Here is a 55,544-nt window from a genome sequence, read left to right as displayed (position 1 = left end):
TTTTTGAGCAACAGCTTGCCTGAGATTCAAAGGTGGCTACTTCTAGCTGTGCTCATTTTTTAGTCTAAACTACAGTATAAAAAGACGGCGGTTGAGACGGCATAAAAAAACGGCGGTTGAAACCGCCTTCAACCCGCAAAGGTGTTCGGCGAGCGAAGTCGAGTCGCTGGTTTTGTTTGTAGAGACGGGGTTTCAACCGCCTAGTCTTGTGCGATCGCGATCGCCCGCAGCACTTAAAAACTTAAAATAGTGTGCAGAATCACGGACTTGTACCTAAAGACAGAGGAAAATATCGCTACTCCAATATAAAAGCCTGGTCTATGCAGCCAATTCGCACATTTAACGTTTCCCCGTCGCTACCGACAATTCTCGAACCCCTACGCAAACTTGCCTACAACTTGCACTGGGATTGGAACGTTGACACCAAAGACTTATTCCGCCGCCTCGATCGAGACCTGTGGGACTCCAGCAACCAAAACCCGGTGCTGATGCTCGGAACCATCTCTCAAGAGCGACTGCAAGAAATGGCAGAAGACGAAGGCTTCATTGCCCAAATGAAACGAGCCGCCCAGCAGTTAGAGGATTATCTCAAAAATCGCGCCTGGTATCGCAAACAGCGCGGTACAGAGCTGCAGGAATGCTACGCTTACTTTTCGATGGAATTCGGCTTAGTAAAAGCCCTACCCATCTATTCCGGGGGTTTGGGCGTGCTCGCAGGCGACCACCTCAAATCAGCTAGCGATTTGGGCTTGCCCTTAGCCGGCGTGGGCTTGCTCTACCAAGAAGGCTATTTTTCGCAGTATCTCAACGCCGACGGCTGGCAGCAAGAACGCTATCCGCTGAACGATTTCTACAATATGCCGCTCCACCTAGAACGCAATCCCGACGGTTCGGAATTGCGGATTGAGGTAGACTATCCAGGCCGCAAGGTGTACGCGCGGATTTGGCGAGTACAAGTGGGAACAGTTCCTTTGTACTTAATGGATACAAATATTGAACCTAACAGCCGCTACGACCAAGATATTTCCGACCAACTGTACGGCGGAGACAAAACTCTGCGGATGCACCAAGAAATCATGCTGGGCATCGGTGGCGTGAAAATGCTCAAGGCCTTGGGCTTGACAGTCACGGCTTATCACATGAACGAAGGCCACGCGGCTTTCATGGCTTTGGAACGGATTCGGATGCTGATGGAGGAATATCACCTGAGTTTCGTGGAAGCAGAACAGGTGGTAGTTTCGAGCAGTATGTTTACGACTCACACGCCGGTGCCTGCTGGGTTTGACTTGTTCGAGCCGGATATGGTGATGCACTATCTGGGTCAGTATGCCAAGATGTTTGGCTTGTCGCAAGATGAGTTTCTGGCGTTGGGCCGGGAGAATGTTGGCGATTTGTCCGCACCTCTGAATATGGCAATTTTGGCAATTAAAATGTCGAGTTTTGTCAACGGGGTGGCGGCTTTGCACGGTGTGGTGTCGCGCCCGATGTTCCAGGGGTTGTGGCCGGGTTTGCCGCAGGAAGAAGTGCCGATTACTTCGATTACGAATGGGGTGCACGCTCGCAGTTGTGTGGCGAAGTCTACTCAGGAGTTATACGATCGATACCTTGGCCCGGACTGGGAAATGACCGGTAAGGACGATCGCCTGTGGGACAGGATTTCGTCGATTCCTGACGAGGAATTGTGGCGGAATCACGAACGCTGTCGATCGGAGTTGGTGGTATTCGCGCGGGAGTGGCTGCAAAAGACTTTGCGCGAGCGCGGTGCGGCTCAAACCGAAATCGAATACGCGCGCGAGGCTCTCAATCCGAAGGTGCTGACGATCGGGTTTGCCCGCCGTTTTGCTACTTACAAGCGGGCGACGCTGTTTTTGCGCGATGTCGATCGAATTATGCGGATCATGCGGGATCAAAACCGCCCCGTGCAGTTTGTAATTGCTGGGAAGGCTCACCCGATGGATATTCCGGGTAAGGAATTGATTCGGGATATCGTTCACTTCATCCGCGAACACGACACGCTGAGTTCGATGGTGTTTCTGCCGAATTACGACATTAACGTCGCTCGGATGATGGTATCTGGCTGCGATGTGTGGCTGAATACGCCCCGCCGCCCCCGTGAGGCTTCGGGTACTTCCGGGATGAAGGCTTCGATGAATGGTTTGCCGAATCTCAGCATCCTCGACGGTTGGTGGGATGAGGCTGATTATGTTCGCACCGGTTGGCCGATCGGACATGGGGAATTTTACGAAGATACTAAGTATCAGGATGATGTCGAGGCTAATGCTTTGTATGACTTGATGGAAAAGGAAGTTGTACCGCTGTTTTACAACCGGGATGCTGACGGCATTCCCCGCGGTTGGACGGCTAAAATGAAGGATTCGATTAGCTTGAACTGTCCTTTATTCAATACTGCTCGGATGGTGAAGGATTACGCGCGGAGGGCTTATTTCCCGGTGAGCGATCGATTCTTCACGATGACGGAGGACGGGTGCGCGCCGGCTAAGGAATTGTCTCACTGGAAAAAGCACGTTCTCGCAAAGTGGTACGACATTAAGATTGAGTCTGTTGATATTTCCCAGGATAAGGAAGTTAAGGTCAATCAGTTGATCGCGGTTAAATCTCGCATCAATCTGATGGGATTAACGCCTGCAGACGTGCAAGTCGAACTTTATCAAGGTTCTGTTGATGCTAACGGCGATATCATTGGTGGCGTGCCGGTGGTAATGGAGTATTTGGGAGAAGATGCTCAGAATGCTAGCCTTTATACGGCTGACATTACTTATACTTCTAGTGGTTTGCAAGGTTTGTCGTTGCGGGTTTTGCCGAAGCACGATAATCTCAGCAGTCCTTATGAAGCTGGCGTGATTCTCTGGGCACATTAAAGGAAGTTCGGCAACGGATTCTGTAACGGATGTAACGGATGTAACGGATGGATGGAAGAGGGAATCAGGAATCAGGAAGATTTTACCTATTCTCCCCCTCTCCCCCTCTCCCTCTCGCTGTCTCCTTATCTTCCTTGGGGAATGACTATGTAGCCGGTTGTGCGATCGCCCAATACCACATTCCGCTCTATTTCCTAGTACCACCAGTGAACCCGTATATAAGCGTACAGCAAGGCATCTAGCTGGTCTTCTAAGGCTTTGAGGGTGGCAACACTGGTCGGGATTTCGGGGAGATTTGAACCACCGATGAACGCTGATTTTTATGCAGGATGTTTGCGAAATTCCGAGTGGGTTCGAGGATTGCTCAATATCTACAATAGACTGGCATAATTTCATCAATTAGAGTTGACATTCTGCCAGTTTTTCTTATTTTTGGCGTTGCTGAATACAGGTATAAATTCAAGATTGCGGAATTTTTCTAAGCCCAGTCGGGTGAGTTTTGTAACTTCCGATAAAAGTTGATTCATACCGTGACTCAGCAAACCCCAGAAGCTATCTCCATCAATATGAAACCCGCCGAGCAAAATAGTAGTGCCACAATAGTCACACTTTTTCATACTGCTATAGCAATCCTAAATCATTTGTGAATTTCTTACTCCCTCCCCTTGATAAGGGGAGGGTTGGGGTGGGGTAAAAAGTTTACGACTCCTGCAAATTGCTATATTTCATAAAATTCAAGGGACTCTTGAGACACCTGTAGTTTAGCTTATTTACCAACACCCGCTGGCTGCTGACGGTTTCGCACTTCCAGAAAAATCAACAAAGCATTAACATCAGCCGGATTCACCCCACCAATTCTGGCCGCTTGGCCAATAGTCAGTGGCTGCACTTTAGTCAACTTTTCCCGCGATTCTTTGGAGAGAGTTGTAATTGCCATATAATCCAAATCCCCTGGCAATTGTCGGCGTTCATGTCTGACAATTTCATCAATTTGATTTTGCTGTTTTTGCAGATAGCCAGAATATTTGATATCAATTTCTGCACCCTCTTTCTCAGCCAACTTCAGACTAGAATCGCCTAAATTGTACCGTTCCAAATCGACATAATGAAAACCCGGACGGCGCAACAAATCAGCCAGAGTAATCGAACCTTTAATCGCTTGTTGAGTCTCAGCAAAAATCTGCTTGCCAAGATCCTCGTGTTCCTTCACCCGCGTCGAGTACAAGCGTTCCTTCTCTGCCACAATATTAGCTTGTTTGCGATCGAACAACTCCCAGCGCCGATCGCCAATCAAACCAATTTCCCGTCCCAGCGGAGTCAAGCGTTGGTCAGCATTGTCCGATCGCAATAATAGCCGATATTCCGATCGCGAAGTCAACATCCGGTAAGGTTCCCGCAAATCCTTCGTACACAAATCATCAATCAAAGTCCCGATATAACTTTGCTCGCGAGGAAACACAATCATCTCCTGATTTTTCGCAAATCTAGCCGCATTAATCCCCGCCACAATCCCCTGTGCAGCCGCCTCCTCATATCCAGTCGTACCGTTCACCTGACCCGCGCAAAATAGCCCTTCAATCTTCTTAGTCATCAGCGTTGGAAAGCACTGAGTCGCAGGCAAATAATCATACTCCACAGCATAAGCAGGGCGCATCATCTCGCACTTTTCCAAACCAGGAAGAGTACGCAGCATTTGCAATTGCAAAGTTTCGGGTAAACCCGTCGAAAATCCTTGAATGTAAAGTTCAGGAATATCTCTCCCTTCCGGTTCGATAAAAATCTGGTGACTTTCCTTATCCGCAAACCGCACAATCTTATCTTCAATACTCGGACAGTAGCGCGGCCCCTTCGCATCAACCCAGCCGCCGTAAACTGGAGAAAGGTGCAAATTGTCTCTAATTAACTGGTGAGTTTCTGGCGTAGTTCGAGTTAGATAACAAGGCATTTGTTCCCGTTCCACCCAAACTTCTGGATCGAAACTAAACCAGCGAACATCTGCATCTCCCGGCTGCGGTTCCAAGTTAGTATAATCGAGAGTCCGCTTGTCAACTCTTGCCGGAGTTCCAGTTTTCAACCTGCCCGTTTCAAAGCCCAAACGGTTGAGAGTTTCTGTCAAACCCACGGCCGCAAATTCTCCGGCGCGTCCGGCGGGCATCGACTTATTGCCCACCCAAATTGTGCCACCTAAAAAAGTACCTGTGGTGAGAATTACGGCTTTGCATTCAAAAGCGACACCGAAGTATGTTTCAACTCCGATCACTTCTTCGTTTTTGCCCAAAACTAAGTCTGTTACCATCGCTTCCCGGATGGTCAAATTCTCTTGATTTTCGACAATGTTGTTCATCACAGCGGTGTATTCCCGCTTGTCTGTTTGTGCTCGTAGCGCCCACACTGCGGGGCCTCGTGAAGAGTTGAGGATGCGTTTTTGTAGATAAGTGCGATCGGCCATTTTGCCAATTTCCCCGCCTAACGCATCCACTTCGTTAGTAAGTTGAGATTTAGCCGGGCCGCCGACAGCGGGATTGCAGGGTTGCCACGCAATTTTGTCGAGGTTGAGGGTGAGGAGAAGAGTGCGACAGCCGAGGCGAGAAGTGGCGAGGGCGGCTTCACAGCCGGAGTGTCCGGCACCAACTACGATGATGTCGAAACTGTCTTGGAATTGTACTGGGGTTTGTGCGGTCATGGGATTTTAGATTTTAGATTTTAGATTTTAGATTGAATAATTGACTTGAGGGATTAAGCCGGAGGGTTATTTATCGGATATCGCGTTTTTGTCTGTGTTATTTGAGTAAACTATGCCTTATATAGTCTATTATAGACAATAGTCGTTCGAGTAACAATATTTAGGCAGGCAATACTTCTGCACGCCCCCATACACCATGCACCAAGCGAGCGGGATATTAAATATTTGTAGTCGGATATTATGGCGATGTTGTGGGATGTGGTTTTAGGAACTAAAATATAAATGTAGGTTTGGGAGATTTTGGGAATGACTTTGATGATTTTAGACGAGAAATTAGAAAGCATTCATCTTTCTGCTGAGGTTCGGCAGAAGGCTTTACAGAAAGCAAAAGAGGGTTATGTAATGGCGTTATTAGAGGTAGGGGAAATTACCAGCGGACGAGCGGGGAAAATTTTAGGAGTTTCTCGCATGAAAATTATCAAAATGATGAAAAAATGGGGAATTTCTCTGTTTGATGATTCGCAAAATTTGGAACAAATTCGTCAAGAGGTGGAACAGGCAGAGTTGATGTTAGAGCGGCAGGGGTTTTAAATGATTATTGTCTCCGATACTACACCTATTAGTGAATTAGCTAAGGTAGATCGCTTAGATTTATTGCCTCAACTTTTTGGTAAAGTTGTGATTCCGAAGGGAGTGTTTGATGAACTTCAGGTTGGTCAGCATCCGGCAGCTAAAATCGTACAAAATTTGTCTTGGTTAGAGGTTGTAACAGTCAATAATCTGCAAGTAGTTGAGGACTTACAAGGGTCGTTTAATTTAGATTTGGGGGAATCGGAAGCGATCGCTTTAGCAGAAGAAATGAACGCAGCCCAATTATTGATTGATGAAAAAGCGGCGAGACGGGTAGCGGCGGCGAGAAAGCTGCCGTTAATTGGGACAATGGGTGTTTTGTTGTAGCAAAGAGCCGGGGTTTGTTGGGAAGCGTGCGGGATGTTTTAGATGAGATGCAGGCACAGGGAACGAGGTTTTCCGATCGGCTTTACGAACGGGTTTTAATTTTGGCTCAGGAAAATAGAAATGGAGATCGAGGGGGTTTTTAATATATGCAAATCACAGTTAATTTACCTGATACGTTAGTAGATAAGATCGAGGATAAATGGGGGGACTTGTCACGAAAAATTCTGAGAGATTTAGTCTTAAGTGCTTTTCGCGATGGGTTAATCGATTTGGATGAGTTAAAGGAGATGCTCGATATTGGCGATGAGGCAGGCTTGAAGGAATTTTTCAGGCAAAATAATATGCTGCATTCTTCAGGATTGATAAATCTGTCTGGGAGTTGTGCGGATATTGATTTTGATGATGATGGCTGGGGAATTTCTGATGAAATGGATGACGATATGATGGGGGTTTTTGATGAGTAATAGCTCTTTGATTTATTTGCTAGATACTAATGTTTGTATCCTGTATTTAAAGGGTAGGTCGCCTAGTATCGACCTTCATTTTAATACTGTGGTAGCCGATAAAATTGGGGTTTGTTCTGTGGTAAAAGCCGAGTTGTTTTACGGAGCGATGGGTAGCAATAACCCCCAAAATAGTTTAAATCTACAAAAATCTTTTTTAAGTCAGTTCGTTTCTCTGCCGTTTGACGATGCTTGTGCGGAAGTATATGGCAAGATTAGGAGAGATTTGGCAAGTTTGGGAACTCCGATCGGCTCAAACGATCTGCAAATTGCTGCTATTGCTTTGGCAAATAATTTAATCTTAGTCACTCATAATGTTAGGGAGTTTAGCAGAGTACAAGGGCTACAGATTGAAGATTGGGAGGCGGGGTGATGAGTAATTATCAGGGTTATGAAAAGTATAATGCAATTTTATCAATATTTTTGATAAGATTCAGACCGTTCATCCAAAACGATCGATCGATATAGTATAATTAAATGTTTGTTGTCAAATACAGACATCAGCAGCAGTTACACCAGCCATTTAAAGGAAATAGCGAAAATGGTAAATCAACTATTTTACGGTGACAATCTTGATGTCTTACGCAGACAGATCAAAGACGAATCGGTAGATTTATGCTACATTGACCCGCCTTTTAACTCAAAACGCAACTACAACCAAATCTATAATAACATTGGCAAGGAAGACCAAGCCCAAGCACAAGCTTTTATCGACACTTGGACTTGGGATGATTATGCCAATCAAGGTTTAGCTGAAATCTTGGAAAATTCCCAGGGTAAATTTACCTCACAAAGTATTGATTTAATTGCTGGCTTAACAAAAGTCTTAAGCAAAGGTAGTTTATTAGCATATTTAATCCATATTACCTTACGAGTAGTCGAAATTCATAGAGTCTTAAAACCTACTGGTAGCTTTTATCTGCATTGCGATCCTACAGCAAGCCATTATTTAAAATTAATTTTAGATACCATTTTTTGTTCCCAGGGTGGTGATTTCAGGAACGAGATAATTTGGTGTTATCGAGGTGGCGGTTCTCCTAAAAAAGACTTTGGTAGAAGGCATGATGTCATATTAAGATATTCAAAAACTAATGAATATGAGTTCAATGAAAATGCAATTAGAATACCATATCAAGCTGAAGGAATTGGTAGAAAAGATGATGCAATGTGGGGCAAGCATAAAGGAACTAATAAAGTATATAAGCCTCATCCTTTGGGCAAAATCCCTGAAGATTGGTGGCTGATGAATATCTTAAATGCTAACGATCCAGAACGTCTTGGCTATCCAACACAAAAACCCGAAGAATTATTAGAACGCATTATCAAAGTCAGTAGCAATGAAGGGGATGTAGTTTTAGATGCTTACTGCGGTTGTGGTACTACTGTCGCTGTATCTCAACGCCTCAAGCGTCAATGGATAGGCATTGACATTACTTATCAAAGTATTAGTTTAATTCTCAAACGCCTTGAGGATTCTTTTGGGAAAGGTGTACTTGAACAACTTAAGTTAAATGGCATTCCTAAAGATATGGAAGCAGCAGTTGCACTTGCTAACAAAAAAGACGATCGCACTCGCAAAGAATTTGAAAAATGGGCTGTGCTTACCTATACTAATAATAGGGCCATTATTAACGCCAAGAAAGGTGCAGATAAGGGAATAGATGGCATTGCTTACTTTCAAGGTGACAAAGATGAACCAGAAAAGATTATCGTGCAAGTCAAGTCAGGGAAGGTGCAATCAGGAGACATCCGCGACTTGCAAGGGACAATTACGCTGGAACAAGCAGCCCTGGGTATTTTTATCAGTTTAAAAGAGCCAACCAAGGAAATGATTAAAACTGCCAAATCAGCAGGAATATATCAAAGCCGATATATGAATCAAAGTTCAGATAAAATACAAATTGTTACTATTAAGGAAATGTTAGAACATAAAAAAAGGCTAGATGTTCGCCTGAGCTTTGAAGTGGTTAAATCAGCAGAAAAACAAATGGAAGTTAAAGCGAAACAGTTAGAACTAGACATTTAGAAAAGAGTGATATAGCAGCCAACCTCAAAAAAAGAATACCCATATAGCCTACATCTTCTCTCCTCTTCCTTCGCGTCATAAGCGCCTTCGCGGTTCAATAATTCCGTACAATTGCAGTTTTGCGCTATGTTAGACAAAAAAATGTCAACAAGCGTACACAAATGAAATACTTCTTCTTATCCGACGGGTGGAAAGTTGGGCGCGTCTGGGGAGTCGGCGGCGAGTGGAGTTACGCCGCTTGGAGACGCCACCCCGACATTGTACAACTCGACCTCTGTCTGTGGGATCACAAAGAAAAAATGTGGCTCTACCGCGTCGAAGAGGCTGTACTCATGGTAGAAGTCAAACCCACAGCCCCCGCAGATCCGAACGATCCTGCCAAAAACATCGGCAACGTCGTGCTCACCAGACTGATCGATGCCGAGCAAGTCCTCGAACGCCTTGGGACGATCGCCGCCCGGTGCGAAATGGGCAACCCGCAACTAATGTAATGTCGAACATATTGCAATCGGTTCTAACACTCGATACACTTCTTTAAATAACTTTCATTTTTATACCTCCTCCTGTGAAGGTAGAAAGGATTCGGCAAAAGACAGAATTTAAACCCCGGACATCACCGCTCGGGATGGAAAATCTGAATTTTCCGTCAAAATGACATCATCACTTACACCTTGGAGAACCGCAGTCAATGGGACTACCCTGGTATCGCGTACACACAGTCGTCTTAAATGACCCAGGCCGATTGATTTCTGTACACTTAATGCACACAGCCCTCGTGGCAGGTTGGGCCGGCTCAATGGCCCTTTATGAACTAGCAGTTTTTGATCCCACAGACCCAGTTCTGAACCCGATGTGGCGTCAAGGGATGTTCGTGTTGCCCTTCATGACTCGCTTGGGAGTCACCGGTTCTTGGGGCGGTTGGAGCATCACGGGCGAAGGTAACGTCGATCCGGGCTTCTGGTCCTTTGAAGGCGTCGCCGTCGCTCACATCATCCTCTCTGGCCTGCTGTTCTTAGCAGCAGTCTGGCACTGGGTATTTTGGGACTTGGAACTTTTCAGAGACCCCCGTACCGGTGAACCAGCCCTCGACTTGCCAAAAATGTTTGGCATTCACCTGTTCCTCTCCGGCTTGCTCTGCTTCGGCTTCGGCGCCTTTCACCTTTCGGGACTCTTCGGCCCGGGAATGTGGGTTTCTGACCCCTACGGCCTGACCGGTCACGTCCAGCCAGTGGCTCCTTCCTGGGGCCCGGAAGGCTTCGATCCGTTCAATCCGGGCGGCATCGTGGCTCACCACATTGCAGCGGGCGTAGTCGGCGTAATTGCCGGTTTGTTCCACTTGACAGTGCGGCCGCCGGAACGTCTTTACAAAGCCCTGCGGATGGGGAATATCGAAACTGTACTTTCTAGCAGTATCGCTGCTGTGTTCTTTGCAGCTTTCGTGGTTGCGGGTACGATGTGGTACGGTTCTGCTGCAACTCCGATCGAACTTTTTGGCCCGACTCGCTATCAGTGGGACGGCAACTATTTCCAACAAGAAATCGATCGCAGAGCTCAAGCTAGCTTGGCCGGTGGCCAAGGCTTCCAAGAAGCTTACGAACAAATTCCTGAAAAATTGGCTTTCTACGACTACGTGGGCAACTCTCCTGCTAAAGGCGGTTTGTTCCGGGCCGGCGCGATGGTCAATGGCGACGGTATTGCGAAAAGCTGGCTGGGTCATCCAGTATTTACTGACAGCGAAGGTCGGGTATTGTCGGTTCGCCGCCTCCCCAACTTCTTTGAAACTTTCCCAGTGATTTTGACGGACAAAGATGGGGTCGTTCGCGCTGATATCCCCTTCCGCCGTGCTGAATCAAAATACAGCTTTGAACAAAGCGGAGTTACCGTCAGCTTCTACGGCGGCGAACTTAACGGTCAAACCTTTAATAATCCTCTAGATGTTAAGAAGTTTGCTCGCGCTGCTCAAAAAGGTGAAGTGTTTGAATTCGATCGTGAAACCTTGAACTCTGACGGGGTGTTCCGCACTTCGACTCGCGGTTGGTTCACTTTCGGACACGTTTGCTTTGCTTTGCTATTCTTTTTCGGCCATATCTGGCACGGTTCTCGGACTATTTTCCGCGACGTGTTTGCTGGAGTTGAGGCTGACTTGGAAGAACAAGTCGAGTGGGGCTTGTTCCAAAAACTGGGCGACGTGACCACAAGAAGAGAAGAATCTCTCTAGATTTCGCCAGCCTCTGGGTAGGGGGGAAACTTCCCCGCTACACAAAAACCCGGTTTCTTGAAGAAACCGGGTTTTTTTAGTTAAAAATAAAACCAACAATTAAGATAAAATAATACGGCAAGGGAAGATAGGGAAAATTTAACATGGAAAGCGTTGCTTACATTTTGATTCTGGCTTTAGCATTAGGTGTACTATTTTTTGCGATCGCCTTTCGGGAACCTCCCCGGATTGGCAAATAATTAGCTATACGCCTCCAGCAAGTCCAAAATATCTTGAACCGGACTGCGGTTAGCCCGCATCATAGTGATCTAATTTGGTGCGGGACTATTTCACCGCTGTGTGCTAAGTGATTTTTTCTAGTCCAGCCATTCATCAGACCCCAGGCGGTTAGATGAATGGCAATTTGCTGGCGATGCCTTTTAAAATCAGCAATCATGCGCTGTTCCTCCTGCCAACACACAAATAGTCGCGTTCTAGAATCGCGTTCAGCCGAATCAGGTCAAAGCATCCGTCGGCGGCGTGAGTGTTTGAGCTGCCAGCACCGCTTCACAACTTACGAACGCATAGAATTTGTGCCGATTACGGTGATCAAGCGGGACGGCAAGCGCGAATCTTTTGACAGGTCAAAATTAGTCAGGGGATTGATTCGGGCCTGCGAAAAAACAGGTTTGTCTTCCGGGCATCTCGAAACTCTGGCAGAAGAAATCGAGGCGCAACTCCAAGGTCGATCGCTCCGAGAAATCGCCAGTTCAGAAATAGGGGAACTGGTGCTGTTGCACCTGCGGCCGCTCAGCGAAGTCGCTTATGTCCGTTTTGCCTCCGTATATCGGCAATTTCGAGGCATCCGAGATTTTGTAGATACCCTAAATCACCTTCAGAATCCCCTCAACGAAGCTGAAGTTACAGAAACTGGGACAAATTTTGACGCAGATTTGCCGGATTCCGAAGCAGTCGATCGAGAAAGCCCCGCATCCTGCGCGACTCCCAGCTAAACTCGCTCAAATTAATTTAGAGAAATATTCTGGGAGATGGAAAACCGTATCGCGAGGAAGCCCCGGAGTTCGATCGACTCAAGGGACTCTCAGTCGAGCGAGCGTTCTTTTTTCTCAGTAACAGTGCTGGGTATGATATGATCATCATCGGTCTAAAATTGAGTATCACTAGACAACGTAAAAACTCAACTAAATTAGTTGAGTGCGTAGTCACACCGATAGGTGTTGCAGTTTAGGAAAGCTAAATTTGAACAAAACCTAACTAAAGGTCAATACGGTTTAGTTAAGCCAGATCCCCCCTAGCCCCCCTTAAAAAAGGGGGGACAAGAGTATTCTCTTCCGTCCCCCTTATTAAGGGGGATTTAGGGGGATATCCGGGCAATAAACAGCGTTAGCTCAACCGTATTGAAATACAGGTCGGTGACTAATTAAATACGGTAGGGCATACCGGAATTTATGCTTCTCTAAAAAGCGACCTCTACTTAGACAAGAGTAATCCTGTCACCAGCAAGTCAGCTAGCTGCATAAAGAATCTCAGTTTATTTATACCTGAGAGTGTCACAATAGTCTACTTGACTCTGCAATGTGTAAGATGAAAAGTTTTAACACAGAGCTTGGAGTAACAGTAATGGCAAGCCCGGATGTGCAGTTGCACCGGGGGAAAGTTAGCAAAAACTGACTTTAGTAAAAGATTTTGTAAGAAGTTAACCGCTTTTTCACCAAAATCTCTAATATCTGCCGGCACCAATGAAAAACATGAAGGAGAGAAATCCTAGGAAACTATTCGCATGGTCAATCTCAAAACCACAGTCAAAGACATCGGCTTTACTCACGAAGATTTTGCAGCGCTACTCGATAAATATGACTATCACTTTAGCCCGGGCGACGTAGTAGCCGGTACAGTTTTTAGTATAGAACCCAGGGGCGCTCTGATTGATATCGGTGCTAAAACAGCAGCGTACATTCCCATTCAGGAAATGTCCATCAATCGAGTCGAAAGCCCTGAAGAGGTATTGCAATCAAACGAAACCAGAGAATTTTTCATCCTCACCGATGAAAACGAAGACGGACAATTAACCCTGTCCATCCGGCGCATCGAGTATATGCGGGCTTGGGAAAGAGTGCGACAACTGCAAGCAGAAGATGCTACTGTGCGATCGCAAGTATTTGCCACCAACCGAGGCGGCGCACTTGTCAGAATTGAAGGCTTGCGAGGCTTTATTCCCGGTTCTCACATCAGTACCCGCAAACCGAAGGAAGAATTAGTCGCCGAAGAATTACCATTAAAATTCTTAGAGGTAGACGAAGACCGCAACCGCCTAGTGTTGAGTCATCGTCGCGCCTTAGTCGAACGCAAGATGAACCGCCTCGAAGTCGGGGAAGTGGTCATCGGTACAGTACGCGGTATCAAGCCTTACGGTGCGTTTATCGACATCGGTGGTGTCAGCGGCTTGCTGCACATTTCGGAAATTTCGCACGACCACATCGATACGCCTCATAGCGTCTTCAATGTCAACGACGAAGTGAAAGTGATGATCATTGACTTGGATGCTGAGAGAGGCCGGATTTCTCTCTCCACCAAGCAGTTGGAACCGGAACCGGGCGCGATGGTCAAAAATCGCGAATTGGTTTATGAAAAAGCTGAAGAAATGGCAGCTAAGTTCCGGGAGAAAATGCTCGCTCAAAAGCAAGCTAAAGCAGGCATAGATGTTCCTGTAGACTCAACTGATGTTGATGATGATATCTCCGACGAAATACTCGAAGATGTACCCTCAGCAATGGAAGAGGATGAGCCCGAAGTAGCAGCAGAAGCCGCACCAGAAGTAGCAGCAGAAGCCGCACCAGAAGTAGCAGCAGAAGCCGCACCAGAGGTAGCAGCAGAAGCCGCACCAGAGGTAGCAGCAGAAGCCACACCCGAAGTAGCAGCAGAAGCCGCACCGGAAGTCGCAGCAGAAGCAGTATTAGATGTAGAGGAAGAAATCCCTCCTGCGACGGAAGAATAACATCGCAGTTAGTGTTATTAAGAGAGGGAATTTTCCCTCTTTTTTTTTGAGTTAGTCATGAGTTATTAGTCATTAGTCGCTGCTGGGTGGTTGATAATTCAATACGGTTCACTTAACAGTATTTATACCCCGGAGATCCCCCTCGCATCCCCCGAAAGCAAGGGGGACTTTGAGGGCATCCTTGTCCCCCCCTTTTAAGGCTACCGTGTACACACATCTCTGTGTAGAACCAAAATCCTCGGAGATCCCCCTAAATCCCCCTTAAAAAGGGGGACTTTGACTCCGGTTCCCCCCTTTTTAAGGGATCTCATGACTTGTGTGTACACCGTAGCCCTTATTAAGGGGGGGCTAGGGGGGATCTAATTCTATGCAGCCTCATAAAAAATTGGTATTAGTCCTAATTTATTCAATCTAGAGGATTGAAGTCCCTACTAAAAACCCTCAGAAACCTACTGATTTGGACTGGTAGGGCCGATGACACCGACTTTGTGACGAAAACTTAGTTCGCCGCCGAACCAGCCTGTAATGCCCAGCAAGGTTGCCACGACGATCGATATTGCTAAACCTGTATATACGATCGGCTGGGCCGGATTTCCCTGTCGCAACAGCAGGTTAATCAGGGAAAGTACGAGAGCCGCCACATTGCCGCCCATGTGCAACCAACCAGCACTGCGCTCGCGCACTCTTTTAATTCTCGTAAAATCTAAAAAGCCCGTGATCCCAGCCAAAATCCCCGCACCAAAACCGCAACCGATCAGCCAAACCGAAGCTCTCGCCCAAAACGGATCGCTTGTCAGCCAATAACCGATATCCGTGCCGGCGGCTCCTACTAAAAAGGCTACAGGAAACACGATCAGCACTGGGTGGAGGGGATGGCCTGCAACTGAAACTGTACTTGTAATTCCGGCATCGCGATACTCTGTGTCATCACTTTCGAGAATCGGCGGAATATTGGGATAGGGCGTATTATTTATTTGATTTGTTTCCATGATTTCTAGCGATTAGTGTTCTACCTACAAAGCCCGTTTTTATTGGATTGAACTTAATCCCAAATCCGCTCGCCATTTTCGTCAACGCGGGCCTGCCGAATTACGTCGGAAATTTCATCGGCGTCTTTGACGTGGTGCAAAGCTTTCTTTTCCCCATCGGGTTCTTCTACGATCACATAAGTTGGAACTGTAACAACATCTCCCGTGATGTCGGGTACGTGGTCAACTGCCAGTTGCTTGGCTTTTTCTTCGATGGTTTGCGGTTTGTCGGAAATGCGATCGCCCGGATTGACTGTGCGCTCCATATCTTTGCCTGGTTTGTCGATACTCATAAAAACCTCTCTGGTACTTCTAATTTTTTGCTGACTCTAATTCCTACTATTGAACGAAAAATATCTCTACGCAAACATCTCCCGACGGGTGGAAGTTTCAGTTATGCCGATCGCAGGCAGCCTCTTCCTGTAGGTAGAGGTTTTTCGATTCGTTCCGAAAAAACCTAAGCTAAAATCTAAGCATGATATTTTCCTTCCCTTTGAGTTGCTCATGAAAAGTTGCGATTGGATTGTTGTCGGCGGCGGCATTACGGGTGCATCACTGAGTTACGAACTGGCAAAAAAAGGTTTTGCTGTGCTGCTTTTGGAACGAGATGCTACCATGCAAAATGCTACTCGTTTTAGTTATGGTGGCTTGGCTTATTGGTCGGGAACGACTGATTTAACTCGCCAATTGTGTCGGGAAGGTATCGAACGCCACCGCAATTTATCGGCGGAATTAGATGCTGATACTGAGTTTCGCGAGTTGGATTTGTTGCTGACAATTGATGCGGGTACTGATGCCGAAAAAGTTGCGACTAATTACGCGCATTTTGCAATTCCCCCGCAGCTTTTGAGTGTTGCAGAAGCTGGGGAGTTGGAACCTTTGCTGAATAAAAGTGCGATCGCCGGAGCTCTGACTGTGCGCCACGGTCACATTTCGCCGACTGCCACAAATAAAGCTTATTGTCAAGGGTTTCTACGGTTGGGAGGCACTATAGAATTTGCTGAAGTAATTGGGTTTATAGAAGAGGGAAATCAGATTTCGGGAGTCAAGACGGCGCAGGGAATTTATCGTTGTGAAAATGCTGTGGTTTGTGCTGGAGGTTGGAGTCGGAGTTTACTGAAGCTGGCTGGTGTTTCTGTGGGAGTTTATTTTACTCGCACGGAGATTTTGGAAACTGCACCTGTGGATTTAAAACTCAGGACTTTGGTGATGCCTGCGGTATTAAAACGTTTTGAATTGGAAGCTGAATCGAGTAGAATTGAGGTGGATTTTCTTTGGGATGAACCTGGTAAAGAGTTGCTGTCGCCGATTTTAGATGTGGGTGCAATTGGGTTTAATGATGGCAGTTTGCGGATCGGGCAATTGTCTCGCACGTTGAGCGATTTGAATGCTAAAGTCGATCGCGAAACTAGCGAAAGGGCAATTCGTGCAGGAATCAGCAAAGTTTTGCCTGAGTTGGCAGGTTTACCGGCAACTTGGCACGAGTGTAGTGTGGCATTTAGCGCTGATAATTTGCCCGTAGTGGGGCCGATTGCCGATCGCCCTGGATTGCACGTTTTTTCTGGTTTGAGCAATCCTTTGGCTATTGTGCCGGCTTTAGCTGAGCGATTTGCGAAGGCGGCGGGGGGAGGAGAAGATTGGGCGATCGAGCTTTTGTCTCCGGATAGATTTACTGGAAATGACTAATGTTAACTGTTAGCTTTTAACTGTTAGTGGGGAGGGCGGGTTTATGTATATTGTTAGTTGGAATTATAGATGGTTGGTGAAACTCGCCCCTACAGATAAAATATCAAGATACAAGGGGCGGGTTCACCCTAATTTATATCATCAAATCGCAGAACTCAAAAACCCGCCCCTCCCATCGCAGATACTGATGACTAATCACTAATGACTAATGACTACTAACTACTAACTACAAAAGGTAGCACGACAATAAATGTAGTACCTTTGTCGATCGCACTTTCCACACTTATTGTACCGCCGTGCAGGTCAACTATGTGTTTAACAATGCAGAGTCCCAAACCCGATCCTTTAATCTTGCCTACATTAGCACCCCGTTCAAACTGCTGAAATAGTTTTCCTTGATATTCCGGTGTCATCCCAATTCCCTCATCTCGAACGCACAAAATTATTTGTTGGTTTTCGCAGATTAGGTCTAAACTTACCTTGCCACCGTTTGGAGAATATTTAATGGCGTTTGAAAGCAAATTAGTCAGAAGGTGGTGGAGTAGTTTTGCGTCGAGATTGGCGTGCAGCGGATCTGTTTGACTGCGGAAATTTAGGATGTGTTTGTCGGTGACGATAGGTTGCAGTTCTTCTAAAATAGAATTGCATAAATCCGTCGCATTGATCGGATTTAAATTTAAGGAAATTTTGCCTGATTCTGCTTTGCTAAGCATTAAAATATCTTCCAGCAAACCACTCATATTACTGACGGCTTTTTTAATGCGATCAACATTTTTTTGGGTAGTTTCGGGGTTGCTCTGCAAGTCGCTATCTTCTAACATTTCAGCCGATAACTGTATAGTAGTTAAAGGAGTGTTTAAATCGTGGTAAGCCATTGAAATAAAGCGCGATCTATTTTCGTTTTTTTCTGCTGCTAACGCCATTAAATTTTTCAGACTAACTGCTTCTTGATGTTTACTAAGTGCTATCTTGATAGTGGCGTGCATTTCTCTTTCTTTAAAAGGTTTGAGGAGGTAGCCGTAAGAACCAGTATTTTCGGCTCGCTGCAAAGTTTCGTCGTCGGCATAGGCAGTTGTATAGATAATTGGTATATCTAATTCTTGATTAATTATTGCTGCTGTTTCTATGCCGTCAATGTCGCCTTTGATAACTATGTCCATTAAAATTAAATCGGGTCTTAGTTCGCGCGCACGCTGGATGGCATCGGCTCCTGAAGAAACGATATCGGCGATTTGATATCCCAACTTTTCTAATTTTGGGGATAAGTTTTTAGCAATTAACAGTTCGTCTTCGACAATCAAAATCTTAATTGGTTTTTCAGAAAAACTCATATTTTTACAATCTTTGAAAGTAGTTTAACTCGTTAAATTTTAAGTGAAATGCTGTCCCAACTTTTCTGGATATTTCGATAGTTCCTTCTAACTGCTCGGTTAAAGTGCAGACAACTTGAAAGCCCATTGAGTTAGTTTTCCTAAAATCTAAGTTTTGAGGAAAGCCGATGCCGTTGTCCTTAACTAAGAGGTTGATTTCTCCATCGCCCGTTTGATAACATTCTACACTAACTGTACCACTTGTGGCATCAGGAAAAGCGTGTTTCAGGGTATTTGAAACCAATTCATTGGCAATTAAACCGCAGGGAGTAGCGGTTTCAAGATTTAGGGAAATTGGCTCAGCTAATACCTGCAACTGAATTTGGTTGTTGCTAATATTGTAAGAGTGAAACAAGTTACTTACCAAATCTTCAAGATATTCGCCAAAATTAATTTGCGCTAGGTTAGTCGAGCGGTACAGTTTTTCGTGAATCAGAGCCATAGAATAAAGGCGATTCTGACTTTCTTCAAACATTTTGCTTACTTGCGGGTCGGCAACTGTGTTCGATTGCAATTCTAACAGACTGGCAACTACGCAAAGGTTGTTTTTGACGCGGTGGTGAATTTCTTTAAGCAAAATTTCTTTTTCTCTAAGGGAGTTTTTCAAATTTGCTTCCGCTTGTTTGCGGTCGCTCAGTTCAGCTTGCAGTTGCTGGTAGAGTAGAGATTGGTGAATGGCGATCGCTAATTGATTCACCAACTGGTGAAATAAATTGATTTCCCATTCTTGCCACTCACGAGAGTCATGGCATTGGTGGGCAATCAGCAATCCCCAAAGCTGGCTGTGCTGAATAATCGGCACTACTAACTTTGCCCTAACTTGAATTTCTTTCATAAACTCCACCACACAAGGTGTAATCCAGGGAGAATCTAGTTCGGAAATCGCACAAATTCGCCCTTGCAAATAAAGCTGATAACTTTCGGCCGGAAAAACCTCTTCGCCAAAATATCTATCCACGAGTTGGCTGCATCCTTCTGCCACGGCTTCAGCAATGACTCGCCCGCCCTTTTTGGGTAAAATTTGATAAACCAAAACTCGATCGGCTAATAATACTTGCTGGAGTTCGGCAACCGTAGTGTTGAGAATTTCCTCTAATTGCAAAGACTGGCGGACACGACGGGCGATCGCCTCCACGAGCCGTTCTCGCTCGAACTGCTGCTGCAGCGCTATTTCGGCGTATTTAGAATTGGTGATATCGGCGGCGTAACCAATAATTTCGATCGGAATGCTCCTGCTGTCAACCAATAGTTTCAGTTCCGTCCGTAGCCAGCGGTAAAGTCCGTCTCGGTGCAGAAAGCGGTACTCGCAAATGCAATTTTTACCCTCGGACAAATCATAAAAGTTTGCTAGAAATTGGAGCCGCTCTTCAGGGTGAATCCGGCTTAACCAAAATTTAGAATCGGCTAACAGTTCTTGGGGGTCGTAGCCCACGATTGCCTTAACGTTGTCGCTAATGTAAGTAGTACAAAAATCTCCCGTGGGTGAGGCAGTAAAAATTACTGCCGGATTAGAACCCAGCAAAAATTGCAGGCGTTCTTTTAACTGCTGAAATTCCATTTCTGCCCGCTTACGATAACTGATATCTTCGATCGCCCCCATGCTGTAGAGAGGAATGCCCTCGCGATCGCGGATCAGCGTCACCGTCAAGTTTGCCCACATCAGCTCGCCATTCTTCTTAATCAAGCGTTTTTCCGTTTGGAAGCGAGAAATCTTGCCGCAGACCAACTGCTTGACTTGCTCGACATCTGCTTGTAAATCTTCTGGATGCGTGAGTTCAGTAAAAGTCATGGTAGCCAACTCCGAATCGCTGTAGCCCAACATCTGGCGGTGAGCTTCATTCACTTTGATCGTGCGGTAGTCGCGCACGCTTGCCAAACCAATCGCGATCGGAGCATCGTCAAATAAGTTGCGAAACTTTTCCTCGCTCTTTTGCAGTGAAGCTTCTGCGTGTTTGCGAGCGGTAATGTCTCGGGCGACCCACATCACCCGATCGAACTCCAGCGGCGAAATACTGGCATCAAACCAAAATAACTTGCAGCCAATTTCCATGCTGTATTCAACTCTGTGGGTTTGCCCAGATGCCAATGTTTGGCGAATGTGGCTCAGGGCAAAATTAGCTTCCGCTTCTGGGAAGATTTCGGCGAGGGTTTTGCCCAGCACTTCAGGAGCCGGTTTGTACAGCAGTTCGGGAGCCGTGGGGGCGATTTTGAGGTAGCGGCCGCTTGCGTCGAAAACCAGCACGATATCCGTCATGGCGTTAAACAGCGCCAGCAGTTCGGCTTCGGAGCTTTGGAGTTTTTCTTCGGTCAATTTGCGATCGGTAATGTCGGTGTCAGTGCCAGTCAGGCGGCAAATCTTGCCACTCTTCGATCGCACCCCACTGCCGCGAACAAGCAGCCAGCAAATGCTGCCATCTTGGCGCAGCATCCGGTGTTCGACTTCAAAAATTTCTGTTACGCCCTCTAGATAAGCATTTACGGCTTCGGCGACTGCAACTCGATCGTCGGGATGAACCAGAGACATCCAATTTTCCACGCGGTTGGAAATCTCTGCATCTTGATAGCCCAACAAAGCTTTCAAAGACCGATCGATGTAAATTTCGTCGGTTTCCAAATTCCAGTCCCAAACCCCCACTTTGGCGGCCGATACTGCCATGTCGTAGGATTCATTGCCCTGCTGAACTCGCACTTCTAAGTCTGCATTGAGCTGCTGCAAAGCGATTTCTGCTTGTTTGCGATCCGTGACATCCCGGCCTGCAGCTTGATACTCGACGATTTGTCCGCTTTCGTCGAAGATAGCCCGATCGATCCACTGCTGAGTGCGAATTTCCCCGCTCGGCAAAATGACTCGGTGTTCGCAGGTAAAAACAGGCTTGTCGGGAGACACATAAGTATATAGATCTGGAAAAATTTCTCGGTCTGCTTCTGGGATCAGTGGCATAAAGCTGTTGCCGAGCAAGTCTTCTGGTTGCACGCCGAAATAGCGGCAGTAAGCTTGATTGACAAATGTGATTTTACCGTCGGGGAGGTAGCGGCAAATCAGTTCGGTTTGGTCTTCCACAATTGCTCGGTAGCGCGCCTCGCTCTCCCGCAGGGCTGTTTCGGCATTTTTGCGATCGCTGACTTTTTCTAGTTCACAATTGCCCTCTAACAGTTCGCATTGTTCCTGGAGTTTTGCCACTTCTTGATTCAGTGCCTCGATCCAGCTATACATTGCGGGGCGAATACTTTTTTCACTGATTAAACCTACTGGCTGACCCCGTTCATCTACAATTGGCAAGCAATCGATCGAGTATTGACAAAATAGCTTAAATGCGGTAATAAGATCTGTAAATTCTGATTCTTGTAAGACAATTAAATTCCGCGTCATTGCGTCGGCAACTTTCATGCCTTGCCATCCGTATTCGGCCGCGGCTAAGTTCAGCACATCTTCCGGGCTTAGCAGTCCGACTAGCTGATTTTCATCGACAACTAAGACGCAACTAATCGATGCTTTTACAGTTTCGTTTGAGTCGGGAAATGCAGGTGAATTAGGCAGTGGGCAAGGGTTGCTCGTCCGACGCATCAGGGCGATCGCCTCTGCGAGGGAAGTTGAGGGCGCAACCGTCACAGGGTGACGATCGACAGCTTCGTCGGGCGATCGTAAATTTGCCGACAAATTAGCAAGTTCCATTAGTCTGGGTCAAAAAGTATTGCTAATTAACTTTAGCAATACTTTTAGTCATCAGCCAGATGACTTATGACTGATGAGCTGCCTGATTTCCGGCCAATGAGAATATAAGTTTTCATTCCCCCTTTGCCTTTAACTTCAATCATTCCTCTCTCCTGAAATAAATATTTATTTTCCAACAATTTATAAGTAGTTTCGCTCACTTGAATCCGCCAAGGCAAACCCTGAGATTCCATGCGGGAAGCAATATTTACCGTGTCGCCCCATAAATCATAAATAAACTTCTTTATACCAATCACTCCGGCAACAACCGGGCCACTATGAATGCCGATACGGATGCTAAAATATTTATTATGGCTAGCATTAAATCGGGCTATTTCTGCTTGCATATCTAGGGCCATTTGGGCGATCGCATCTGCGTGGTCTACCCTGGGTTCAGGCAGTCCTCCTACTGCCATATATGCGTCGCCGATGGTCTTGATTTTCTCTAAACCGTGCCGTTCGCACAAAAGGTCGAATCCTGAGAAAATCTTATTCAGGAGTTCCACAAGTTCGATCGGATTCATGACGGCAGACAAAGCAGTAAACCCCACAATGTCTGCAAACAAAACAGTCACTTCCGGAAAGTATTCGGCAATAGTAGTTTCGTTTTGCTTGAGGCGTTCTGCTATTGCCTTGGGCAAGATATTTAACAGCAGCTTTTCTGATTTTTCTTGCTCTTCCCGCAGGGCATCTTCTGCTTGCTTGCGTTCCGTAATGTCGTGGTAACTCCAGACTCGGCCGATAATTGTATCTCCCAGCCGCTGCGGTTGCGAATAGCGTTCAAAAAATCTGCCGTCTTGAAATTCCAACAAGTCATAACTTTCAGCTTCAGGCTGCTCGTAAAGCGATTCTATTCTCTCTTGAAATGCTTGGGGGTCTTTGAGTTGGTTCAGGACAAAGGCGATCGTTGTGGGATCGTCTCGCAGTGCCATCACTTCATTAGGTATGCCCCACATTTCCACAAATTGTCGATTGAAAGTGACGATTTTTCCGCTCCTGTCAATCGCTAAAATACCGTCCGCAGTAGAATCAAAAGTTGCTAGCAGCAGGGACACAGATTTTGCTAGGGCGTCTTCCGCCATTTTTCGAGCAGTAATGTCTCGCAAAATAGCGCGAATCGCTACTAGCGAACCTGCCGCAAATTTACAGCTTATGCTGCCTTCAAGCAAAATTATTTCATGATATTTAGTAATAAACGTTAGTTCAATCGAGTCGGGATACAATGTATTTTCATTTACCGTTTTTTGGGTAATAGCTTTATAAAATATATCCAGAGACTCTGGGGAACTGTTGGGATGAATGATATCAAAAATAGTCATTTGAGCAATTTCTGCTTCGCTGTAGCCCAGAGTTTCCCGCCCAGCCCGATTTACATACAAAAAATGACCGTCGGCTCCAATACTTTGAATTAAGTCCGTAGCATTCTCAAATAAGTCTCGCAGTTGTTCTTCACTTTGCCGCAAAGCTATTTCCGCTTGCTTGCGCTTGATAAATTGACCGATTTGGCTACCGATTGTTGCCATTGTCTGGAGCAATTCTTCATCAAAACACTGCACTTCGCGACTGAATAAAATCATCACCCCCAAAACAGACCGGGCAGATTTTTCCGGCTCGTAGCCGCCCAAAATTGGGAAACCAAAAGCTCCGTGCAGTCCTTCTTCTGCAGCAATTTCTCGGCGCAGACAACTGTCGCTTTTTGTGACATCTGCAATCCACTGAGAGGAACCGCTAGCCCAAACTAAACCGGGCAATCCTTCCCCAAATGCACAAGTCATTTGTTCGGTAAATTCGGCAAATTTGGTGATAGAAACTGAGCGTTTTGTCCAACTGGCGACGCAGCGAAGCAAATTGGGGTCGGAAACCGCAGTTATTCTCTTAGTTTCTGACAGCAGTTTTTCCCCAGATTCTGGCATCCAAAGTTCGGCAGTATCCCATCCCAAGCTGTCACAAATTACGGGGAGAATTGCTGCTATAGCTTTTTTGATTGTTTCGGATGCCGACAGGATGCGAGTGGTGATGTACTGAGTTATTTGTCGCTTGCGAGCCCGCTGTCTATCTGTGACATCGCGGCCGATGTAAACGAAATCTTGAAGGGCGGGCCCAGAGCCAGAAATACCTTTAATATCAGTCGAAATCGCCGTACAGGAAAACGAAACTGTTAGCTTTTCTCCGGTTTTTGCCGTGCAAATTACTTCGGCGTTAGTTGGCAATTGTTGAGGCTCCTCTTGGCTGACTGCTTGCAAAGAGGAGCCAAAAGCAGCAAGAGCGTCTATTTTCTGGCCTACTAATTCTGATTCACTGTAACCGAACAAATCTTGAGCCGCTTGATTGACTTTTTTAATCTTTCCCGAGGCTGTTGTTACCAACAAAACTTCGGCCATTGAAGTAATAATTTTTTCAACATAATTATTAGTAGCCGCTAAGGTACTCAATAAAATATCCATTTCATTGGTAGCTTGTACTAGAGTTTGTTCTAAAGCCATCCTATCAGTTACGTCTTCAAAAAATATAATTAATCTCTGATAATTCTCGTCATTGGTGAAATCGACGATATACATATCAAAATAAAGCCTCGAATCATTTCCTAATAACCGGGTAATCGCTTTGAATTCAAAATTTGGCAAACGTTTTTCAAAAATATCAATTAAAATTTCTTCCGTTCCCACCAATTCTGGAAAGGGAATGCGGACATCGTTGCCGGCGACTACTTCGTCGGGAGAGTCGGCAAATCGCTGAACTTGCAGAGAGATTTCTTGGATTAAAAAGTTTTTATCAAGTGCTAGGTACTCCAAGTGGTGGGGAACTAACAGTTTTTTTAACATGGTTTTCATGTGAGATTTTTAGTATTGAAGGCGCCCTCTGGCTCAAATTATCTAAAATCAATCTATTTATCTCTGTTTCTCAAAGGGAATTCTGACTATAAAGGTAGTGCCTAACCCTATCTCGCTGGAAAATTCGATTTGACCTCCGTGCAAATCTACACAGTGCTTGACTATGGATAAACCCAGTCCTGTACCGGGTATTTTTCCGATATTTTTGGCTCGATAATAAGATTCAAACAGTTGTTCTTGGTCTTCTATAGGAATGCCTATGCCTGCGTCTTTAATTTTAAATATAGCTTCTTCATTATTCTGACAATTTAATTCAAAATAAATATGGCTGTCGAGGGGCGAATATTTGACAGCATTTGACAGCAAATTTGTCAAGATGTGCCGCAGCAATTTTGGATCTAGTGCGGGCAACTGTTGCGTTTCCTGCGAGTCGGTATCATTTTGTTTCGCTGGCGTAACTAATTCTTGATAAATAAAGTTAATTGTATGATTTTTTCCATAACTAATTTTAATTGATTCTACTAACTCGCTGCAAATTTTTTTTAAGTCAACTGGTGCGGGATAGAATTCGAGTTTTCCTGCTTCGGCGCTGCTAAGCAACCGCACGTCATCTAATAGCTGAGCCATTTGTTGAGATGCTGATTTAACGTGTTGCAGGTATTGTTGTTTTTCCGCGTGGGTGATTTCGTCGCCGTAGTCTTGGAGGATTTTAGTAGCAAATAATACTGTACTTAAAGGATTGCCAAATTCGTGAGCGATCATCGAGAAAAAACGAGATTTTACCTGTCTGAGTTCTTGCTCTTTTGCCAAAGAGCGGCGAATTTCTATTTCTTGTTGTTTGCGTTCTGTGATGTCCCTGCCTATATAAATGAAATTGTAAAGTCCCTCTAATTCTGTCTGAATTGCCGAACAGGAAAATTCTACCCAAATTTCTTCTCCTGCTTTAGTAGTGCAGACTATTTCTAGTTCTCTACGAAGCTCTTTTTGAGACAAAATATAGCGGTGGCGAGCTTGATAAATTAATTTTTCTTCTACCACTATTATGGAGAGGGGGTTGCCGAGCAATTCTGCTTCGCTATACCCAAATAACCATTGTGCAGATTGATTGATTGTTTTAATAGTTCCTAATGTTGTTGTCACCAACAAAGCATCGCCCATCGAACGAATAACTTTATCTATATAATCTTTAGAAGCGGCTAAGGCACTAACCAAAAGATTAGCTTCATTCGCCCTCTGAATTAACGATTGCTTCATCACCATATTTTCGGTGGTATCTTCAATCAAAATTAGCAATTTACTTAGCACATCTTCTTGTTCTTCTTCATATTTGATAGCCAACATATCAAAGTATAAAGGGCGGTTCGGCTCGGCAAACCGAGCGATACCTTTGACTTCAAAGCCCGGCAGCCGTCCCATAATGATAGACATGAGGATATTTTCAATGCCAATCAGTTCGGGAAAACTCAGGCGAGCATCTGCACCGGGTATAGCGTCGCCCGGAATATCGGCATAATGCTGCACTTCGGGGGAGGTTGCCTGAATGATAAAATGGTGATTGACTACAAAATACTGTGTTTGTCGCGGGCCTAACAGCTTTCTTAACAGGGGGTTCATACTTGTTCTACCATTGTGTAAGCTAGTTTGTAGAAAATTTCGTCAACGTCTTTGCCTGTTTTAGCAGATGTCGTGTAAACTGCTATTACTTTGTCTTGACCTATCGAATGGGATATTTCCACTAGCAGCGCCAATTTTTCCTCGTCAATCAAGTCTACTTTGTTCAAAGCGACGATAATTGATCCTTTAGGATTGACTGAAGAAAAAAGCTGAATGTGTTCGGATATTCGCTCAACTGTTTCTGAGCGGCTGACATCGGCAACGATTAAAACGCCGCTAGCTCCCTGCAAGTAAGTCGGTGCAATTCTTTTGAATTTTGTATGCCCTTCTAAGTCCCAAATCAGCAACTTTGCTGTGACGTTTTCTTGGTGTTTTATATTTTCTAATGTAATAATTTTGCTGGAAATTTTGACTCCGACAGTGGAGAGGTACTCGTCGCTGAATTGCCGATCGACAAAACGGCGGATTAGGCTGGTTTTGCCCACGCCAAAATCGCCGATCATACACATTTTTTTAGCTATAGTAACTGACATAATTATTTACTGTTTATGGTCTTAGTTATTGGTTCAAATACCACGCATCTGCTCAAAAGTAGTGGTTGATTGGGTTCTACGCCGTCGGGTGAATTGGGGCTGGCGATCGCTTGGAGGCGCTTGGGGTCAGCACCTTGACGCACTAAAGCATCTCGCACTGCTGCGGCACGCTGGAGCGACAACCGTTGATTTGTGGCAACTTCGCCAGTTCGATCGCTGTGCCCAATTATCTTAATCTGTTTTTGAGGATATTGATCCATGAAATTTTTGACACTGGCGATCATTTCTCCGTATGTTGAGTCTAATGTTGCCGTTCCTTGCTGGAAGTAGATGCGGGTGGTAATTTTCAGCGGGTCTAATTTAACAGTGCTGATGACTGACTGAACACCGGGAATTTGCTTCAGGGACTGAGCTATTTTCTGTGCGTCTGCACCGTCTATAACTGTGCCTTCTACTGTAACTTTGCGATCGCCATAGCGACTAGAAATAGAAACGCCCTCCCTCTGGTTCAAAACAGCGGTAATCCGCTGCACCTCGCCCGCTGTCAAAACTGGATCTGGGGGGACATCTACAGCGATAATTTGATTGTCTAATTTCATATTTGGTGCAGTTGATGCGGCTATTTGTGCGGCTTTTGCTCGCAATTCTGGATTCGGCAATTTTCCGGTTAACTTGAGAGTGTTGCCCTCAACGTCGGCGCTTAAGCGGTAAACTGCTAATTCCGGGGTCGATGCTAAAGCTAAAGCGGTATTTGCTGCAAAGGGAAGGTCGATGCTGCGGCGGTACTGATAAATTCCCCAAGGTACTAAGATTAAGCTCAAGGCGGCTAAACTGATAGCAGCTAGGGCGATCGGGGGTTTTGTTGATTTTTCCCTTTGCAGCGGGTCGAATAAATTTTTTATGAACGGGTGCAGCGACTCCGGTATAGTACCAGGATCGCCGTTAAACTCGTGAATTACTTCAGCATAATTAAGGATGAGATTAGTAACGGTTTGTCGCAGTTTGTTGATGAACGAGTGTGGCGGTTCTCCTTTGATCACGACTGCCATGTAGCAATATCCCGCTACTTCTAGCATAATTTTTGAGTCGCCGTATTCAATTTGATTGAGTTCGGAAACTTCTCCGGGCTGCACGATGCACTCGTTAACAAAGCTGCGAATAGCTGTCAGCATTCCTGCTACCATTTCTGATTCTAACTGGTAGCTTTCTGAGTTTTGAACTTCGGAAATAACCAAGCCTGATGCTTTGTGAATTAAGAATGCTGCTTGGATGGTAAAGGGTACTGATTCTTTGAGGATTAATTCGGCTTCGGAGACTCCTTGTACTTTGGAGCGAATTTTGCGCTGAACTCCTTCGACGCTGAGGGCATTTGACACTTTTTCATTGATTGTCTTGATAGCTTCTGCCATGTATCGGGAAATTGTACTGCCAATTACGGGATAGAGCGCATCCACCATAGAGTCGCGTTCGAGTGCTATTTGGGCTGTAATCGCTTTGCCCATTTCCGGGGCGAGGGCTTGAGCGATCGACTCTTGGTCAAGGCGAATTTGCTCTTTAATTGCCAGACCAATTTCTGGGGCGATCGCCTTAGCAATATCCGCTGGCGAATTCACTATTTGTTGAGCAAGGGCGTCGGGCAGCAATTCAGCGATTGCCGAACTCATTGCCGACTTATTTTCCACAGTTTTTGCCCTAATCACTTCGTCAATAATTGGCCCGATCGCCTTGACAACTTCTTCTCTGGAATCGGCAATTTTGCGGCTGAGAATTTCTGCTATCCAAGGCAGCATCAACTCAATCAACTCTTGGGGATCGTAGATTTGGTGCTCCAGTTTTCCTAATTTATCGTCGATGCTTGCCATCAGGTGGCGCACCCCCGGCAAATCGTTTTCTGCCAGCAGATTTTTCACTTGCTCGATATCCGACATTTGGGAGCCGAAAATTAGACTTTGCAGCCTTTCCATCGCGCTGTCGGCTTCATTTAAATCCTGTTTAATTTGGCCTAATATTTCTCCTGGCTGCGATATCGGTGTCGGCTGTTCTACCAAGTTTGGCATCGATTGAAGCTTATGAACCACCGGATCTAAATATGCAATTTCTGGTGACTTTGAGACTGTGGAAACTATGAAGTCATTGTAAATTTTCGAGGATTTTGACTCGGTTTCGGGAGGGGAAACATCTTGTTGCCGATCGAACTCTTGAAATTTTTGAGCCTCTACTTCCTGTAGAGAATCTTTCATTGTCAAGTTAGACAATTCTTCGACAGGCTTTGATTCCTCCTCCAAATCCGGCTGGGCGATCGCGGAAACATCTATAGTTTTAGCTGAGGAATAGTCTTTTTCCAGTTCTGAAGTGTTGAGTTTGTGAGTAGCGAATAGCAAACTTTTGAACTCGTCTGCAACAGACGGGGAATCGCCAGACTCCGGTTTACGATCGCCAGTTTCGGGTACACTCGCTGCAACTTCCTCTTGCTTTTCTGAGGAAATACCTAAAAAATCCATCAACCCGCCGAGGGCCCCAGCTCGATCGTTTTTGTCTCTGCTGTCACCTTCGGACTCTGGATTTTGCTGCGCTGCAATTTCCTCTGGCTCTGCGGAGGAAATACTTAACAAATCCATCAACCCGCCGAGGGCCCCAGCTTGATTATTTTCGTCACTGCTGTCATCTTCGGGATCTGCATTTTGCTGCTTGGAAGCCGCAAAGATTTTGAGATCTACTAACAGATTCAGCAAGGGTTCTAGCTGGGTTGCTGCATCAGCAGCAGACTCGTCAGGTTGAGAAACAAAACCCTCTAACTCATTTTCGTCAGCCGGATTTTCTTTCGGTAAAGCCATGCGTTATTATCCGTGATGGTGGCGCTCCGGCAACAGAAATTCGTTATTTAACTTATTATCCGCAACGCCTTTAAGTTCGGGCACAAATTCTGTTCCTTTGAGCCTCATACCGAGTTCAAACAGAATTTCTGCCATGTCGTCTCTGGAAACTTTAACATCTCTGAGCATAGAAAAGCGACGATCGAGCTCTTCAAAAACCTGTGTTTTCAAAGTGCGGGTTTCTTCAGATAGTCGCTCTCTGGTTTGGGAGAGTTCGTCGCGAAGCGAATTGGTTTGATTGTCTATAGCCTCGTCGAGGGCTTCCATGCTGCTGGAAAATTTGCGGTTAACGCGATCGACTTGCTGACGGATGTCTGCGCTTTCTTCTTGGGTGTTTGAGGTGAGCGATTTAACTTTCTTTTCTAACGAATCAACTGCAGCCCTCATTTCTCCTGAAAGAACTGTTTTTACTTGTTCGATGCGAGTTTGCATATCTTGCTGCATCATGGACAAGTCGGAATCTATTTTATCGAAGCGGTTATCGTATTCTCTAAGCTGCGCTCCAAAAATTATATCGCGGATCTGGTCGATATTTCCCAGCCGTTCCCGCATTTCTTCTTTAGTTATTTCGGCCATGCTTTTACCTCGAATCTCCTAAAATTGTGAGTTTAAGAACTGTGCTAGTGATTTACTACCGTTGTTGGTGGCACTAGCTTTTTTGAGTGGGCGGGCTTTTATTTTTTGAACTCTCACCCCTGCGTCGGGGATGGGATTTTTTAGAGTCTTGACTCTAAATATCCTGAGATTCAAATTTTTGAGCCTGGTCTTGTCACCAACAATGGCGATTTGCTATCCTTGCCTTGCAGCAAGCTCATAGAAGCGTAGATTTTGCTGCTATACAGCACAGCGCGGTAGGTTTTAATGTCTTGTACTGACATATTCAATCATATCGCATCTTGACAGTGCCTCATACCACAGCGCTTGACCCCCGGCAAAAAGCGGGCGGGCGCTGGCCCACACGTCCCATTATATATAATATATAACTAAAAAGCTGCACAGATCGCTCGCCGATCGGCTCCGAGGGATGTTGCCTTTGGGCAGAAAGCACTTATACAGTCGAACTCTGCCTCTCTCCTCCTACGATCGCCCTATAAAAATTCATAGGGCCCGATCGACAGCGATCAGACCCAATAATATGAGAGCTTTGTTTTTTCTAACAAACGAGATGTGTTTCCGGTTGAGAACTTTTACTTACTAGGGTTTACAACTTGTGCAGCTTTACTTTTAATCCGCAACTACAACTAAGTCTGACTCGACTGCGGTTTGGCTTGACTGCGCGATCGGCAGTTTGCCACTATTGCAAGTTGTGTTCGGTTAATTTCTGCTGCGTCTGGGAATCTAGACCGGAGACACCATGCCTATAACCTCGAACTTTGTTTCTAAGTATAGCGACCTCCTGTTTTTTTCTGTCCCGGTGTCTATTATTAAGTTAGCACGAGCTTTGGGAGGAGTAAAGCACATTTTGCAAAACTTGATAGGTCTTTACATTACTAAGTATAATGATATGAATATCCACATAGATGTAAGTTAGGACTCACGCACTCCGAACAAAGAAACCGGGTTTTTTCACCGAAATTGACGATTTTAAGCAAATACGGTTCAGTTAACACTGTTGATTCCCCGGAGATCCCCCTAAATCCCCCGAAAGCAAGGGGGACTTTGAGAGCTTTCTTGTTCCCCCCTTAAGAAGGGGGGTTAGGGGGGATCGGGCTTAATTGAACCGTATTGGATTTTAAGCAAGTATTGTATTTGAAAAACCGGGTTTCTGGACATCCGTGCGTAAGTCCTATAAATTATATTGTTGCGACATCTTTACATACTTAACAATTTTTGTCATGTCTATTTCTCCTAAGTTTCTCAGTGGTAGCGAAATCCGCGAAACCTTCCTCCAATTTTATGCCGATCGCGGACATAAAATATTACCGAGCGCTTCTTTGGTGCCCGAAGATCCGACAGTGTTGCTGACGATCGCCGGAATGCTACAATTCAAGCCGATATTTCTCGGTCAACGCGCCGCCACTTCGCCGCGCGCCACCACTTCGCAAAAGTGCATCCGCACCAACGACATCGAAAACGTGGGCCGCACCGCCCGCCACCACACGTTTTTTGAGATGTTGGGCAATTTCAGTTTTGGGGATTATTTCAAGAAACAGGCGATCGCCTGGGCTTGGGAACTTTCCACCGAAGTTTTCGGTTTACCAGCGTCCAATTTAGTTGTGAGTGTTTTCCGAGAAGATGACGAAGCCTTTGCGATTTGGCGCGATGAAATTGGCATTCCGGGCGATCGAATTCAACGCATGGGAGAAGCAGACAATTTCTGGCAATCTGGCCCCACAGGCCCCTGCGGCCCTTGTTCCGAGATTTACTACGATTTTCATCCAGAAAGAGGCGATAATATCGACCTCGAAGATGATAGCAGGTTTATCGAATTTTATAACCTGGTTTTCATGCAGTACAATAAAGATGCAGAGGGCAATTTAACACCGCTGCAAAATCAAAATATTGATACTGGGATGGGATTGGAACGGATGGCGCAAATCCTCCAAAAAGTCCCCAACAATTACGAAACAGATTTGATTTTTCCGATCGTCCAATCGGCGGCGGAAATTGCCGGAATTGATTACCACAATAGCGATGAAAAAGTCAAGGTTTCGCTGAAAGTAATTGGCGATCATATTCGGGCTGTGGTGCACATGATTGCGGACGAAATTCGTGCGTCGAATGTTGGTCGCGGTTACATTTTGCGGCGGTTGATTCGGCGGGTGGTGCGCCACGGGCGACTGATTGGAATTCAGGGCGAATTTACGGTGCGGGTGGCTGAAAGTGCGATCGCCCTTTCGGAAGCAGCGTATCCCAACGTGCGATCGCGGGAAGCTCAAATTAAGGCAGAATTGGCAAGGGAAGAGGCGCAGTTTCTCAAAACTTTGGAACGCGGAGAGAAGCTGCTGGAAGAAATTGTCGATCGCACAAAACAGCAAGCCAACCAACAAATCAGCGGTCAAGATGCCTTCACGCTTTACGATACCTACGGTTTTCCCTTAGAACTGACACAAGAAATTGCTGAAGAACAGGGAATAACTGTTGATTTGGATGGCTTTGAAGTCGCGATGAAGGAACAGCAAACTCGCGCCAAAGAAGCTCATCAAACTATCGATTTGACGGTGCAGGGCTCATTGGATAAGTTGGCTGAGACTATCCAAGGAACTGAGTTTGTCGGTTATACTGCATTGTCGATTTTAGCTGAGATAAAAGTTATCTTAGTTGACGGTAAATCTGTGGAATCAGCACAGGCGGGAACTGAGGTACAAGTTGTGTTGAATCAAACGCCGTTTTATGCAGAATCCGGCGGACAAACAGGGGATAAAGGTTATTTGAAAAGCGGAGAGAATGGCGAGGGTTTGTTGGTGAGAGTTGATGATGTGAAGAAGGAATCGGATTTCTTCGTGCATTTCGGCTTGGTGGAACGGGGAACGCTAAAAGTTGGCGATAGTTTGACTGCGAAAATTGACAATAGCGGCCGCCGCCGAATTCAAGCTAACCACACAGCAACTCACTTATTGCAAGCAGCTTTGCGGCAAATTGTGGATGATTCAATTTCGCAAGCTGGTTCCCTGGTATCGACAGACAGATTGCGCTTTGACTTCAATTCTCCCCGCGCTGTGACAGCAGAAGAGTTGGAGAAAATTGAGGACTTAGTTAATAGTTGGATTGCGGAAGCCCACGCTGCGGATGTTGCGGAAATGCCGATCGCCCAAGCGAGGGAAAAAGGCGCTACAGCCATGTTTGGCGAGAAGTACGGCGACGTGGTGCGGGTAATCGATTTTCCGGGCGTTTCGATGGAATTGTGCGGCGGAACTCACGTCAACAATACGGCTGAAATCGGGCTGTTTAAGATTGTTTCCGAGGCGGGGGTGGCGGCTGGTACTCGCCGGATTGAGGCGGTTTCGGGCCAAGCTGTTTTGGACTATTTGAATGTGCGTGACAGGGTTGTGCGCGATTTGGGCGATCGATTTAAGGCGAAGCCGGAAGAATTGCCCAACCGGATTACTAATTTGCAGAATGAGTTGAAGGATACTCAGAAACAGTTGGCTGCTGTGAAGTCGGAATTGGCGATCGCGAAATCTGACCAGTTGTTAAATGCGGCTGAGGCGCTCGGTGAATTCAAAATCATTGTAGCTCAATTGGGAGATGTGGATGCAGAAGCGCTGAAAACTGCGGCGGAAAGGTTGCAGCAAAAGTTAGGAAATGCTGCGGTTGTTTTGGCTTCGGTTGCTGATGTGGATAAGGTTAGTTTGGTGGCTGCTTTTAGTCCTGAAGTTAATCGGAAAGGATTGCAAGCTGGCAAGTTTATAGGGGGAATTGCTCAACTTTGCGGCGGTAAAGGCGGCGGGCGGCCTAATTTAGCCCAAGCTGGAGGACGCGATGCAAGTAAGTTGCAGTCAGCGTTGGAAAGTGCCCGGAATTTGTTAGTTGAAGGGTTGGGTTAGTCTGGGTTTTCTGTAGGAAACAAAAACTCTTTGTATCTCTCGTTTATCGCCGAGTCTCGATCCCCCCTAGCCCCCCTTAAAAAGCTATGCTTTATAAACATCTTTCTTAACAATAAATTTGACAAAAGTAACTACTTGTGTAAGAGCGATTAGGGATATCGTTTCTGATAAAATACGAATTCTTCTGCAAAGAGTGTTGATTGATATCTCTCTCTTTCAATGAGTTTTCTCAAGCGCTCTTGGGGTTTTTCCCAAGAGCACATTTTGGACAAACAGAATAAAATGTTTTTCTGCCATTGGCTCACGGCGGCGCGAGCAAAATTATCACTTATCTCATCAACACAATTTGTGATCACAGCTATTTTACCCTGAACAAATACCAATTTAAGTTGTTTTTAGTTGATTAAATAGCAGCCAACCCATCGTAATATCATTCAATCTTCTCAATCCACGCCACAAAGTCTTAACTCCTGGAACACCATCATGTTTCCGTCCCAAAAAACCTCCCAATTTAGCAATCCAACCAAACGCTTCCCCTCAAGTCGGTGGGTAATAATGAGGATAAATTTTGTGATAAATTGTTGCATAAAGAGCCTGCCATTCTGGAGGTTCTAACATAAGTTCACAACTGGCATCAGTCGCGAGCCGAGCTTCATAAGTAATATAAAGCAAACAGCTACAATAGAATAAGTAGCTCAAGCCATTTCTAACCTTTTTGCTGTTTCTAATTGTAGCTCCTCAAGACCACAACCACTTTTTAATACATAATGATAACGCTCAATCAACCAAGGATAACTATACCATCTCACATAAGTAGTCACATCCTCAATACAAGTAATAGGTAAACTTGTCACCAACCACCACTCAATTGCTTCTAATTCAGATGGTGGTTGTGATTCTCTGACTAAAACAACTTGCAGTTCAATCGGATTTAATTGTTCTTTTTTAGCACGATGCAAGCGGTGGTTGAATAGTTAAAGTCTGATACCGAATAGTTAAAGTTGCCAGTCGAGATGGTCGAGTGGGATTGCGTTTCAATTCCACACTCATTGTGACTTGTGGCTCCCTCGATTCCATCTCTTCTTTAAGATGGTTCGATCAAGACTCTAAACATCTGTTTTGAGTAGCTCGAATCAAAAAATCTGCTGGCTCACGGTTGGCACAGGCAAACAAGTCATAAAAGTCCGCTTCTCTATCGGCAATTGTGACTACTTGTTGTGAATCAGGGATGATAGATGACGTGTTTTTTAAAGCATCAAGCCATCTTTGACTTTCTTTCTCTTCAGTTGATTTTTGAGAACGTTGAGCAGCTTTACCTAAAGATTTTATGTCTCTAGCCCACACATATTGGTCGATAATTCCTAATGGTAGCCCCTGTGTTGTTGCTGCCAAAGTTGAATGTACTTTCAATCCCCGAGCATATTTATTATCAAGATATCCGACTCCTTTGACTGCTTTATGAGTAGTGTAATTTAATTCGGTTGTATCTTGTATTGCCCAGATAATTGGATGATTTTTAATTCTTGAAAGCGTCGCATCTACGTGTCCTCTCCTAAGCTGATCTGGTTTGATGTATGGTGAATCCCAGAAATCGTAAGTAGCCTTAGTTTCTGCCCATGTACCACTAGCTTGAGGTACACTGGATGTTGGTTTATCACTCAAGTTAGAGACAATTTTCATGAATCTATTTGTTCTTCTTGCGTCTCCCAATAGAGTTTTTTCTAATTCTTGCCTTACCCATTGATTGATCATTTTAACCTGACTCCTTGGCGCTCGCACGCTCCTTGAGTAGCACAGATGCTAATTTTTCTCAAATTTATTGTTAAGAAAGATGTTTATAAAGCATAGCTTAAAAAGGGGGGACAAGAACTTGCTCAAAGTCCCCCTTCTTAAGGGGGATTTAGGGGGATCTCCGAGGAATAAACTGTTTTAACTGAACCTACAGGATTTTAGCTCACATTTTTAGTTAGGAAATTCCAGTGCTGAATGCCCTAACAGCTTCGGCAAACTCTTGGTTATGTTCCATTAATGCCATGTGTCCTCCTCGCTTGATAGTAACTAGCTCTGCTTGAGGTAATTCTGCTTTCATCCGCAGGCTAGCTGGGGGGGTAGTTGCGATATCTGAATCGCCGCATATCACCAACACAGGAATATCAATCGATCGCAAAGTTTTTGTTTCGTCAAATTTGAACATTGCCAGCGTGCCGCGAGCCAGAACCCCGGGAGAACCCAAGGCTGATAATAAAGCGGAGAACTCTAATTGACCGCGCGTTTCAGTGCCTTTAAATCCCGATAATTCTACACTGATGTGCAGTGAACCATTGAGATAGCTCAGCCAAGTCATTGCCCACAAAATGGGTTCCAGAGCTGCGGCGAGGTAGAGAATCGGTTCCAGCAGCGGCTTCTGCAAAGCGCGCAATAAACCGCTAAAAATAGAGGTTTTGACGGGATTAGTATAAGTGGTATCTACGAGAATTAAACCAGCTACTCGACTACCGAGAAGTTCTGGGAAAAGCCGACAGAATGTGAGAGAAATCATGCCGCCAATGCTGTGTCCGAGTAGGATAACAGGTTTATTTCCTGCTAGGGCAATCACGGCTTCGAGATCGCGGGCAAATTTTTCTAGGGAGTAGTCGCTGTTTTTTGGTCTAGTGGATTTTCCCAAACCTGGAAGATCCCAAACAATCACTCGGAAGCGATCGCTAAGTTGCCGTTTCACATAATACCAAACCATACTGTTCGGCCCCCAACCATGTGAGAGGATAATCGGCTGTCCGTCCTCTGGGCCGTAGAATTCTACTTGTAAAATAGTGCCATCAGGCCTCTCTACCCGCTGCACCGTACCCGTCCGCGTCGGCTTGGGTTCATCAGCACCGGGGCGGCGGAACAACGGCAAACTGATAAAGCGGCCACCAACACACCAAAGAAGCATCAAGACTCCGCTGACTAAGTAGGAAATCCCTACAAGTGCGCCGATGTACCATTCGTAAATAATGTATATACCTCCGCCAAGTACGCCGATGGACAGCAGTCCCACCAGCCATAGGAACAGGAAATTGAAGGGCATGAACGGCATAAGCTGAAACCTTGGGTAGGATTTTGGTTGCGGATTCAAACAGAATCATACTTAGGTTAGGCCACAGTCGGCAAGGGGTAAGTTAAGCTCTTAATTTGTGCGCTGGTGGAATTTCTTTTATTGATGTGCCCAAGTAATCATAGGATGACTCAAAATGCCAGAGCCAACAATATCGAGTTCATCGGCAAATGTAAGAGATTCTGTCACGGTAGAGTTAATAGAGTTTTTATCTTATCTTCGCAGTCTAGATATTAATGTTTTTGTTGAGGGATCTCGCCTGCGCTGCAACGCTCCCGAAGGAATTATTACACCCGAACTGCGCGCCGAGATTTCTCAGAAAAAAGCCGAAATTATTTCATTTTTAAAAGCAGCTAATCGTACTTCTAGTTTCACTCCTACACCGATTGTCCCTATGGGGCGGGACGGAAATCTACCGCTTTCTTTTGCACAGCAGCGCTTGTGGTTTCTCGACCAATTAGTACCAAACAATCCTTTTTATAATGTTCCCGCAGCATTGCGTTTGACAGGTTCGCTCAATTTGACGGCGCTGCAACAAACCTTCAATGAAATTGTGCGCCGCCACGAAGCTTTACGCACGACTTTAGCAGTAGTTTCGGGCCAACCCGTTCAGAGAATAGCTGCTGCTTTCCACCTTCCGATTAATGTAGTGGACTTGCGAACCTTGCCAAAGGAATCTCGACAAACTGAAGCAAACAGGCTCACCGCAGAGGAAGCTCAACGCTCTTTTAATTTGTCCAATGACTTGTTGCTGCGAGTCACATTATTGCAGTTAGATGATGCCGAATATTTACTCATGCTGAATATGCACCACATCGTCTCCGACGGTTGGTCTATCGGAGTATTAATTCAGGAATTAGGCGCACTTTACACGGCATTTGCTAGCGAAAAACCTTCGCCTTTACCTGCTTTGTCGATCCAGTATGCTGATTTTGCAAAATGGCAGCGCGAATGGCTGCAAGGGGAAGTTTTAGAAACGCAGCTTGCTTACTGGAGACAGCAGTTAAACGGCCTTTCTATGCTAAATTTGCCTGCGGATCTGCCCAGACCAGCAATTCAAAGTTACCGAGGCAAAAGGCAATTTTTGCAACTGCCAAAACAACTGAGCGAAGCTTTAGAAACGTTGAGCCAGCGTGAAGGAGTGACGCTGTTTATGACAATGCTGGCAGCTTTTAAAACGTTGCTTTACCATTACGCGCAGCAAGAAGATATTGTAGTAGGTTCGCCGATCGCCAATCGCAACCGCAGTGAAATAGAAGCACTAATCGGTTTTTTTGTCAACAGTTTGGTGTTGCGGACAGATTTGTCGGGAAATCCAACTTTTCGGGAACTTTTAAACCGAGTCAAAGAGGTAGCATTAGGAGCTTACGCTCACCAAGATTTGCCGTTTGAGAAGTTAGTAGAAGAACTGCACCCCGATCGCGCGTTGAACCAAAATCCCTTATTTCAGGTGGCGTTTGCGCTGCAAAACGCGCCGGGTAATCGGTTAGAATTGCCAGAATTAACACTCAGCCCGCAGCAGTTAGATGTGGGTACAGCGCGGTTTGATTTGGAGTTTCATTTGTGGGAGCGATCGCCCAACAGCTCGGGAAGCAACCAATCGCCCAGCAATAAGCTGTGGGTTGACAGCTCCGAGGGCATCAGCGGCATGGTTATTTACAGCGCCGATTTATTTGATGAAGCTACGATCGCCCGAATGTTAGGGCATTTTCAAACGCTGTTAGAAAGCATTGTGAAAAATCCCGAACAGCGAATTGCTAACTTGCAATATTTGAGCGCCAAAGAGCGTTATCATTTGTTAGTTGAATGCAACAAAACTCAGGCAGATTATCCGCTAAATTTGTGCGTACATCAGCTTTTTGAACTTCACGCCTCGCAAACGCCCTCGGCGGTGGCGCTGGTATTTGGAGATGAGCGAGTCACATACCAGCAGCTCAATCTCCGCAGCAACCAACTAGCACATTATCTGCAAAAAATCGGGGTGGGGGTGGAAGTTTTAGTCGGGCTGTGCGTAGAGCGATCGATCGATCTGATCGTGGGGATGTTGGGTATCCTGAAAGCGGGAGGAGCTTACCTAATTTTAGATCCCAGCTATCCTGTCGGGCGATCGAGCTTTATGGTAAAAGATGCTCAATTATCTGTTGTGTTAACTCAGCAGCAATGGATAGAGAATTTGCGCTCGCCCAATTTACAGATAGTTTGTTTAGACACAGACTGGGAGATGATTTCCCAAGAAATCGCCGACAATCCCACCAGCGCAGCCACAGCCGAAAATCTGGTTTACGCGATTTACACCTCCGGATCCACCGGAAAGCCGAAAGGAGTGGAAATTGAGCACGGGAGCTTGTTAAATCTCGTTTTTTGGCATCAAAGAGAGTTTGGGGTGTCAGCGGGCGATCGGGCAACGCAAATTGCTGCGATCGGCTTTGATGCTTGCGGGTGGGAAATTTGGCCTTATCTCGCCGCCGGAGCTAGCATCTACTTTCCAGAAGACGAAATCAGGCGAGATCCTGAAAGACTGCAAAACTGGTTAGTATCAAAAGCAATAACAATTAGCTTTTTGCCAACACCTTTAGCCGAAAAACTTTTGCGATTAGATTGGCCTCAAAATACAGCGTTGCGAATCTTGCTCGCAGGCGGCGAAAAACTGCAACAACATCCTTTAAAATCCCATCCATTTAAGCTAGTAAATAATTACGGCCCAACCGAAAACACCGTCGTCACAACTTCCGGTTACATTCCTGCAACAGAGCAAATAGACATCGCCCCGACAATTGGCCGCCCCATTGCTAACACTCAAATCTACATATTAGACAAATATTTGCAGCCGGTGGCGATCGGCGTTGTGGGCGAATTGTACATCGGCGGAAACGGACTCGCTCGCGGCTACCTCAACCGCCCCGATTTAACCGCACAAAGCTTTATTTCCAATCCTTTTAAAGCAAATTCAGGAGAGCGAATTTACAAAACCGGCGACTTAGTGCGCTACCGAAGCGACTGCAACCTGGAATTTTTGGGACGCATTGACGAACAAGTAAAAATTCGCGGTTTCCGCATCGAATTAGGAGAAATCGAAACAGTATTAACTCAACATCCGGCGGTACAGCAAACCGCAGCTACAACCTCGGAAGATGCAGAAGGAAATAAACGTTTAATAGCTTATGTCGCCCTCAATGCAGAATATAGCGTTGCCCGCGAAACCAACCAAATCATGCAATTGCAGGACGAACAGGTTTTGCAGTGGCAAATGCTCTACAATGAAACTTACGATCGACCAGCAGTTGACTCAGATCCAACATTTAATATAGTCGGCTGGAATAGCAGTTATACCAATCAGCCAATCCCAGCAGAACAGGTGCGCGACTGGGCGAACAATCAAGCAGCCCAAATTTTAGCTTTGCAGCCTAGGCGAGTGTTAGAAATTGGCTGCGGCACAGGTTTGTTGCTGTTCCAAATCGCGCCTCGCTGCACTCACTATTGCGGCACAGATTTTTCCCCGATTTCGCTCAATTACATTCAGCAACACTTGGCTAATCAACAGTTAGCTAATGTAACGCTGCTTCAGAAAATGGCGACTGACTTTGCAGGAGTAGAGACAGCAGCTTTTGACGCGGTGATTCTCAACTCTGTCGTGCAATATTTCCCGAATATCGACTATCTCGTGCAGGTGCTAGAAGGTGCAGTGCAAGCAACTGCTCCAGGCGGCTTTATATTCATCGGAGATGTCCGCAGCTTGCCCTTGCTGGCAGCTTTCCACGCTTCAGTACAACTGTATCAAGCCGAACCTTCTCTCGCTGGCGAACAGTTGCAGCAGCGAGTGCAAATGCAAATTTTTCAAGAAACAGAGTTAGTTATTGATCCCGATTTTTTTAGCGCCTTAAAGCACCGCTTTCCGCAGATTGGCGGCGTAGAGATTCAATTAATTCGCGGTAGTTACCACAACGAGTTAACTGATTTTCGGTACAATGCTATTCTGCATATTGCGTCTGAAATAGATCCCCCCCAATCCCCAGGGCGGTTTCATTCTCACGAAAATGGCGATTTTGTAGGGGCGGTGCCCCCGTGCCCGCCCCCACCCACAGACGATTTCACAGGCGTTTCAGACATGGGGGCAACCACGGGGGGATTGCCCCTACCGAGAATGAAACCGCCCTGCCCCCAATCCCCGGCACAAGGGGGGCAGGGCCCAGAAAAACGGTTGGATTGGTCGGATGAAAATCAGAATCTGACTGTTACCAAGGTGCAACAAACATTATTGGAAAATCAACTCGATATTTTAATAATTGCTAATGTGCCTAATGCGCGGGTAACGGCCGCAGTTAAGGCGGCAGAATTGCTGTCAGTTGTCGATAAATTTACCACAGCAGCTCAGTTGCAGAAAACCGTAGAAAAAGTCGAGAATTTAGGAGTAGAACCAGAGGATTGGTATGCTTTAGAAGTTCCGTATAATGTCAATATTAGTTGGTCTGATTCCGACAGTCAAGGGCGCTACGATGTAGTGTTTGCACGTGGCGAAACCAGAGATTTTGGGCAAGAAACCAGAAGCGATAACTTGCGTCCTTGGCGCTCTTATGCTAACAATCCTTTGCAAGCTAAAGCAGCCCGGAAATTAGTACCGCAGTTGCAGGCTTATCTAGCAGAAAAACTGCCTGAATATATGATTCCGTCGGCTTTTGTGGTGCTGGAGTCGCTACCGGTGACGGCTAACGGAAAGGTCGATCGCCTCGCTTTGCCCGCACCGGAGCCAATTAAGTTAGAATGGGCTGGCAGTTATGTTGCGCCTCAGACTTCTGTTGAGGAAGTTTTAGTGAAAATTTGGGCCGAAGTTTTGGGGATAAAGCGAGTGGGTATCCGCGACAATTTCTTTGAATTGGGAGGCCATTCGCTGCTGGCGACTCAGCTTGTTTCTAGAGTGCGAGATGCTTTCGCGGTAGAGTTGCCTTTGCGAAGGGTTTTTGAAGCGCCGACAATCGGAGAATTGTCTAAGATTGTGGAGAGTTTAAAAGAGAGCAAGGTTAATATTAAAGCTCCGGCGTTAGTGGCTATTTCTCGCGAAAGTCGGCGGATGAAGCTATCATCTTTTGATCGAGAAAGTAAATAAAATTAAGGCGGTTGAACGGGTGCAATTCCGATAAATATGCAGCAAGAAACAGAAGTTTTTGTCTTCCCGGCATCATTTGCCCAGCAGCGGCTTTGGTTCCTCAATCAATTAGCACCGGGCAATCCTTTCTACAATGTCTCAACAGCGCTCCGCTTAACAGGTTCCCTCAACTTCAGATCCTTAGAGCAAACCTTCAATGAAATTGTGCAGCGGCACGAAACTTTACGCACCACTTTTACGCTTTTGGAAGGGGAACTCGTACAAATTATTGCTCCCATTTTAACAGTACCCCTCCCCACAATTGACTTACAAAATCTCTCGCCAACTCAGCAGGAAACCGCAGCGCTGCAACTCGCAACCGATGCAGCGCAATGCCCTTTCGATTTAGCTGCTGGGCCCTTATTCAAAGTAACGCTGCTACAACTGGGTGAAACCGAACATATATTGTTGCTGAATTTACATCATATTGTGGCTGATGGTTGGTCGATGGGAGTGCTAATTCGAGAGCTGGGAACGCTCTACACGGCATTTGTAAAAAATGGGATTTCGCACTTACCAGCACTGCCCGTACAGTACGCGGACTTTGCAGAATGGCAGCACCAATACTTGCAGGGCGAAGTATTAGCAACCCAGTTAGATTATTGGCGCGAGCAGTTAAAGGGAATTACCGCAATAAATCTACCGACAGACAGACAAAGGCCGGCGGTTCCATCCTACCGGGGTGCTAAACATTTTATAACACTATCACCTGCTTTGAGCGAGCAGCTAAAGTTATTTAGCCAGCAAGAAAGCGCGACTTTATTTATCACTTTACTAGCCGCTTTTCAAACTTGGCTGTACCGCTATACAGGACAAGTAGATATTGCAGTAGGAACGCCGATCGCCAATCGCAACCTGAGCGAACTAGAAGCATTAATCGGGTTTTTTGTCAACAGTTTGGTGTTGCGTGCAGATTTGTCGGGAAATCCAACTTTTCGGGAACTATTGCATCGGGTAAAAAACGTCGCAATGGCAGCCTACGCCCACCAAGATTTGCCCTTCGAGAAGTTGGTTGAGGAAATGCACCCCGATCGCGAATTGAGCCGCAACCCCCTATTTCAAATTAGTTTCAGCCTGCAAAACACTCCTGTAGCAGCGCTAGAATTGCCGGGAATCACTTTGGGGGCGATCGACTTTGACGCAGGAACCGCCAAGCTCGACTTAGAGTGCAACTTGTGGGAAGATGCAGGAAGCATTCAAGGGCAATTTGTCTACAGCACAGACTTATTCGATCGCGCCACAATTGCGCGCATGGCGGAACATTTCCAAACACTGCTAAAAGCCATTGTTGCAAATCCCCAACAGCGCCTCAGCGACTTGGCTTTGCTGACAGCACCAGAATACCAGCAATTATTAAATGATTGGAATGACACTCAGAGAGATTATCCGCAAAACCAGTGTTTCCATCAGCTATTTGAAGAGCGAGTCGAGCTCGCGCCCGATGCTGTAGCCGCAGTCTTTGAAAACCAGCAGTTAACCTACCGCCAACTCAACAGCAAAGCCAACCAACTTGCACGTTACTTGCAGCAATTGGGTGCCAAACCGGAAGTTTTAATAGGGCTTTGTGTAGAACGTTCCTTAAATGCGATCGTCGGTATCTTAGGCATTATCAAAGCAGGCGCAGCCTACCTGCCTTTAGATCCAACTTATCCTCAAGAGCGCCTTAACTTCATGTTAGAAGATGCTCAGGTGTCGATTTTGGTGACTCAGCAGCACTTAGCAAAAAACTTGACGCAGCCGGAAAATTACGGAGTTTTTTCAGTAGTGTGTTTGGACTCCGACAGAGAAATTATTGCCCGACAAAGCCCAAAAAACCCAACTACAAATATCATACCAGAAAACCTAGCCTACGTCATTTACACATCAGGTTCAACCGGAAAACCCAAAGGCGTTTTAATCGAACATCGGGGACTCTACAACTTAGCCCTAGCTCAAATAGAAGCTTTTAACTTAAACTCAAATCACCGCATTTTGCAATTCGCCTCCCTGAGTTTTGATGCCTCAATCTTTGAGATTATCATGGCCTTGGGAACCGGAGCAACACTTTACTGTGCCAAGAAAGAATCTTTGTTGCCCGGACAAACATTAATCGAATTTTTGCAGGACAATGCTATTACCCACGCTACCCTCCCGCCCTCGCTGCTAGCAGTCCTTCCAAACGCCGAACTTCCCGCACTGCAAACAATCATCTGTGCTGGCGAATCTTGTTCTCCGGATATTGTTAAACGCTGGGCTTCTGGGCGCAGATTTTTTAACGCTTATGGCCCTACAGAAGCGACAGTCTGGTCAAGTTTTGCCGAAATTGGCGATTCCCTGCGGGATAGCTTCGCTTCACACAAAAAACCGCCAATCGGCCGCCCAATAGCTAACACTCAACTCTATATTTTAGATAAAAATTTACAGCCTGTACCCGTTGGAATTCCCGGTGAATTGTACATTGGCGGCAGCGGATTGGCGCGAGGCTACCTGAACCGCCCCGAATTAACCGCCCAGCGATTTATTGCTAATCCGTTTAGCCAGAAAGCAGGAGAACGAATTTATAAAACTGGTGACTTAGCGCGCTATTTTCCCGACGGCAATATTGAGTTTTTAGGCCGCACTGACGAACAGGTAAAAATTCGCGGTTATCGAATAGAATTGGGAGAGATTGAAGCGCTGCTGCTTCAGCATCCCGCAGTCAAAGAAACAGCGGTGGTGGCTGAAGATGATTTGTCTGGAAACAAGCGCCTAGTTGCTTATGTTGTCCCCCATCAAAATCAGACGCTTAATCCCGTGGAAATGCGGAATTTCCTCAAACAACAACTGCCCAATTACATGATTCCCAGTGCTTTTGTGGCGATCGACTTTCTGCCCCTAACTCCCAATGGCAAAATCGATCGCAACCGCCTAATATCGCCGCAGAATCTCACTAGCAATTCAACAGATAAAAGCTGCATTGCACCTCGCACGCCAACCGAGTCAACCCTCGCCCAAATTTGGTCAGAAATCCTTAACACAGAGCCAGTTGGCATTGGCGACAACTTCTTCGATTTGGGTGGAGATTCCCTGCTCGCAATCCGCCTCATAAATGAGATCAACCAGCAATTTGAGCGCGAGTTGTCGCTGTCTGCCCTTTTTTTAAATCCGACAATTGAAGGTTTAGCAGATTCGCTAGATTCAGGAACAAATTCTGAGGAATGGTCGCCGTTAGTGGCAATTAAGTCTCGCGGTAAAAATCCGCCTTTCTTCTGCGTCCATCCCATCTTTGGCGTGGTATTTCCTTATGTCGAGTTAGCATTTCAGCTAGGAGAAAATCAACCGTTTTACGGGCTGCAACCCAAAGGAATTGACGGCGAAAGTTCTCCGTTAACTAGCATTGAAGACATGGCGGCTGACTACATCGCAGCCTTGCGTACCGTTCAACCAAAAGGGCCTTATTTTTTAGGAGGTTGGTCTTTTGGTGGTTTGGTGGCTTTTGAGATGGCTCAACAGTTGCTCGCAGCGGGGGATGAAGTGGCTTTGCTGGCTGTGCTCGATACTTTGGCGCCGGTTGCTGTTAACAAACCTTCTGTTTGGGACGGTTGCAAGTTTATTCTGACTACTGTTTCCCGCTCTATCTGGCCTTTTGTGGTCGATTATTTTCGCTTGGTGGCTGCTGCGGAAAATGTGCAATTTGGCGGAATTGCAGCCAGGTTCCCTAATTTAAATAAGCTGCTTAATTGGGTAACTAATTTTTGGCATAGCTGGAATTGGAAACAGGCGATTATGGTTAGTATCCTATCTCAGGAGTCAAAACAAAACAACTGGCGGGAGCTGGCAATTCCGTCGATGTTCACTGTATTTCAAGCTAACAGTCAAGCAACCCTCAGCTATGTACCGAAAATTTATCCGCACCGAATTACTCTGTTTAGATCGGGGGAAAAGCTCAGCACGAACCATCAAGATCCGACTCTTGGCTGGAGCGATTTAACGGCGGCACAAGTAGAGGTGATTCGAGTTCCTGGCAATCACCTTACTATGTTGAGAAAGCCGTGTGTTGAGGTGCTGGCCAGACAGCTAAACCTTTGCTTGAAACAGAAATTAAGTGATTGAGCGGCCGTTGGGCGCGATCGATCGAATTGCGTTCATCTGGCTAAAATCCATTGGGCGATGCTGAAAATGCTAGCACCCAAAGCGGCTGCGATCGGAATTGTCACCAGCCAAGCCGAACCAATTGACAGCAAAGTTTCCCAGCGTACTGTTTTCCAAGCTTTGATCAGTCCGACTCCGACAACTGCACCGACTAAAGCGTGGGATGTGGAAACTGGCAAACCGAAGCGGGATGCTAGCAAGACTGTGGTGGCTGTGGCTAATTCCGCGCAAAATCCGCCGCTGGGTTGCAGTTGGATGATCTTTTCGCCGACTGTGGCAATTACATTTTTGCCCCAAATTGCTAAACCGATGACGATTCCTACGCCTCCGACGATTAAAATCCACAGTGGAACGCTGAAATCGTCTGAGGGAAAGGAACCTGTGCGCCGGATATAGGCGATCGCAGCTAGGGGCGCAACGGCATTTCCTACGTCGTTGGAACCGTGGGCAAATGCTACAAAACAGGCGCTCAATACTTGAAATCTCGCCATCTGTTGCTCGATGAGAGAGTGGCGGGGAGGGGGAGAGGGGGAGAGGGGGAGAGGGGGAGATTGGGAAAATATTCCCTCTTTCTTATTCCTTGCATCCGTTACATCCGTTACATCCGTTACAAAATCCGCTGCCGAACCTTCTTCCTTCTCAACTGATTCTAATTTTTTCCAGCTATTGAGCGAAAGCCCGATCGCCCCAATTCCCCCGATACCAATGACAATATCGTGAATTGGCAGACTCCAGCCAAATCGATCGTACACAAAGGCGATCGCTCCTGTCTGCACGAAAGCAACATCCACAATAGACGGCAGTACAATAATCCCAAATACGCTCAGCATTGCTGCACTCAGCCAAGGTATCCACTCGCGCATTTGAGATAGAGGATCTGGCCGATCGAGAATCGAATACTTCACCACACTGTAAAATAGCGCGGCTAAAGCACCACTAGCAACAGGTGTCGCCACCCAAGTTAGGGAGATGGTGCCGATGGTTCGCCAATCAACTGCATTAATTCCGGCTGCAACACAGCTAAAACCCGCGATCGCACCTACCACCGCATGAGATGAAGAAACTGGCAAACCTCGACTGGTAGCGATTTGCAGCCATATCCCGCAAGCTATCAGCACTGACACCATCCCGATTAAAAATACCTGTGGTTGGGCCGCGAACACATCTACATTCACAACTCCTGTTGCTAGAGTTTCGGAAACTCCTTGGCCGAACAGCACTGCGCCGGAAAATTCCAGTATGCCTGCAACAATTATTGCCTGCCGAAGCGTTAGCGCCTTCGAGCCTACGGATGTCCCCATCGAGTTAGCGACATCGTTGGCCCCCAAGTTGGCGGCGACGTAGAAGGCGAGTGCAGCCATTGCCCCCAGTTGCAGAAATACGACCCCAGAGGTATCTAACATAGAAATTTTTTGACATAAAACGGGCATTGCGATATATGATAAGGGATTGTGAGTTTTGGTAAATCCCATGAAAGGCGCAGAAATAATCCGTTCGATCGAGACGGAAGAAATAAATAGAGTCAAGCAAGAACTCAATAAACAACTCCCCGAAATTTACGTGGGCGACACAGTGCGCGTCGGCGTAAGAATTAAAGAGGGTTCTAAAGAACGGGTTCAGCCCTACGAAGGGACTGTGATTGCCATGCGTAACGGCGGGATTAATGAAACAATCACCGTCCGACGCGTGTTTCAGGGCGTCGGCGTGGAACGGGTGTTTTTGATTCACTCGCCCCGCATCGCTACGATCCAAGTGATGCGCCGCGGGAAAGTCCGCAGAGCAAAACTTTACTACCTGCGCGATCGGGTGGGCAAGGCAACTCGCGTCAAACAGCGGTTCGATCGCTCCCTGTAGGAATGCACCCAGCTTTCCCTTGGTTCATGATTCATGGGAAATTGAGAAATTTCAAAAAAAGTTTCCCATTTACGAGCGCACTGTGTTAAAATAGAAATCTAGAGGTTAAGCGAATTTCAGCAACCTCACCTGTGCGCTCTTAGTTCAGTTGGTAGAACGCAGGTCTCCAAAACCTGATGTCGGGGGTTCAAGTCCTCCAGGGCGCGCTGAATCACCAAACTTTAAATTCTGCCCGAAAGCGCCCGGATTATTGGCTGGCAACAGTCAAAACCGTAAACTTTCGGGTAGAATTAATTTTTGTGGGCGGTTCGCAAAAAATGCCATCAACAAATGCTCGGTGTGGTCTCTCGATCTTCTGTTTGGGCGATCGACATTTACGCCGTTGATTGGTTGGGCTTGTAAAAAAGTCGTGGCTTTGGATTGGAGATTTTGGACTTGAGCGTAAGTGGTTAGTGTCAAAAAATCTGAGAGCCGCGGGCCACTCACACCATCTAAAATCTAAAATCTAAAATCGCAAGGGGGATTAAATCGTGGCGAAAAAAGACGAAGCTCAAGAAACTCAAGAAATAACGGCGCCTGGGTTTAGCCCTGCGGGCTTTTTTAAGGAAACTAGAGAAGAACTCGACAAAGTGGTTTGGCCCAGCAGGCAGCAGTTAATCAGCGAGTCTTTGGCAGTGCTTTTGATGGTAATCCTTTCAGCAAGCCTGATCTATTTGGTGGATAACTTCTTTAACTGGGGCGCAGCAAAGGTGTTTGGGTCATGACTTTTGCATCAGAAGAATCTGAGTATTCCACAGAAGCGACGGGACAGGCTTCATCGCCAGATGTGCCGGAAATTGATGCTCGCTGGTATGCTGTTCAAGTTGCCTCTGGCTGCGAAAAGCGCGTGAAGGCAAACTTGCAGCAGCGGATTCAAACTTTGGATGTTGCCGATCGCATCGTTCAAGTCGAAATTCCGCAAACTCCGGCGATCAAAGTCGGTAAAGACGGTTCCAGGCGGCAGTCAGATGAAAAAATCTTTCCCGGCTACGTACTCATCCGTATGTTTATGGACGAGGATACGTGGCAGGTGATCAAGAATACCCCGAATGTAATTAATTTTGTCGGGGCAGAGCAAAAACGCCGCTACGGGCGCGGCAGGGGTCACGTCAAACCGTTACCTCTGAGTCATTCGGAAGTAGAACGGATCTTCAGAAACGCTCAGGAATCAGAACCGGTTGTCAAAGTATCGATGGCGACAGGAGACCACGTTGTGGTACTTTCCGGGCCATTTAAGGATTTTGAAGGTGATGTGATTGAAGTTAGCCCGGAACGGAACAAGCTCAAAGTTTTACTATCGATTTTTGGGCGCGATACGCCTGTAGAATTGGAGTTCAATCAGGTTCAGAAACAGAACTAACTAATGGCAAAGAAAGTTGTTGCAGTAATTAAGTTGGCGATTACGGCGGGAAAAGCCAACCCAGCTCCTCCTATCGGCCCAGCCCTGGGTCAGCACGGCGTCAATATTATGATGTTTTGCAAGGAGTACAATGCTAGAACCGCAGACCAAGCTGGTCTGGTGGTTCCGGTAGAAATTTCGGTTTTTGAAGACCGCAGTTTTACGTTTATTCTCAAAACCCCCCCGGCTTCGGTTTTGATTCAAAAAGCTGCTGGCATTGCTAAGGGTTCGGGTGAACCTAATCGCAAGCAAGTAGGGACAATTACACAGGCTCAATTGCGAGAAATCGCTGAAACCAAAATGCCTGACCTTAACGCTAATGATGTTGAAGCTGCTATGAAAATTGTGGCGGGAACAGCTAAAAACATGGGCGTGGCGATCGCGGATTGAAGTCAGTTGTCAGTTGTCAGTTGACAGTTGTCAGTAATTCAGAATTTTGAAGCTAAAATCTTCAAGCTCAAATCGTAAGTCCTAAGTCGATTCAGGGGGAGAAGCAAAGCTTCGCTAGGAATCGCAAATGTTTTAGATTAGAAATGAGCTAAACAATTCAATCTAAAATCTAAAATCCAAAATCTAAAATCGACTGACCCCAAAAAACAAAAATGGCAAAGAAAGTATCGCGAAGACTGCAAGAACTTCAAAAGAAAGTTGAAGAGAGACCTTATCTACCGCTGGAAGCTCTGCAACTTTTGAAAGAAACAGCAACCGCTAAGTTTGGCGAATCTGCTGAAGCTCACATCCGTTTGGGAATTGACCCGAAATATACTGACCAACAGTTGCGGACAACTGTATCGCTACCAAAAGGAACTGGTCAAGTAGTCAGAATTGCGGTGATTGCTAAGGGCGAAAAAGTTAAAGAAGCTCTGAATGCCGGCGCGGATATTGCTGGTTCGGAAGAGTTGATCGATGAAATTCAGAAGGGCATGATGGACTTCGATTGCCTGATTGCTACCCCAGATGTGATGCCGTTGGTGGCAAAATTGGGTCGGTTGTTGGGCCCGCGCGGTTTGATGCCTTCTCCGAAAGGTGGCACGGTGACGACTGACCTTGCTCAAGCCATCAACGAGTTTAAAGGTGGTAAGATGGAATTCCGTGCCGATAAAACTGGCATCGTTCATGTTATGTTTGGCAAGGCAGCTTTCTCAGCGGAAGATTTGCTCGTCAACCTTCATGCTTTGCAAGAAACTGTTGACCGCAACCGTCCTTCTGGTGCTAAAGGTCGCTACTGGCGCAGTTTGTACGTATCCGCAACAATGGGCCCGTCGATCGAAGTCGATATCAGTGCCCTGCGCGATACCAAACTTGATGGTGCCTAGAAAGAATTAAGCAGAAGGCAGAAGTAAAAGACAGCTTCGGTTGTTTGTATAAATCTCTCACGAGATTTGGACTATACCCTTGCTAATGTCTGCCTTCTGATGATAGCCTAATCAAAAATCCATAAGCCCAAGACCGCAGGTGCCGAGCGCTTAATTTCCTGCCGAGGCTGAAGAAATAAAAACTCAAGAAAATAAATTAAAAAGTTCTATCTTTTAATTCCTAATTCTTAATTTTTAATTCTCTGCCCCGGCTATAAGGTTGGGGTTTTTGATTGGCAGTTTGAGATCCTAAAAGGAGGTGAAATAAGTATGGGCAAAAGTTTAGCAGTAAAAAATGAGATTATTGCAGACCTCAAGCAAACCTTGAGCGAATCTCAATTGGTAATCGCGATCGACTACACGGGCTTAACTGTTGCTGAAATCACAGATTTGCGTGGGCGTTTGCGTCCGAAAGGCAGCAGTTGCCAAGTGGCAAAAAACACGCTGATGCGAATTGCGGTTGAAGGCAACGAAACCTGGCAGCCGATACAGCAATTGCTGACCGGTACGTCGGCGTTTCTGTTCGTGCAAGAAGATATTGGCGGCGCGATTAAAGCTTACCAAGAATTCCAAAAAGTCTCTAAGAAGACTGAACTTCGCGGCGGCGTGATGGAAGGACGGGTGCTGAAAGAAGCTGATGTTAAAGCATTAGCTGATCTGCCGTCGAAAGAACAACTCATGGCTCAAATTGCTGGCGCTATCAACGGTGTCGCAACCAAGTTGGCTGTGGGTATCAATCAAGTTCCTACTTCGATCGCTCGTGGTCTTAAGGCTTATGCTGAAAAAGACGGCGATTCCGCAGAAGTAGAAGCACAACCTGAAGCAGAACCTCAAGCAGAAGCAGCAGTAGAAGCACAAGCACAACCTGAAGCAGAAGCAGAAAGCACATCTGCGTAAGTCATTAGTAATTAGTCATTAGTCCTCAGTCATTAGTATTTAGCAATAGATAGAGACTGGAGACGAAAAACTAATGATGAATGAGCAAATCTCAAATCCCCAATCCCAAATCTACAATCGAACTAGGAGTTCAAAAAATGTCTACTGCAACTGACGAAATCTTAGAAAAACTGAAGACTCTGAGCTTGCTCGAAGCTTCTGAATTGGTCAAGCAAATTGAAGAAGCTTTCGGCGTTAGCGCTGCTGCTCCTGTAGGCGGCATGATGATGATGGGCGGCCCAGCGGCTGCTGCTGAAGAAGTAGAAGTACAAACTGAGTTCAGCGTGATTCTGGAAGAAGTTCCTGCTGACAAGAAAATCGCAATTCTGAAGGAAGTCCGCGCAATTACCGGTCTGGGCCTGAAGGAAGCAAAAGACTTGGTAGAAGCCGCACCGAAGGCAGTTAAGGAAGCTATTGCTAAGGAAGCTGCTGAAGAAATGAAGAAACAGCTTGAAGCTGTGGGCGCAAAGATTTCTATCAAGTAGTCAGAGAATGTAGTTGATATCAATTCCGGTGACACCGGAATGATGGTTAACTGTTAACAGTTGACTGTTGACTGTTGACTGTGGACGGTTAACTGTTAACTATTCCCTAAAATTAATCGCGCGATAGTTACATCTCTCGCGCGATTAATTATTTTTGGCGTAGGGAAACGGCATTGCCGTGTCCTCTTAGATTAGACTTCTTGCAAAAGTCCTTTTAAGCAAATTTTCGGACGGGCAAGATGCCCATCCCACAAGAGAAAAAACTGTGGGATGGGCATCTTGCCCGTCCCAGCTATTTTTGCAAGAGGTCTATTTTAGAGGCGGCTTCCATCTGTCGCACTACTGTTAAAGCAGAATAGGAAACACCGGCAGTGCCTTCTCCGGGATGGGTGGAGTCGCCTACTAACCACAAATTTTTAATTGGTGTGCGGTTGGCAAATCCGAAGGGGCCGAAGGTTGGTACTCGCTGGCCGATGCCACCCACAACACCTCTATCTCTCGCCGTGTAGCGGGCAAAGGTGCGGGGTGTGGCTGATTCTTGGTGTACAATTTTTTCGGGTGTCAAATCGAAATATTCGCTCAAACGGCCGATCGCCCCTGCGGTATATTTTTGCTTCAATCCTTCATAATCAACCGAATTCCACCACATTCGAGTATCAGTAAAAGACGAAGCGATAATTGTCGCCATTCCCTGCGGTGCTCGGCCATCACCCGGATGGCTGACTGAAACAAATAATGAATTATTCTCCCCAATCTCGCCGTCGTAATCGTAAAGAAACTGAAGGTGCGGCGGACAATTTGCCGGAATTGCGCTTTCATGCACTCCCAAATATATGACAAATGCGCCGGATGCGGGCGGCAATTTATCAACTCGATATTTGTAGCCTGCCATTTGATTTGGCAATTGGTTTGTTATGTCTGAATTATCTGTTAAAGTTTCTAAAACAGGCTCGCTTGACATCAATTTTACTAGATTTTGCGCGGTCACGTTGGCAACAATGCGATCGGCAGTTTCTGTCCAAACTTCGCCTGTTTTTTGATTGCGAATCACTGTACCGGTGGCTGTGCCGTTAGTGGTGACAATACTTTCGACTGTATGCCGCAACAGGACTTTGCCGCCGTAGAGTTCGATCGCACTTACGAGTCGATCGCTCAACACCTGCATACTTCCTTCTAGATGATACAATCCCTGCGGCGCTTGCGAAACTCCTAAAGCCGTCGCCGCGTAAAGCAGCGCCGTTTCTTCGGTATCAACTTGAGAATACAATTTTAACTGCAAATCCAGAAAAGTTCTCAAGCGCAAATTGTCGCCCAACCCACAAAGCCGCAAAGCATCACCCACCGTCATAAAAGTGAAAGGCAAAGTAATTAAAGTATCGGGGCGCACAGCTTGAATTAATTGCCAGAAATCCCAGAAATTTCTGGGCGGCAAAACTGGATCGCGCCCTTGAAAATTCCAGCTAGCTTGGAACAATGTAGATAATAATTGCCAAAAACGTTCGCTACCGGGAAATTGCCGCTGTCTTTCTTCGTGCCATTTTTGCGGATCTCGCCAGACGCTAATCGGTGCAGTTTCTCCCGGCAAAAACACCGCACAAGCGGGATCGCATGGTGTGGCGGCGGGAAGTTCGATATCTAATTCCGAGAAAATTCGGTGGTGAATCCCTCCGGGTTCCAATCCTGCAACCTGTGTCGCGCCCACATCGAAGGTAAAGCCTTGGCGTTTGAAGGTGGAAGCGCATCCTCCGGGGACGATCGCCTGATCTAAGACTAGCACTTGGTATCCTCTGCGGGCTAGCAGGGCGGCTGCTGTCAGCCCGCCGATGCCGCCTCCAATTACCGTGACGCGGCCCTTAGTGTCTGCGGGATTGGATTTGCTCTCAGGGGTGCGATCGCCTCTCATAATTTATTTATTGTAATATTTCTTAATAGTATGCTCATATTTTGCAATAAAAAGCTCTTGTGGCGACAGATTGAAATCTATCGCTACAAGAGGAAGGAGGCCGAGTTGAGAGGACGTTTTAGGGGTAAGGTGCTCCGGGGGCACCCGGAGCGTTAGACTGTGCCGTGTTGATGAAAGAATCAGGGACGGCGCCACTTGTTGAGATAAGCTTCGCCAATCCCAGCCACAGCCTGCATTTGAGCTAGCTGTTCCCGTAAAGCTTTGATGGTTCTTAGCTGTTCTTGAGACTGTTGCTGCAAAGCGTCGTCATTCCGCTGTATCGCCGCACTCTGGCTCAATCCATTTTCCAGATATTGCAACTTGGTCAGTTTAACTTGGAAGTCGCCGATCGCACTTGACTTTTCTGCTAACTCGTGCTGCAAAGATTCGTAACTCGACTTCGACACGGTTTCCTGGAATTGGCTTTCGAGATTTTGCTTTTCGGTGGCGAATTGCTGCTGCAAAGATTCCAGAGCACTGGATTTTTCAGCGAATTGCTGCTGCAAAGATTCCAGAGCACTGGATTTTTCGGCTAGTTGCTGCTGAAACTCGTGTTCCCGGTGTTCTCTTTCAGCGAATTGCTGCTGCAAAGATTCCAGAGCACTGGATTTTTCGGCTAGTTGCTGCTGCAACTCGTGTTCCTGGTGTTCTCTTTCGGCGAATTGCTGCTGCAAAGAAGCGATCGAACTTTCGCATTCACTCAACTGCTGCTGTAAACTTTCGTAACTTGATTTCGCTACAGTTTCGGCTAATTGGCCTTCGAGATTTTGCTTTTCGGTAGCTAATTGCTGCTGC

The 55,544-nt window shown here is 46.1% G+C and carries 40 protein-coding genes, 1 tRNA gene, 2 pseudogenes and 1 other annotated feature; of the genes and pseudogenes, 25 read left to right on the top strand and 18 right to left on the bottom strand.

What is annotated here, in order from left to right; genetic code table 11:
- Nucleotides 1–91 precede the first annotated feature (91 nt).
- Both QUA44_RS19950 and glgP read left to right on the top strand, forming a co-directional pair.
- On the top strand, nt 92–250 hold the full coding sequence (locus QUA44_RS19950) for a hypothetical protein (RefSeq protein WP_333253543.1): 159 nt from the start codon (nt 92–94) through the stop codon (nt 248–250).
- A 70-nt stretch (nt 251–320) separates the two neighbouring features.
- On the top strand, nt 321–2,879 hold the full coding sequence (gene glgP / locus QUA44_RS19945) for an alpha-glucan family phosphorylase (RefSeq protein WP_333253545.1): 2,559 nt from the start codon (nt 321–323) through the stop codon (nt 2,877–2,879).
- Between the two features lie 395 nt (nt 2,880–3,274).
- Here glgP and QUA44_RS19940 read toward each other — a convergent pair whose 3' ends face one another.
- Nucleotides 3,275–3,496, bottom strand: a complete 222-nt coding sequence (locus QUA44_RS19940) for a hypothetical protein (RefSeq protein ID WP_333253547.1) — start codon at nt 3,494–3,496, stop codon at nt 3,275–3,277.
- 149 nt (nt 3,497–3,645) lie between these two features.
- Nucleotides 3,646–5,562 carry a tRNA uridine-5-carboxymethylaminomethyl(34) synthesis enzyme MnmG gene (gene mnmG, locus QUA44_RS19935; protein WP_333253549.1) on the bottom strand — a complete coding sequence of 639 codons (1,917 nt, stop codon included), beginning with the start codon at nt 5,560–5,562 and terminating at the stop codon, nt 3,646–3,648.
- Between the two features lie 306 nt (nt 5,563–5,868).
- Here mnmG and QUA44_RS19930 point away from each other — a divergent pair, with 306 nt between their 5' ends.
- The 11 genes from QUA44_RS19930 (at nt 5,869) to QUA44_RS19885 (ending at nt 14,261) form a co-directional block, all read left to right on the top strand.
- Nucleotides 5,869–6,153, top strand: a complete 285-nt coding sequence (locus QUA44_RS19930) for a UPF0175 family protein (RefSeq protein WP_333253551.1) — start codon at nt 5,869–5,871, stop codon at nt 6,151–6,153.
- On the top strand, nt 6,154–6,519 hold the full coding sequence (locus QUA44_RS19925; RefSeq protein WP_333253553.1) for a hypothetical protein: 366 nt from the start codon (nt 6,154–6,156) through the stop codon (nt 6,517–6,519).
- A 47-nt stretch (nt 6,520–6,566) separates the two neighbouring features.
- Nucleotides 6,567–6,662, top strand: a complete 96-nt coding sequence (locus QUA44_RS30765; protein WP_445243685.1) for a hypothetical protein — start codon at nt 6,567–6,569, stop codon at nt 6,660–6,662.
- A gap of 3 nt (nt 6,663–6,665) precedes the next feature.
- A complete protein-coding gene (locus tag QUA44_RS19920; RefSeq protein WP_106333715.1) occupies nt 6,666–6,983 on the top strand; it encodes a hypothetical protein in 318 nt (105 codons plus the stop codon).
- Complete coding sequence (gene vapC / locus QUA44_RS19915; RefSeq protein ID WP_333253560.1) at nt 6,976–7,395, top strand: type II toxin-antitoxin system tRNA(fMet)-specific endonuclease VapC; 420 nt, start codon at nt 6,976–6,978, stop codon at nt 7,393–7,395. Before QUA44_RS19920 ends, vapC begins: the two co-directional genes overlap by 8 nt.
- Nucleotides 7,396–7,563: 168 nt before the next feature.
- Entirely contained in the window at nt 7,564–9,048 is a 1,485-nt protein-coding gene (locus QUA44_RS19910) for a DNA methyltransferase (RefSeq protein ID WP_333253563.1), read from the top strand.
- Between the two features lie 161 nt (nt 9,049–9,209).
- Complete coding sequence (locus tag QUA44_RS19905; RefSeq protein ID WP_333253565.1) at nt 9,210–9,539, top strand: hypothetical protein; 330 nt, start codon at nt 9,210–9,212, stop codon at nt 9,537–9,539.
- Nucleotides 9,540–9,736: 197 nt separating this feature from the next.
- A complete protein-coding gene (gene psbB / locus QUA44_RS19900; RefSeq protein WP_333253567.1) occupies nt 9,737–11,266 on the top strand; it encodes a photosystem II chlorophyll-binding protein CP47 in 1,530 nt (509 codons plus the stop codon).
- A 143-nt stretch (nt 11,267–11,409) separates the two neighbouring features.
- Nucleotides 11,410–11,505 carry a photosystem II reaction center protein T gene (locus QUA44_RS19895; RefSeq protein WP_083622085.1) on the top strand — a complete coding sequence of 32 codons (96 nt, stop codon included), beginning with the start codon at nt 11,410–11,412 and terminating at the stop codon, nt 11,503–11,505.
- Nucleotides 11,506–11,700: 195 nt separating this feature from the next.
- Nucleotides 11,701–12,258 (top strand): transcriptional regulator NrdR, encoded by a 558-nt coding sequence (gene nrdR / locus QUA44_RS19890; protein ID WP_333253570.1) that lies wholly within the window; start codon nt 11,701–11,703, stop codon nt 12,256–12,258.
- A gap of 788 nt (nt 12,259–13,046) precedes the next feature.
- Nucleotides 13,047–14,261: a 30S ribosomal protein S1 gene (locus QUA44_RS19885; protein WP_333253574.1), complete on the top strand. Its 1,215-nt coding sequence runs from the start codon at nt 13,047–13,049 to the stop codon at nt 14,259–14,261.
- A 449-nt stretch (nt 14,262–14,710) separates the two neighbouring features.
- Here the strand turns inward: QUA44_RS19885 and QUA44_RS19880 are convergent, their stop codons facing one another.
- Together QUA44_RS19880 and QUA44_RS19875 are read right to left on the bottom strand one after the other, a co-directional pair.
- Nucleotides 14,711–15,250 (bottom strand): DUF2231 domain-containing protein, encoded by a 540-nt coding sequence (locus QUA44_RS19880; protein WP_333253576.1) that lies wholly within the window; start codon nt 15,248–15,250, stop codon nt 14,711–14,713.
- Between the two features lie 53 nt (nt 15,251–15,303).
- Nucleotides 15,304–15,582, bottom strand: coding sequence for a hypothetical protein (locus QUA44_RS19875; protein WP_333253578.1), 279 nt, complete (start codon nt 15,580–15,582; stop codon nt 15,304–15,306).
- A gap of 211 nt (nt 15,583–15,793) precedes the next feature.
- Between QUA44_RS19875 and QUA44_RS19870 the strand changes: the two genes are divergently transcribed.
- The gene (locus QUA44_RS19870) at nt 15,794–16,975 is read left to right on the top strand and encodes an FAD-binding oxidoreductase (RefSeq protein WP_333253581.1); all 1,182 of its coding nucleotides are present in this window, start codon (nt 15,794–15,796) and stop codon (nt 16,973–16,975) included.
- Between the two features lie 215 nt (nt 16,976–17,190).
- On the opposite strand, the gene QUA44_RS19865 is transcribed toward QUA44_RS19870, so the two are convergent.
- From QUA44_RS19865 to QUA44_RS19830, 8 genes are all read right to left on the bottom strand, one after another.
- Nucleotides 17,191–18,306, bottom strand: coding sequence for an ATP-binding protein (locus QUA44_RS19865; protein ID WP_333253583.1), 1,116 nt, complete (start codon nt 18,304–18,306; stop codon nt 17,191–17,193).
- A gap of 4 nt (nt 18,307–18,310) precedes the next feature.
- Entirely contained in the window at nt 18,311–22,018 is a 3,708-nt protein-coding gene (locus tag QUA44_RS19860; RefSeq protein WP_333253585.1) for a PAS domain S-box protein, read from the bottom strand.
- Nucleotides 22,019–22,062: 44 nt separating this feature from the next.
- Complete coding sequence (locus tag QUA44_RS19855) at nt 22,063–24,888, bottom strand: adenylate/guanylate cyclase domain-containing protein (protein WP_333276675.1); 2,826 nt, start codon at nt 24,886–24,888, stop codon at nt 22,063–22,065.
- A 57-nt stretch (nt 24,889–24,945) separates the two neighbouring features.
- Entirely contained in the window at nt 24,946–26,502 is a 1,557-nt protein-coding gene (locus QUA44_RS19850; protein WP_333253589.1) for a PAS domain-containing sensor histidine kinase, read from the bottom strand.
- Entirely contained in the window at nt 26,499–27,035 is a 537-nt protein-coding gene (locus tag QUA44_RS19845; protein ID WP_333253591.1) for a Rab family GTPase, read from the bottom strand. Before QUA44_RS19845 ends, QUA44_RS19850 begins: the two co-directional genes overlap by 4 nt.
- A 2-nt stretch (nt 27,036–27,037) precedes the next feature.
- Nucleotides 27,038–29,869, bottom strand: coding sequence for an OmpA family protein (locus QUA44_RS19840; RefSeq protein ID WP_333253593.1), 2,832 nt, complete (start codon nt 29,867–29,869; stop codon nt 27,038–27,040).
- 6 nt (nt 29,870–29,875) lie between these two features.
- Nucleotides 29,876–30,484, bottom strand: coding sequence for a hypothetical protein (locus tag QUA44_RS19835; protein ID WP_333253595.1), 609 nt, complete (start codon nt 30,482–30,484; stop codon nt 29,876–29,878).
- Nucleotides 30,485–30,654: 170 nt separating this feature from the next.
- Nucleotides 30,655–30,786 (bottom strand): hypothetical protein, encoded by a 132-nt coding sequence (locus QUA44_RS19830; protein ID WP_333253597.1) that lies wholly within the window; start codon nt 30,784–30,786, stop codon nt 30,655–30,657.
- A gap of 957 nt (nt 30,787–31,743) precedes the next feature.
- Between QUA44_RS19830 and alaS the strand changes: the two genes are divergently transcribed.
- Entirely contained in the window at nt 31,744–34,395 is a 2,652-nt protein-coding gene (gene alaS, locus QUA44_RS19825; protein ID WP_333253600.1) for an alanine--tRNA ligase, read from the top strand.
- A gap of 384 nt (nt 34,396–34,779) precedes the next feature.
- On the opposite strand, the pseudogene QUA44_RS19820 reads toward alaS, so the two are convergent.
- Together QUA44_RS19820 and QUA44_RS19815 are read right to left on the bottom strand one after the other, a co-directional pair.
- A pseudogene (locus QUA44_RS19820) lies at nt 34,780–36,144 on the bottom strand (IS4 family transposase).
- A gap of 217 nt (nt 36,145–36,361) precedes the next feature.
- The gene (locus QUA44_RS19815) at nt 36,362–37,462 is read right to left on the bottom strand and encodes an alpha/beta hydrolase (protein ID WP_333309870.1); all 1,101 of its coding nucleotides are present in this window, start codon (nt 37,460–37,462) and stop codon (nt 36,362–36,364) included.
- A 163-nt stretch (nt 37,463–37,625) separates the two neighbouring features.
- Here QUA44_RS19815 and QUA44_RS19810 point away from each other — a divergent pair, with 163 nt between their 5' ends.
- On the top strand, nt 37,626–42,590 hold the full coding sequence (locus QUA44_RS19810; protein WP_333253604.1) for an amino acid adenylation domain-containing protein: 4,965 nt from the start codon (nt 37,626–37,628) through the stop codon (nt 42,588–42,590).
- A gap of 36 nt (nt 42,591–42,626) precedes the next feature.
- A complete protein-coding gene (locus tag QUA44_RS19805; RefSeq protein WP_333253606.1) occupies nt 42,627–46,700 on the top strand; it encodes an amino acid adenylation domain-containing protein in 4,074 nt (1,357 codons plus the stop codon).
- A 32-nt stretch (nt 46,701–46,732) separates the two neighbouring features.
- Here QUA44_RS19805 and QUA44_RS19800 read toward each other — a convergent pair whose 3' ends face one another.
- The gene (locus QUA44_RS19800; RefSeq protein ID WP_333253608.1) at nt 46,733–48,142 is read right to left on the bottom strand and encodes an inorganic phosphate transporter; all 1,410 of its coding nucleotides are present in this window, start codon (nt 48,140–48,142) and stop codon (nt 46,733–46,735) included.
- 67 nt (nt 48,143–48,209) lie between these two features.
- Here QUA44_RS19800 and rplS point away from each other — a divergent pair, with 67 nt between their 5' ends.
- Nucleotides 48,210–48,593, top strand: a complete 384-nt coding sequence (gene rplS / locus QUA44_RS19795) for a 50S ribosomal protein L19 (RefSeq protein ID WP_333130053.1) — start codon at nt 48,210–48,212, stop codon at nt 48,591–48,593.
- Nucleotides 48,594–48,726: 133 nt separating this feature from the next.
- A tRNA-Trp gene (locus QUA44_RS19790) sits at nt 48,727–48,799 on the top strand.
- Nucleotides 48,800–48,857: 58 nt separating this feature from the next.
- Here QUA44_RS19790 and QUA44_RS19785 read toward each other — a convergent pair.
- Nucleotides 48,858–49,052 carry a hypothetical protein gene (locus QUA44_RS19785; RefSeq protein ID WP_333276672.1) on the bottom strand — a complete coding sequence of 65 codons (195 nt, stop codon included), beginning with the start codon at nt 49,050–49,052 and terminating at the stop codon, nt 48,858–48,860.
- Between the two features lie 71 nt (nt 49,053–49,123).
- On the opposite strand from QUA44_RS19785, the gene secE reads away from it, so the two are divergent.
- From secE to rplL, 6 genes are all read left to right on the top strand, one after another.
- Nucleotides 49,124–49,357, top strand: coding sequence for a preprotein translocase subunit SecE (gene secE / locus QUA44_RS19780; protein ID WP_333253611.1), 234 nt, complete (start codon nt 49,124–49,126; stop codon nt 49,355–49,357).
- Complete coding sequence (gene nusG / locus QUA44_RS19775; RefSeq protein ID WP_333253613.1) at nt 49,354–49,992, top strand: transcription termination/antitermination protein NusG; 639 nt, start codon at nt 49,354–49,356, stop codon at nt 49,990–49,992. Before secE ends, nusG begins: the two co-directional genes overlap by 4 nt.
- Nucleotides 49,993–49,995: 3 nt before the next feature.
- Entirely contained in the window at nt 49,996–50,421 is a 426-nt protein-coding gene (rplK, locus tag QUA44_RS19770) for a 50S ribosomal protein L11 (protein WP_006635588.1), read from the top strand.
- A gap of 212 nt (nt 50,422–50,633) precedes the next feature.
- On the top strand, nt 50,634–51,347 hold the full coding sequence (gene rplA, locus QUA44_RS19765) for a 50S ribosomal protein L1 (protein ID WP_333253615.1): 714 nt from the start codon (nt 50,634–50,636) through the stop codon (nt 51,345–51,347).
- Between the two features lie 108 nt (nt 51,348–51,455).
- Nucleotides 51,456–51,627 (top strand) — a sequence feature (ribosomal protein L10 leader region).
- A 29-nt stretch (nt 51,628–51,656) separates the two neighbouring features.
- On the top strand, nt 51,657–52,283 hold the full coding sequence (gene rplJ / locus QUA44_RS19760) for a 50S ribosomal protein L10 (protein WP_333253616.1): 627 nt from the start codon (nt 51,657–51,659) through the stop codon (nt 52,281–52,283).
- A 137-nt stretch (nt 52,284–52,420) separates the two neighbouring features.
- Nucleotides 52,421–52,807 (top strand): 50S ribosomal protein L7/L12, encoded by a 387-nt coding sequence (gene rplL, locus QUA44_RS19755; RefSeq protein WP_333253618.1) that lies wholly within the window; start codon nt 52,421–52,423, stop codon nt 52,805–52,807.
- A 292-nt stretch (nt 52,808–53,099) separates the two neighbouring features.
- Here rplL and crtD read toward each other — a convergent pair whose 3' ends face one another.
- Both crtD and QUA44_RS19745 read right to left on the bottom strand, forming a co-directional pair.
- A complete protein-coding gene (gene crtD, locus QUA44_RS19750; protein ID WP_333253620.1) occupies nt 53,100–54,710 on the bottom strand; it encodes a C-3',4' desaturase CrtD in 1,611 nt (536 codons plus the stop codon).
- 179 nt (nt 54,711–54,889) lie between these two features.
- Nucleotides 54,890–55,544 (bottom strand): annotated as a pseudogene (locus QUA44_RS19745) (CopG family transcriptional regulator); the annotation flags it as partial.

The sequence above is a fragment of the Microcoleus sp. N9_A2 genome (genome assembly GCF_036701775.1).
In the GTDB taxonomy this organism is placed as follows: domain Bacteria; phylum Cyanobacteriota; class Cyanobacteriia; order Cyanobacteriales; family Microcoleaceae; genus Microcoleus.
This window is presented reverse-complemented; position numbering and strand designations above follow the sequence as displayed.

Excerpts from the sequence above, each read along its gene's own strand:
- glgP (WP_333253545.1), top strand. The coding sequence starts at position 321 with ATGCAGCCAATTCGCACATTTAACGTTTCCCCGTCGCTACCGACAATT.
- QUA44_RS19940 (WP_333253547.1), bottom strand. The coding sequence starts at position 3,496 with ATGAAAAAGTGTGACTATTGTGGCACTACTATTTTGCTCGGCGGGTTT.
- mnmG (WP_333253549.1), bottom strand. The coding sequence starts at position 5,562 with ATGACCGCACAAACCCCAGTACAATTCCAAGACAGTTTCGACATCATC.
- QUA44_RS19930 (WP_333253551.1), top strand. The coding sequence starts at position 5,869 with ATGACTTTGATGATTTTAGACGAGAAATTAGAAAGCATTCATCTTTCT.
- QUA44_RS19925 (WP_333253553.1), top strand. The coding sequence starts at position 6,154 with ATGATTATTGTCTCCGATACTACACCTATTAGTGAATTAGCTAAGGTA.
- QUA44_RS30765 (WP_445243685.1), top strand. The coding sequence starts at position 6,567 with ATGCAGGCACAGGGAACGAGGTTTTCCGATCGGCTTTACGAACGGGTT.
- QUA44_RS19920 (WP_106333715.1), top strand. The coding sequence starts at position 6,666 with ATGCAAATCACAGTTAATTTACCTGATACGTTAGTAGATAAGATCGAG.
- vapC (WP_333253560.1), top strand. The coding sequence starts at position 6,976 with ATGAGTAATAGCTCTTTGATTTATTTGCTAGATACTAATGTTTGTATC.
- QUA44_RS19910 (WP_333253563.1), top strand. The coding sequence starts at position 7,564 with ATGGTAAATCAACTATTTTACGGTGACAATCTTGATGTCTTACGCAGA.
- QUA44_RS19905 (WP_333253565.1), top strand. The coding sequence starts at position 9,210 with ATGAAATACTTCTTCTTATCCGACGGGTGGAAAGTTGGGCGCGTCTGG.
- psbB (WP_333253567.1), top strand. The coding sequence starts at position 9,737 with ATGGGACTACCCTGGTATCGCGTACACACAGTCGTCTTAAATGACCCA.
- QUA44_RS19895 (WP_083622085.1), top strand. The coding sequence starts at position 11,410 with ATGGAAAGCGTTGCTTACATTTTGATTCTGGCTTTAGCATTAGGTGTA.
- nrdR (WP_333253570.1), top strand. The coding sequence starts at position 11,701 with ATGCGCTGTTCCTCCTGCCAACACACAAATAGTCGCGTTCTAGAATCG.
- QUA44_RS19885 (WP_333253574.1), top strand. The coding sequence starts at position 13,047 with ATGGTCAATCTCAAAACCACAGTCAAAGACATCGGCTTTACTCACGAA.
- QUA44_RS19880 (WP_333253576.1), bottom strand. The coding sequence starts at position 15,250 with ATGGAAACAAATCAAATAAATAATACGCCCTATCCCAATATTCCGCCG.
- QUA44_RS19875 (WP_333253578.1), bottom strand. The coding sequence starts at position 15,582 with ATGAGTATCGACAAACCAGGCAAAGATATGGAGCGCACAGTCAATCCG.
- QUA44_RS19870 (WP_333253581.1), top strand. The coding sequence starts at position 15,794 with ATGAAAAGTTGCGATTGGATTGTTGTCGGCGGCGGCATTACGGGTGCA.
- QUA44_RS19865 (WP_333253583.1), bottom strand. The coding sequence starts at position 18,306 with ATGAGTTTTTCTGAAAAACCAATTAAGATTTTGATTGTCGAAGACGAA.
- QUA44_RS19860 (WP_333253585.1), bottom strand. The coding sequence starts at position 22,018 with ATGGAACTTGCTAATTTGTCGGCAAATTTACGATCGCCCGACGAAGCT.
- QUA44_RS19855 (WP_333276675.1), bottom strand. The coding sequence starts at position 24,888 with ATGAAAACCATGTTAAAAAAACTGTTAGTTCCCCACCACTTGGAGTAC.
- QUA44_RS19850 (WP_333253589.1), bottom strand. The coding sequence starts at position 26,502 with ATGAACCCCCTGTTAAGAAAGCTGTTAGGCCCGCGACAAACACAGTAT.
- QUA44_RS19845 (WP_333253591.1), bottom strand. The coding sequence starts at position 27,035 with ATGTCAGTTACTATAGCTAAAAAAATGTGTATGATCGGCGATTTTGGC.
- QUA44_RS19840 (WP_333253593.1), bottom strand. The coding sequence starts at position 29,869 with ATGGCTTTACCGAAAGAAAATCCGGCTGACGAAAATGAGTTAGAGGGT.
- QUA44_RS19835 (WP_333253595.1), bottom strand. The coding sequence starts at position 30,484 with ATGGCCGAAATAACTAAAGAAGAAATGCGGGAACGGCTGGGAAATATC.
- QUA44_RS19830 (WP_333253597.1), bottom strand. The coding sequence starts at position 30,786 with ATGTCAGTACAAGACATTAAAACCTACCGCGCTGTGCTGTATAGCAGC.
- alaS (WP_333253600.1), top strand. The coding sequence starts at position 31,744 with ATGTCTATTTCTCCTAAGTTTCTCAGTGGTAGCGAAATCCGCGAAACC.
- QUA44_RS19815 (WP_333309870.1), bottom strand. The coding sequence starts at position 37,462 with ATGCCCTTCAATTTCCTGTTCCTATGGCTGGTGGGACTGCTGTCCATC.
- QUA44_RS19810 (WP_333253604.1), top strand. The coding sequence starts at position 37,626 with ATGCCAGAGCCAACAATATCGAGTTCATCGGCAAATGTAAGAGATTCT.
- QUA44_RS19805 (WP_333253606.1), top strand. The coding sequence starts at position 42,627 with ATGCAGCAAGAAACAGAAGTTTTTGTCTTCCCGGCATCATTTGCCCAG.
- QUA44_RS19800 (WP_333253608.1), bottom strand. The coding sequence starts at position 48,142 with ATGTTAGATACCTCTGGGGTCGTATTTCTGCAACTGGGGGCAATGGCT.
- rplS (WP_333130053.1), top strand. The coding sequence starts at position 48,210 with ATGAAAGGCGCAGAAATAATCCGTTCGATCGAGACGGAAGAAATAAAT.
- nusG (WP_333253613.1), top strand. The coding sequence starts at position 49,354 with ATGACTTTTGCATCAGAAGAATCTGAGTATTCCACAGAAGCGACGGGA.
- rplK (WP_006635588.1), top strand. The coding sequence starts at position 49,996 with ATGGCAAAGAAAGTTGTTGCAGTAATTAAGTTGGCGATTACGGCGGGA.
- rplA (WP_333253615.1), top strand. The coding sequence starts at position 50,634 with ATGGCAAAGAAAGTATCGCGAAGACTGCAAGAACTTCAAAAGAAAGTT.
- rplJ (WP_333253616.1), top strand. The coding sequence starts at position 51,657 with ATGGGCAAAAGTTTAGCAGTAAAAAATGAGATTATTGCAGACCTCAAG.
- rplL (WP_333253618.1), top strand. The coding sequence starts at position 52,421 with ATGTCTACTGCAACTGACGAAATCTTAGAAAAACTGAAGACTCTGAGC.
- crtD (WP_333253620.1), bottom strand. The coding sequence starts at position 54,710 with ATGAGAGGCGATCGCACCCCTGAGAGCAAATCCAATCCCGCAGACACT.